Origin of the sequence: Pelagibius sp. 7325 (genome assembly GCF_037652055.1) — a bacterium.
Lineage (GTDB): Bacteria > Pseudomonadota > Alphaproteobacteria > Kiloniellales > Kiloniellaceae > Pelagibius.
Genome location: NZ_JBBKAH010000013.1, coordinates 112,330 through 170,000 on the forward strand (window position 1 = coordinate 112,330; position 57,671 = coordinate 170,000).

General features: G+C 66.8%; 48 protein-coding genes, 2 tRNA genes and 1 riboswitch (2 of these 51 only partly in view). Of the genes, 33 read left to right on the forward strand and 17 right to left on the reverse strand.

Annotation, left to right across the window (positions count from 1 at the left end; translation table 11 throughout):
- From WDC82_RS23260 to WDC82_RS23285, 6 genes are all read left to right on the forward strand, one after another.
- Positions 1–1,506: the 3' portion of an arylsulfatase gene (locus WDC82_RS23260; RefSeq protein ID WP_340119812.1), read on the forward strand. 84 nt of this gene lie to the left of the window's left edge; only the last 1,506 of its 1,590 coding nucleotides appear in the window; the start codon falls outside the window, past its left edge; the stop codon is at positions 1,504–1,506.
- Between the two features lie 37 nt (positions 1,507–1,543).
- A complete protein-coding gene (locus WDC82_RS23265) occupies positions 1,544–2,524 on the forward strand; it encodes an HAD family hydrolase (RefSeq protein WP_340119813.1) in 981 nt (326 codons plus the stop codon).
- Between the two features lie 115 nt (positions 2,525–2,639).
- Positions 2,640–4,166, forward strand: a complete 1,527-nt coding sequence (locus WDC82_RS23270; protein ID WP_340119814.1) for an arylsulfatase — start codon at positions 2,640–2,642, stop codon at positions 4,164–4,166.
- Positions 4,163–5,134: a formylglycine-generating enzyme family protein gene (locus tag WDC82_RS23275; RefSeq protein WP_340119815.1), complete on the forward strand. Its 972-nt coding sequence runs from the start codon at positions 4,163–4,165 to the stop codon at positions 5,132–5,134. Before WDC82_RS23270 ends, WDC82_RS23275 begins: the two co-directional genes overlap by 4 nt.
- A 148-nt stretch (positions 5,135–5,282) precedes the next feature.
- Positions 5,283–6,584 (forward strand): LssY C-terminal domain-containing protein, encoded by a 1,302-nt coding sequence (locus tag WDC82_RS23280; protein WP_340119816.1) that lies wholly within the window; start codon positions 5,283–5,285, stop codon positions 6,582–6,584.
- A gap of 22 nt (positions 6,585–6,606) precedes the next feature.
- On the forward strand, positions 6,607–6,975 hold the full coding sequence (locus WDC82_RS23285) for a hypothetical protein (protein ID WP_340119817.1): 369 nt from the start codon (positions 6,607–6,609) through the stop codon (positions 6,973–6,975).
- 177 nt (positions 6,976–7,152) lie between these two features.
- On the opposite strand, the gene WDC82_RS23290 is transcribed toward WDC82_RS23285, so the two are convergent.
- Positions 7,153–8,067 (reverse strand): LysR family transcriptional regulator, encoded by a 915-nt coding sequence (locus WDC82_RS23290; protein ID WP_340119818.1) that lies wholly within the window; start codon positions 8,065–8,067, stop codon positions 7,153–7,155.
- A gap of 157 nt (positions 8,068–8,224) precedes the next feature.
- On the opposite strand from WDC82_RS23290, the gene cydC reads away from it, so the two are divergent.
- Positions 8,225–11,806 (forward strand): thiol reductant ABC exporter subunit CydC, encoded by a 3,582-nt coding sequence (gene cydC, locus WDC82_RS23295; RefSeq protein WP_340119819.1) that lies wholly within the window; start codon positions 8,225–8,227, stop codon positions 11,804–11,806.
- Between the two features lie 52 nt (positions 11,807–11,858).
- On the opposite strand, the gene WDC82_RS23300 is transcribed toward cydC, so the two are convergent.
- From WDC82_RS23300 to WDC82_RS23325, 6 genes are all read right to left on the reverse strand, one after another.
- Positions 11,859–13,613, reverse strand: coding sequence for an ATP-dependent Clp protease adaptor ClpS (locus WDC82_RS23300; protein ID WP_340119820.1), 1,755 nt, complete (start codon positions 13,611–13,613; stop codon positions 11,859–11,861).
- 231 nt (positions 13,614–13,844) lie between these two features.
- Positions 13,845–13,921 (reverse strand) — tRNA-Arg (locus tag WDC82_RS23305).
- Between the two features lie 59 nt (positions 13,922–13,980).
- A complete protein-coding gene (locus WDC82_RS23310) occupies positions 13,981–14,286 on the reverse strand; it encodes an ETC complex I subunit (RefSeq protein WP_340119821.1) in 306 nt (101 codons plus the stop codon).
- A gap of 125 nt (positions 14,287–14,411) precedes the next feature.
- Positions 14,412–14,837, reverse strand: a complete 426-nt coding sequence (locus WDC82_RS23315) for a VOC family protein (protein WP_340119822.1) — start codon at positions 14,835–14,837, stop codon at positions 14,412–14,414.
- 75 nt (positions 14,838–14,912) lie between these two features.
- Positions 14,913–14,989 (reverse strand) — tRNA-Pro (locus WDC82_RS23320).
- 84 nt (positions 14,990–15,073) lie between these two features.
- Entirely contained in the window at positions 15,074–15,901 is an 828-nt protein-coding gene (locus WDC82_RS23325) for a polyphosphate kinase (RefSeq protein ID WP_340119823.1), read from the reverse strand.
- A 248-nt stretch (positions 15,902–16,149) separates the two neighbouring features.
- Between WDC82_RS23325 and WDC82_RS23330 the strand changes: the two genes are divergently transcribed.
- Positions 16,150–16,389 carry a hypothetical protein gene (locus WDC82_RS23330; protein ID WP_340119824.1) on the forward strand — a complete coding sequence of 80 codons (240 nt, stop codon included), beginning with the start codon at positions 16,150–16,152 and terminating at the stop codon, positions 16,387–16,389.
- 41 nt (positions 16,390–16,430) lie between these two features.
- Here the strand turns inward: WDC82_RS23330 and mtgA are convergent, their stop codons facing one another.
- The 5 genes from mtgA to thiB form a co-directional block, all read right to left on the reverse strand.
- A complete protein-coding gene (mtgA, locus tag WDC82_RS23335) occupies positions 16,431–17,219 on the reverse strand; it encodes a monofunctional biosynthetic peptidoglycan transglycosylase (RefSeq protein ID WP_340119825.1) in 789 nt (262 codons plus the stop codon).
- On the reverse strand, positions 17,209–19,551 hold the full coding sequence (locus WDC82_RS23340; protein WP_340119826.1) for a DUF2336 domain-containing protein: 2,343 nt from the start codon (positions 19,549–19,551) through the stop codon (positions 17,209–17,211). The genes mtgA and WDC82_RS23340 overlap by 11 nt, the downstream gene beginning before the upstream one ends.
- Positions 19,552–19,691: 140 nt before the next feature.
- Positions 19,692–20,414 carry a thiamine ABC transporter ATP-binding protein ThiQ gene (thiQ, locus tag WDC82_RS23345; protein ID WP_340119827.1) on the reverse strand — a complete coding sequence of 241 codons (723 nt, stop codon included), beginning with the start codon at positions 20,412–20,414 and terminating at the stop codon, positions 19,692–19,694.
- Positions 20,407–22,002: a thiamine/thiamine pyrophosphate ABC transporter permease gene (thiP, locus tag WDC82_RS23350; protein WP_340119828.1), complete on the reverse strand. Its 1,596-nt coding sequence runs from the start codon at positions 22,000–22,002 to the stop codon at positions 20,407–20,409. Before thiP ends, thiQ begins: the two co-directional genes overlap by 8 nt.
- 25 nt (positions 22,003–22,027) lie before the next feature.
- A complete protein-coding gene (gene thiB, locus WDC82_RS23355) occupies positions 22,028–23,032 on the reverse strand; it encodes a thiamine ABC transporter substrate binding subunit (RefSeq protein WP_340119829.1) in 1,005 nt (334 codons plus the stop codon).
- Between the two features lie 55 nt (positions 23,033–23,087).
- Positions 23,088–23,207: riboswitch (TPP riboswitch) on the reverse strand.
- A gap of 141 nt (positions 23,208–23,348) precedes the next feature.
- Between thiB and WDC82_RS23360 the strand changes: the two genes are divergently transcribed.
- The 4 genes from WDC82_RS23360 (at position 23,349) to WDC82_RS23375 (ending at position 27,598) form a co-directional block, all read left to right on the forward strand.
- Positions 23,349–25,124 carry a sensor histidine kinase gene (locus tag WDC82_RS23360; RefSeq protein WP_340119830.1) on the forward strand — a complete coding sequence of 592 codons (1,776 nt, stop codon included), beginning with the start codon at positions 23,349–23,351 and terminating at the stop codon, positions 25,122–25,124.
- Between the two features lie 104 nt (positions 25,125–25,228).
- On the forward strand, positions 25,229–25,549 hold the full coding sequence (locus tag WDC82_RS23365; protein WP_340119831.1) for an NIPSNAP family protein: 321 nt from the start codon (positions 25,229–25,231) through the stop codon (positions 25,547–25,549).
- A gap of 158 nt (positions 25,550–25,707) precedes the next feature.
- The gene (gene adhP / locus WDC82_RS23370; RefSeq protein WP_340119832.1) at positions 25,708–26,730 is read left to right on the forward strand and encodes an alcohol dehydrogenase AdhP; all 1,023 of its coding nucleotides are present in this window, start codon (positions 25,708–25,710) and stop codon (positions 26,728–26,730) included.
- Between the two features lie 124 nt (positions 26,731–26,854).
- On the forward strand, positions 26,855–27,598 hold the full coding sequence (locus WDC82_RS23375; RefSeq protein WP_340119833.1) for a GNAT family protein: 744 nt from the start codon (positions 26,855–26,857) through the stop codon (positions 27,596–27,598).
- A 6-nt stretch (positions 27,599–27,604) separates the two neighbouring features.
- On the opposite strand, the gene WDC82_RS23380 is transcribed toward WDC82_RS23375, so the two are convergent.
- On the reverse strand, positions 27,605–27,994 hold the full coding sequence (locus tag WDC82_RS23380) for a DoxX family protein (protein ID WP_340119834.1): 390 nt from the start codon (positions 27,992–27,994) through the stop codon (positions 27,605–27,607).
- A gap of 250 nt (positions 27,995–28,244) precedes the next feature.
- On the opposite strand from WDC82_RS23380, the gene WDC82_RS23385 reads away from it, so the two are divergent.
- From WDC82_RS23385 to WDC82_RS23405, 5 genes are all read left to right on the forward strand, one after another.
- Positions 28,245–30,398, forward strand: coding sequence for a hypothetical protein (locus tag WDC82_RS23385; RefSeq protein WP_340119835.1), 2,154 nt, complete (start codon positions 28,245–28,247; stop codon positions 30,396–30,398).
- Between the two features lie 454 nt (positions 30,399–30,852).
- On the forward strand, positions 30,853–32,439 hold the full coding sequence (locus WDC82_RS23390; protein WP_340119836.1) for a peptide chain release factor 3: 1,587 nt from the start codon (positions 30,853–30,855) through the stop codon (positions 32,437–32,439).
- Positions 32,439–32,780, forward strand: a complete 342-nt coding sequence (locus WDC82_RS23395) for a DUF1491 family protein (protein WP_340119837.1) — start codon at positions 32,439–32,441, stop codon at positions 32,778–32,780. Before WDC82_RS23390 ends, WDC82_RS23395 begins: the two co-directional genes overlap by 1 nt.
- A gap of 217 nt (positions 32,781–32,997) precedes the next feature.
- Entirely contained in the window at positions 32,998–33,675 is a 678-nt protein-coding gene (locus WDC82_RS23400) for a class I SAM-dependent methyltransferase (RefSeq protein WP_340119838.1), read from the forward strand.
- 127 nt (positions 33,676–33,802) lie between these two features.
- A complete protein-coding gene (locus WDC82_RS23405; protein ID WP_340119839.1) occupies positions 33,803–34,099 on the forward strand; it encodes a hypothetical protein in 297 nt (98 codons plus the stop codon).
- 128 nt (positions 34,100–34,227) lie between these two features.
- Here the strand turns inward: WDC82_RS23405 and WDC82_RS23410 are convergent, their stop codons facing one another.
- From WDC82_RS23410 to WDC82_RS23425, 4 genes are read right to left on the reverse strand one after another with little or no spacing between them, the layout of a single operon-like run.
- Positions 34,228–34,689, reverse strand: a complete 462-nt coding sequence (locus WDC82_RS23410) for a DUF192 domain-containing protein (RefSeq protein ID WP_340119840.1) — start codon at positions 34,687–34,689, stop codon at positions 34,228–34,230.
- 55 nt (positions 34,690–34,744) lie between these two features.
- A complete protein-coding gene (locus tag WDC82_RS23415; protein ID WP_340119841.1) occupies positions 34,745–35,866 on the reverse strand; it encodes an acetoin utilization protein AcuC in 1,122 nt (373 codons plus the stop codon).
- Positions 35,859–37,085: a cation:proton antiporter gene (locus WDC82_RS23420; RefSeq protein WP_340119842.1), complete on the reverse strand. Its 1,227-nt coding sequence runs from the start codon at positions 37,083–37,085 to the stop codon at positions 35,859–35,861. Before WDC82_RS23420 ends, WDC82_RS23415 begins: the two co-directional genes overlap by 8 nt.
- 37 nt (positions 37,086–37,122) lie before the next feature.
- Complete coding sequence (locus tag WDC82_RS23425; RefSeq protein ID WP_340119843.1) at positions 37,123–38,079, reverse strand: nucleoside hydrolase; 957 nt, start codon at positions 38,077–38,079, stop codon at positions 37,123–37,125.
- Between the two features lie 452 nt (positions 38,080–38,531).
- Between WDC82_RS23425 and WDC82_RS23430 the strand changes: the two genes are divergently transcribed.
- The 16 genes from WDC82_RS23430 to WDC82_RS23505 all read left to right on the forward strand — a co-directional run.
- Complete coding sequence (locus WDC82_RS23430) at positions 38,532–41,471, forward strand: monovalent cation/H+ antiporter subunit A (RefSeq protein WP_340119844.1); 2,940 nt, start codon at positions 38,532–38,534, stop codon at positions 41,469–41,471.
- Entirely contained in the window at positions 41,472–41,837 is a 366-nt protein-coding gene (locus tag WDC82_RS23435) for a Na+/H+ antiporter subunit C (protein ID WP_340119845.1), read from the forward strand.
- Positions 41,834–43,366, forward strand: a complete 1,533-nt coding sequence (locus WDC82_RS23440) for a monovalent cation/H+ antiporter subunit D (RefSeq protein WP_340119846.1) — start codon at positions 41,834–41,836, stop codon at positions 43,364–43,366. The genes WDC82_RS23435 and WDC82_RS23440 overlap by 4 nt, the downstream gene beginning before the upstream one ends.
- 16 nt (positions 43,367–43,382) lie before the next feature.
- On the forward strand, positions 43,383–43,874 hold the full coding sequence (locus WDC82_RS23445) for a Na+/H+ antiporter subunit E (protein ID WP_340119847.1): 492 nt from the start codon (positions 43,383–43,385) through the stop codon (positions 43,872–43,874).
- On the forward strand, positions 43,871–44,140 hold the full coding sequence (locus WDC82_RS23450) for a K+/H+ antiporter subunit F (RefSeq protein ID WP_340119848.1): 270 nt from the start codon (positions 43,871–43,873) through the stop codon (positions 44,138–44,140). Before WDC82_RS23445 ends, WDC82_RS23450 begins: the two co-directional genes overlap by 4 nt.
- A 12-nt stretch (positions 44,141–44,152) precedes the next feature.
- The gene (locus tag WDC82_RS23455) at positions 44,153–44,566 is read left to right on the forward strand and encodes a Na+/H+ antiporter subunit G (RefSeq protein WP_340119849.1); all 414 of its coding nucleotides are present in this window, start codon (positions 44,153–44,155) and stop codon (positions 44,564–44,566) included.
- Positions 44,567–44,784: 218 nt separating this feature from the next.
- A complete protein-coding gene (locus WDC82_RS23460) occupies positions 44,785–46,050 on the forward strand; it encodes an amino acid ABC transporter substrate-binding protein (RefSeq protein WP_340119850.1) in 1,266 nt (421 codons plus the stop codon).
- An 86-nt stretch (positions 46,051–46,136) separates the two neighbouring features.
- The gene (locus WDC82_RS23465) at positions 46,137–47,039 is read left to right on the forward strand and encodes a branched-chain amino acid ABC transporter permease (protein WP_340119851.1); all 903 of its coding nucleotides are present in this window, start codon (positions 46,137–46,139) and stop codon (positions 47,037–47,039) included.
- A gap of 2 nt (positions 47,040–47,041) precedes the next feature.
- Positions 47,042–48,175, forward strand: coding sequence for a branched-chain amino acid ABC transporter permease (locus WDC82_RS23470; RefSeq protein WP_340119852.1), 1,134 nt, complete (start codon positions 47,042–47,044; stop codon positions 48,173–48,175).
- Positions 48,172–48,921 carry an ABC transporter ATP-binding protein gene (locus tag WDC82_RS23475; protein ID WP_340119853.1) on the forward strand — a complete coding sequence of 250 codons (750 nt, stop codon included), beginning with the start codon at positions 48,172–48,174 and terminating at the stop codon, positions 48,919–48,921. The genes WDC82_RS23470 and WDC82_RS23475 overlap by 4 nt, the downstream gene beginning before the upstream one ends.
- The gene (locus WDC82_RS23480) at positions 48,921–49,808 is read left to right on the forward strand and encodes an ABC transporter ATP-binding protein (protein ID WP_340119854.1); all 888 of its coding nucleotides are present in this window, start codon (positions 48,921–48,923) and stop codon (positions 49,806–49,808) included. Before WDC82_RS23475 ends, WDC82_RS23480 begins: the two co-directional genes overlap by 1 nt.
- 170 nt (positions 49,809–49,978) lie before the next feature.
- Positions 49,979–50,650 carry a carbon monoxide dehydrogenase subunit G gene (locus WDC82_RS23485; RefSeq protein ID WP_340119855.1) on the forward strand — a complete coding sequence of 224 codons (672 nt, stop codon included), beginning with the start codon at positions 49,979–49,981 and terminating at the stop codon, positions 50,648–50,650.
- A 202-nt stretch (positions 50,651–50,852) separates the two neighbouring features.
- Entirely contained in the window at positions 50,853–51,320 is a 468-nt protein-coding gene (locus WDC82_RS23490) for a (2Fe-2S)-binding protein (RefSeq protein WP_340119856.1), read from the forward strand.
- Between the two features lie 4 nt (positions 51,321–51,324).
- Complete coding sequence (locus tag WDC82_RS23495; protein ID WP_340119857.1) at positions 51,325–53,691, forward strand: xanthine dehydrogenase family protein molybdopterin-binding subunit; 2,367 nt, start codon at positions 51,325–51,327, stop codon at positions 53,689–53,691.
- A 15-nt stretch (positions 53,692–53,706) separates the two neighbouring features.
- Positions 53,707–54,501 carry a xanthine dehydrogenase family protein subunit M gene (locus WDC82_RS23500; RefSeq protein ID WP_340119858.1) on the forward strand — a complete coding sequence of 265 codons (795 nt, stop codon included), beginning with the start codon at positions 53,707–53,709 and terminating at the stop codon, positions 54,499–54,501.
- Positions 54,502–54,683: 182 nt separating this feature from the next.
- A protein-coding gene (locus WDC82_RS23505) for a YdbH domain-containing protein (protein WP_340119859.1) crosses the window boundary here: on the forward strand, positions 54,684–57,671 show its 5' portion. 114 nt of this gene lie beyond the right edge of the window; the window shows 2,988 of its 3,102 coding nt (coding positions 1–2,988); the start codon lies at positions 54,684–54,686; the stop codon falls past the right edge of the window.

Consider the following 57,671-nt stretch of genomic DNA (forward strand, 5'->3'; position numbering starts at 1 on the left):
GCTACGGCCCAGGAGAAGCCCAACATCCTCGTCATCTGGGGCGACGACATCGGCACCTGGAACATCAGCCACAACAACCGCGGCATGATGGGTTACGAGACGCCCAATATCGACCGCATCGCCAGTGAAGGCCTTTCCTTCACCGACTATTACGCCCAGCAGAGTTGCACCGCGGGGCGGGCCGCCTTCATCGGCGGCAACGTCCCGGTACGCACCGGTATGACCAAGGTCGGCCTGCCGGGGGCCGAGCAAGGTTGGCAGATGACCGATGTCACTATGGCCACGGTACTGAAGAGCCTTGGCTATGCCACCGGGCAATTCGGCAAGAACCACCAGGGCGACCGTGACGAACACCTCCCGACCATGCACGGCTTCGACGAGTTCCTCGGCAATCTCTATCACCTGAACGCCGAGGAGGAGCCGGAGAACCGCGACTATCCCAAGGACATGGTCCTGGCCAACGGGAAGACCTTCGTCGAGCAGTTCGGCCCGCGCGGCGTCATTCACTCCTGGGCCAATCCTGACGGCACCCAGCGGATCGAGGACACCGGGCCTCTGACCAAGAAGCGCATGGAGACGGTGGACGACGAGACGGTCGCCGCCGCCATCGACTTCATCAAGCGTCAGCACGAGGCTGGACAACCGTTCTTCGTCTGGTGGAACGGTACGCGGATGCACTTCCGCACTCATGTGAAGGAGGAGCATACGGGCATCGCCGGCCCCAGCGGAGACGAGTATCACGACGGCATGGTCGAGCATGACATGCATGTCGGCGAGCTGTTGAAGGCCCTCGACGATCTCGGCATTGCCGAGAACACCGTGGTGATGTACTCGACCGACAACGGTCCCCACTACAACACCTGGCCCGATGCCGGGACCACGCCCTTCCGCAGCGAGAAGAACTCGAACTGGGAAGGTGCCTACCGCGTGCCGGCCTTCGTGCGCTGGCCCGGTGAGCTTCCGGCCGGCGAAACGAGGAACGGCATCGTCGCCCACGAGGACTGGCTGCCGACCTTCGCCGCGATCGGGGGCGATCCGGAAATCAAGGCAAAGCTGCGCGACGGCGTCGCGCTGAACGGACGCGACTATCGCAACTACATCGACGGATACAACCAGCTCGCCTATCTCAAGGGCGAAGGCGACGCTCCCCGTCACGAGTTCTGGTATGTGAACGACGACGGCCAGATCGTCGCCGCCCGCTACGACGACTGGAAGGTGGTATTCCTGGAGAACCGGGGCCAGGCCTTTGGCGTCTGGCGCGAGCCCTTCATCGAATTGCGGGTACCACTCATCTTCAATTTGCGGCGTGATCCCTTCGAAAGGGCTCAGCACAATGCCAACATCTACGACGACTGGCTGCTGGACAGAGCCTTTGTGATCGTCCCGATCCAGGCATTGGCGGCGCAGTTCTTGCAGACCATGCAGGACTATCCGCCGAGCCAGACTCCGGGATCGTTCAATCTGTCCACAATCGAGGAGCGGTTGAAGGGCGGCCTGGGGAACTAAGCCGAACCAGGTGCCGACGTTGCAAAGGAAGGCGGTTATGAGGACTCTTCGCCGCGGGATAGTACCACTGGCTGCCATGGTGCTGTGGTCCGCTTCGGCGTTTGCGGCGGACCTGCCGTCCTGGAGCGAGGGACCGGCCAAGGCGGCCATCGTCGACTTCGTCGAGAGCGTGACCACGGACGGCGACGCCCGCTTCGTGCCGCCGGAAGACCGCATCGCCGTCTTCGACAACGACGGGACCCTGTGGTCCGAGCAGCCGGTCTACTTTCAGTTTATCTTCGCCCTCGAAAAGGCGCAGAAGCTGGCCGCCGCCGATCCCGCCTGGGTCTCGACCCCGGCGTTGAAGGCCGCCGCGGCGGGCGATGCCAAAGGTGTGCTGGCCGGCGGCGAGGAGGCGCTGCTTGAGGTCGTCACCGCCACCCACTCCGGCATGACAGTACCGGCCTTCACCGCGGAGGTGGCCGACTGGCTTGCCACGGCCAAGCATCCCACGACGGGGCGCCTCTACACAGAGATGGTCTTCCAGCCCATGCTGGAACTACTCGACTACCTGCGCGCCAAGGACTTCGACGTCTACATCGTCTCCGGCGGCGGGGTCGACTTCATGCGCGCCTTCGCCGAAGACACCTACGGTATCCCGCCGGAGAACGTTATCGGCAGCCTGGGCAACGCGCGCTTCGAGATGGTCGACGGCGTGCCGCAGGTGATGAAGGATCCCGGCATCGCTTTCATCGACGACAAGGGCGGCAAGCCGGTCGGCATCGCCCGCCACATCGGCCGGCGGCCGATCTTCGTCGGCGGAAACTCAGACGGGGACCTGGCCATGGCGCAGTGGTCGACGGCCGGCGACGGGCCGCGCTTCGCCCTCTTCGTTCATCACACCGATGCCGAGCGCGAGTTCGCCTACGACCGCGAAAGCCACATCGGCAAGCTCGACAAGGCCCTCGACGAAGCCGCCGCCAATGGCTGGACCGTGGTCGACATGGCAAAGGACTGGAAAGCCGTATGGCCGGAATGATGCGTTGACGGGCAGGTAGTCGTTTGCAGCACCGTGACAACGCTCGGGAGATGAGGAAGGCATGACGATGAACCGAACGGTCCGATGTCTAACTTTCGCTTTTGTTTTTTGGGCTTTGCCAGCAGCGGCACAGGAACGGCCGAACATCCTGGTCATCTGGGGTGACGACATCGGCTGGCAGAATGTCTCTGCCTACGGCCTGGGTACGATGGGATACACCACGCCCAACATCGACCGCCTCGCGGCCGAAGGCATCCGCTTCACCGACCACTACGCGCAGCCGAGTTGCACGGCAGGGCGCGCGGCCTTCATCACCGGCCAGTATCCCATCCGCTCGGGAATGACGACAGTCGGGCAGCCCGGTGCGCCGCTCGGCCTGCAGGCGGCCTCGCCGTCGCTGGCGGAAGTCCTAAAGGAGGCCGGCTTCCGAACCGGCCAGTTCGGCAAGAACCACCTGGGCGACCGCAACGAGCACTTGCCCACGGTGCATGGCTTCGACGAGTTCTTCGGCAATCTCTACCACCTCAATACGCAGGAAGAGGCGGAGCAGCGCGACTACCAACGCTTCGGGCGGGCCTTCTCAGGCAGCGTCGAGGACTACGAGGCGCGCTTCGGGACCCGCGGGGTGCTGCACAGTTTCGCCGCTGACGACGACGATCCCGCGGAAGATCCTCGTTTCGGTCGCGTCGGACGTCAGACAATCGAGGACACAGGGCCGCTGACGCAGGAACGCATGAAGGACTTCGACGCCAGCGAGGTAATCCCACGCGCCCAGGATTTCATGTCCGCCGCCAAGGAGGCCAATCAGCCCTTTTTTGTCTGGCTCAATACCAGTCGAATGCATCTCTACTCGAGGCTCAACGACGAATGGCGCTATGCCGCCGAAGAGTACACTTCGGAGGCGGACTTCCACGGCAGCGGCATGCTGCAGCATGATCATGATATCGGCCTGGTGCTCGACTGGCTCGACCGCGAAGGTCTGGCCGAGAACACCATCGTCTGGTACTCGACCGACAACGGCCCGGAGCATTCATCCTGGCCCCATGGCGCCACCACGCCCTTCCGTGGCGAGAAGATGACCACCTATGAAGGCGGCATCCGGGTCGTCTCCATGGTACGCTGGCCTGGGGAACTGCCGGGAGGTACCGTTCTCAACGGTATCCAGGCGCACCAGGACATGTTCACCACGCTCGCCGCAGCGGCCGGCGTCGAGAACGTCGCAGGGAAAATGCGCCAGGAGAAAAATCAGTACATCGACGGCGTGGACAACCTGGCCTACTGGAAGGGCGAGGAAGACGCATCGCGACGCACCCACATCTTCCACTACTACGAAAGCAAGCTTACAGCCCTTCGCATGGGACCATGGAAGTTCCACTTCTCCACCAAGGAGGACTATTACGCAAATCTCATTCCGCGCACCGTTCCGCTGGTTTTCAACATCCGCATGGACCCTTTCGAATCCTACGACAACTCCGATTCCTACGGCCATCTGCTGCAGAAAGTATCCTGGCTGATTCAGCCGATGGGCGTGCTGATGCAGCAGCACCTGCAGACGCTGGCCGACTATCCACCCGTTCAGGGTGGCGCCAGCTTCGACATGTCGAATGTGGTGCAGGAATTCATTGAAAAGGCGAGACAGTGATCCGGAAAACATCGTTCCTTCTCGCAGTGCCGCTGGCACTGACCTTACTATCTTCGCCGGCCGCGGCCGCCGACTTCGTGCGGATCGCGGGCGGTACCTTCACCATGGGCTCCGAGGAATTCTACCGCGAAGAAGGTCCGCAACGGCAGGTGACCGTCGGTGCTTTCCTGATCTCAAGCACGGAGATCACCAACGCGGACTTCGCCGCCTTCGTCGAGGCGACCGGCTACGTCACCGTCGCCGAGCGCGGCCCCAATCCGGCGGAGCACCCGAACTGGCCCAAGGAACTGCTCGTGCCGGGTTCCATGGTCTTTAGTATTCCGCAGAAGGTCTCCGGGGGCTCCGATATCACCCAGTGGTGGTCCTACGTGCCCGAGGCGGACTGGCGCCACCCGACGGGCCCCGACAGCAGTATTGAGGGCAAGGAGAACCATCCCGTGGTGCAGATCTCCCCGGAGGACGCCGAGGCCTATGCCGCCTGGGCCGGCGGGCGCCTGCCGACCGAGGCCGAGTGGGAGTTCGCCGCCCGCGGCGGGCTCGACGGTGCCACCTATGCCTGGGGCAACAGCTACACGCCCCTGGAAGGCTGGAAGGCCAACACCTGGCAGGGCGCCTTCCCGACCGAGGACCGCACGCTCGACGGCTATCACGGCACCGCGCCGGTCGGTTCCTTCCCGGCCAACGGCTACGGCCTCTACGACATGGCCGGCAACGTCTGGGAACATGTCGCCGACTGGTGGGTGCCCGGGCATCCCGAACGCGCGGAAGCCGATCCGAAAGGCCCGCCGCAGGTGCTGGCGGCCAAGTTCTCGCCGCCGGAGATCGGGCCGCAACGCGTCGTGAAGGGCGGCTCCTGGCTCTGCGCACCGAACTTCTGCCTGCGCTACCGCCCGGCCGCGCGTCAGCCCAGCGAGATGGGGCTCGGCTCCAACCACATCGGTTTCAGGATCGTGAAGGACGTGGAATAGAGCACCGGGCCATCCTTCGTTTCCTCTCCCCGTAGGACCTTGGTCCAATGCCTTCCTGCGCGGCGGCTCCCCTATCCTGCCCGTGAAGCCGACACCGGCGGTTGCTGGAGCTGGTCATATCGGCTGGCGCAGGTGAGGGAGCGAATTCTTGGCGCGCACAGGGCAGTTCTTCCGGCTACCAGCGGCGGCGCTGCTCGTTCTGGTGCTGGCCGCATGCGCCGGCTTCACGCCCCCGCTCAGCCACGAAGCGATCGGTTTCAAGCAGCGCGCCGCCGCGCAGACGCAGGACGGCTTGACGGTTTCGGCCGTTGCCCTGGGGCCCGAGGAGGCACAGGACGCCTTCGGGCTGCCCATGATCGAGCGCGGCATCCAGCCCGTATGGCTCCGCGTTACGAACGACAGCGGCACGCCGCTGACGCTGCTGCCGCTGTTCTTCGATGCGCTCTATTTCACGCCGGCCGAAGCCGCCTTCATCAACCACGGCTGGTTCTCCGGGGAGACTAACGCGCAGATTGACGCGCTGTTCGCCACCCAGGCCCTGCCCCTGCGCGTCGCGCTCGGCGACACCGTCGAGGGCTTCCTCTTCGCCACGCCCGACTTGGGGCAGAAGGCGCTTAATCTCGTCTACGTCAGCGAGTCGAAGAGCATCAATACCGCCATGGTGGTCCCGGTACCCGGACTGGCGCGCGACACCGTGGACCTCACATCCCTCTATACACCGGGCGAAATCCAAGACCTGACGACCGGACCGGAACTGCGGGCGGCGATCGAGGCCCTTCCCTGCTGTGTCTCCGACAGCTTGGGGGAAGTCGAAGCCGATCCGCTGAACTTCGTCCTCGTCGCCGATACGCAGCTCGGCCTGACCGCGATGGTCGCGGGAGGATGGGACCTCTCGGAGACGGTCACCCAGGCTTCAGCCCTGAAGACCCTCGGATCGTTCCTCTTCGGCGCGATCTACCGCTATTCGCCGGTCAGCGATCTCTATGTCTTCGGGCGCAAGCAGGACGCGGCATTCCAGATTGCAAGGGACGACATCTACGAGCGCAATCACCTGCGCGTCTGGCTCACCCCTCTGCGATTCCGCGGCACCCCCGTCTGGATCGGTGCCATCAGCCGGGATATCGGTGTCATTCGCAGCGGGCTGGGCACCACCCACAAGATCGATCCCCACGTCGACGCCGAACGCTGGTATCTGGCGCAAAGCCTGGCGCGGGCGCAGGCTCTGAAGCGCTTTGCCTATGCGGCCGGTGGCCCCGTCTCAACGCCGGAGAACCCGCGCAGCTCCGTGGAGGAACGCAATGTCTTCTATTCCGACGGGTTGCGGATCGTCATGGAGCTTTCCCCGACCCCGGTGGCGCTCGACGAGATCGAACGCCTGCCTTGGGAGACCGAAGCCGAGCCAGCCCAGTCCGCAGCCGGCGGCGGGCAGATCGCCCCTTTGACCAATTGAAGAAAACAGGAAGGACGCAGCCATGTTCAGAGTCCTCTTCGGAGCACCGCTTATCCTCGCTCTGGGGCTCAGTCTCAGCCTGCCAGCCGTCGCGCAGCTCAACAGCGTCACCAGAGGCGGCCTCGAACTCACCACCGACGATTGGGAGATGCTGGAGACCGCCGCGGCAAAACTCTACGAACCGGAGGAGGCGCAGGTCGGCGCCGTCGAAACCTGGTCCAATGCCGAGAGCGGCAACGAGGGCCGCATCGAGCTGCTCCAGACCGGCCAGTACCAGGGGATGCCCTGCCGCAAGCTTCAGCATGAGATCAGGGTGAAGAACGTCTCCGACCCCTTCCGCTTCACCATCGACCGCTGCAAGACACCCGATGGCGCGTGGAAAATCCTCTGAAAGCGATGGATTTGCCTGATTGAACCTGGGTTAAAGGTCCACCTCGACCGCGGCCGCGCGGGCCGGCACTGTGATTGGGTGCGGCAGCAGCATCGACGGCACAGAAATCAATAGACCCCGGCGCGCCCGGCAGGACTTGAACCTGCGATCCCCATGCTTGACGCCAGAACCGGAGATTCAGGCGACAGCGCGCGTCCTCCTGCTGGCGCACCCTCCTTCGAGGGCAACGCGCTCTTCCTGGAAAAGCCGGATCACGGCATCCATGACGGCGCGAACGCGCGGCAGATTGCGCAGGTCGCGGTGCACCAGCAGCCACTGGTCGACCGCGACCTCCTCCAACGGCGGTCCGATGCGGTGCAGTACGGGCTCGTTGTCGCCGAGGTAGCAGGGCAACACGGCAAGGCCGGCCCCCGCCCGCACGGCTTCCAGCAGCACCAGCCAGTTGTTGACCCGCACCTGCGGCCGCCCGCCGGAGAGCATCTCGAGCGTCCAGCGTTGTCCCGGCATATAACTGTGATCGTCGTCGAAGCCGAGCCACGGCATGCCGCTGAGCCGCTCCCGGCCGCCCCTCCCGCGAGCGAGATCCGCATTGCCGTAGACCGCATAGGCGGTGCGGCCGAGCTTGCGCGTCACGATGCTGGCCACATCCGGCACCTGATCGCGGATCAGCAGATCGGCTTCCCGGCGCGACAGGTTCGCCAGCATGTGGCTGGCCACCAGCTCGATCTCTATGCACTGCATGTTGTGCCGCAGCCGCGGCATGTGGCGGGCGAGGAAGGCCGTCATGGCTTCGCCAGCCGAGAGGCGGACGGTGCCGTGCGCCGTGTCGCTGAGCCCGGCACTGCGCCGGTGGATCGTTTCGGCCGCCTGCTCCATCCCCTGTGCATCGGCCAGCAGTTCCTCGCCGGCGGTGGTCAGCACGAAGCGGTCCGGCAGGCGGTCGAACAGGCGGGCGCCGAAGGCCTCCTCCAGCGCCTTGACGCGGCGCGCGACCGTTGGATGGCTGACCTCGAGCTCCCGGGCCGCGGCCGTCAGGTTCCCTTCGCGCGCCAAAACCAGGAAGACTCGCAGATCGTCCCAATGCCACGCCATGGCCCCATCCTTTCCCGTGTTTCCTGTACATAATTGTACAGCAACTGGTCAATCTTGTCGATTTGTGAACGTCTACGTTCAGACTATCCTCGCCCGACTGATAACGATTCGCAAGGTCGGACGGCCCCGCCGGTCGTCCCATCACGGGAGCATGCCGATGCATTTCGAACCCCGCCTCTGGGCTCTCACCGAAGGAGTGCGGCTGCGCATCCTCTGGGCCGTCATGATCGGGCTGGTCGCCGTGGGCTTCGGGGTGGCACGCCTCGCGCTGCTCGGCTGGCTGATCGGCGAGATCTTCGCCGGCCGCGAGCTGGCGTCCCTGACCCTGCCGATCACGCTGATCGCCGGCGTCATGGTGCTGCGCGGGATCTTCGAACATTGGCGCACCATGCTGGCCCACGAAACGGCGGCGCGCGTGCAGAAGAAGCTGCGGCGGACCATCTATGACCGCATTGCCGCGCTCGGGCCGGGGACCGTGGCCCGCCGGCGCTCCGGCGCCCTCACCCTGTCGCTGATCAACGGCGTGGAGCAGCTCGAGGTTTACTTCGGCCAGTTCCTGCCGCAATTCCTGGTCTCCCTGCTGACGCCGCTGCTGATCTTCGCCGTGGTCGCTTTCATCGACCTGCCGGTGGCCGCGGTGATGCTGGGCTTCGCATTGCTGGCCCTCTTTGCGCCGGCGCTGTGGCACAAGCTGGAGGCGCGAAAGTCTGGCGACCAGCAGCAGGCCTATGCCGGCTTCGCCGCCGAGTTCCTTGATTCGATCCAGGGCCTGGCGACGCTGAAGGCCTTCGGCCAGAGCAAGGCGCGCGCCGACGCGCTCGAGGTGAAAGCGCAGGACCTGTTCCGCCGGACCATGTGGGTGCTGGCCACCAACGTGCTGAGCCGCGGCATCACGGACAGCTCCATCGCCTGCGGCGCCGCCGTGGCGCTGGCGCTCGGCGCCATGCGTGTCGAAGCCGGCAGCATGGAGCTGAGCGCTCTGCTGATCATCCTGATGCTGGGCGTCGAGATATTCCGACCGCTGCGCGAACTGCGCAACGTGCTGCACCAGGGGATGGTCGGCATGGCGGCGGCGCAGGGCATCTACCAGATTTTCGACGACAAGCCGCTGGTGGCCGATGCGCCGGCGGCGCCGCTCGGTATCCCGCCGGCGCCCACCATCACTTTGGAGGACGTGCGCTTCCGCTATCCGGGCACGCGGCGCGACGTGCACCAGGGACTCACCTTCAAGATCGAGGCCGGCGAGCGCGTCGGCCTGGTCGGCACCTCCGGCGGCGGCAAGTCCTCCATCGTCCGCCTGCTGCTGCGCTTCTACGACCCGGACCAGGGCAGCGTCCGCATCGGCGGCCACGACCTGCGAACGCTGACGTTCGACCAGATCCGGGCCATGATCTCCGTCGTCAACCAGGATACCTTCCTGTTCCACGGCACCGTCGAGGACAATCTGCGCATGGGCCGGCCCGACGCCAGCAACGCTGACATCGAGGCAGCGGCGCGCGCGGCCAACATCCACGACTTCGTGATGGGCCTCTCCGACGGTTACCAGACCGTCATCGGCGAGAAAGGCATCAAGCTCTCCGGCGGCCAGCGCCAACGCGTGGCCATTGCCCGCGCCCTGCTACGAGACACGCCGATCCTGGTGCTCGACGAAGCGTTATCAGCCGTCGATGCCGAGAACGAAGCGATCATCCAGCAGGCACTCGACCGGCTGATGCGCGGGCGCACCACGCTGGTCCTCGCGCACCGCCTGTCCAGCGTGATCGACTGCGACCGTATCCTCGTGCTCGACGGCGGCCGCGTGGTGGAGAACGGGCCGCACGATGCGCTGATGCAGGAAAAGGGCGTCTACGCCCGCCTGATGGCGGAGCAGGTACAGGAGTCGCGCGCCGCCGAAACGCTCGCGGCACCTGGCAGCGCCCCCAAGGCAGAGGCGGCTGCCGGCCTGCCAGGAGGCGGCGCCAAGACGGTAACCGAAGGCATCATCAAGGCGGAAGGCCTGAGCTGGATGCAGCTCGTGGTCGCCTTGATGAAGCTCGCCATGCCGTGGAAGGGCCGGCTGGCCGCCACCTTCATCTTCGGGGTGCTGCGGGTCGTCGCCTTCATCGCGGTCGCCGCCCTGAGTGCTCTGGTCGTACTCGCGCTGAAGAACGGCCAGCCTTACGACCATTGGCTCTGGGCCCTGGCGATCGTTGCGCCGCTGTCTGGCGTCCTGCATTGGCTTGAATCCTGGATCGCCCATGACATGGCCTTCCGGCTGCTGGCCGAGATGCGGATCGATGCCTTCCGCAAGCTGGATGCCCTGGCACCGGCCTATCTGGTGCGGCGGCGCACCGGCGACCTGATGGCTTTGGCAACCCACGACATCGAGCTGGTAGAGTACTTCTTCGCCCACACGATGGCGCCGGCCTTCGTCGCCGTCCTGGTGCCGGCGGCGGTGCTGACCTTTCTCGCATCCGAGAGTCCCTGGATCGCCGTGGCGCTGGCGCCTTTCCTGCTGGCGGTCGGCCTCAGCCCGCTGCTGCTGCGCCGGCGCGTCGATCGCCTGGGTTCCGAGGCGCGCGAGGCGGCCGGCGAACTCGGCGCCTTTGCCGTGGACTCCGTGCAGGGACTGGGGGAGATCGTCGCCTTTCAGCAGGAGGCGCGTCGCGGAGAACAGCTCGATGCGCTGTCGGAACGTCACATCCGCCTGCGCCTGCCGTTCTTCGGCGAACTGACCCTGCAGCAAAGCCTGCTCGAGGTCTTCACCGGCCTGGGCGGCCTCGCCGTCGTGGTGACCGGCGCGGCACTGGCGGCAGGCGGCACACTGGACCCGGCAGTGCTGCCGCTGCTCACCCTGCTTGCCATGGCGGCCTTCCTGCCGGTTTCCGAAATCGCGCAGGTCGGCCGCCAACTCGCCGACACCCTGGGCGCAACGCGGCGCATCTACGCGCTGGCCAACGAGCCGGTGCCGGTCACCGACGGGCCGGGCGTGCCGCCGTCAAGCGGAGCCGTCCGCGTGGCGCTGGAGCGGGTGAGCTTCACCTACCCGGGACAGAACCGCCCTGCGCTGCGCGACATCAGCTTCGAGATCCCGGCCGGCAAGACCGTCGCGCTGGTCGGCACCTCCGGCGCCGGCAAGACCACGACGGCGCAACTGCTGATGCGTTTCTGGGATCCGGACGAAGGCCGCGTCACCATGAACGGCGAGGACCTGCGCCACTACCGGCTCGACGGCCTGCGCCAGCGCATCGCGCTGGTCGCGCAGGACACCTACCTCTTCAACGACACCCTGCGCAGCAACATCATGATCGGCCGGCCCGACGCCGGCGAAGCCGAGCTGGCGGCGGCGGTCGCCCATGCCTCGCTGGACGGCCTGGTGGCCAGCCTGCCCGATGGCCTCGATACGCGGGTGGGCGAGCGCGGCACCAGCCTCTCCGGCGGCCAGCGCCAGCGCGTCGCCATCGCCCGCGCCTTCCTGAAGGACGCGCCGGTGCTGATCCTCGACGAGGCGACCTCGCACCTCGACGCCGTCAACGAACAGGCGCTGCGCCGCGCCCTCGGCCACCTGCAGGCCGAGCGCACTACCGTCGTGATCGCGCACCGTCTGTCCACCGTCCGCGATGCCGACATGATCGTGGTCCTGGAGCAAGGCTGCCTGGTCGAAACCGGCACGCACGAGAGCCTGCTGGCGCAAGGCGGGCTCTACGCCCAGCTGGTATCCCGCCAGCTCACCTCGGCCTACGCACCGGCGGCGCAGTAGGAGCCATGAGCGCGCCGCCGGGGAGAGTCTGAAAGGAAAAGTGCCGACCAGCCTAGGGCGATGCTTGAGTGTCTTGCTGACCGCCAAGCAGCCTGGCGTTCAGACGGCCTCCCTCAAAAAGCATCTCACCCAGGGCCCGATCCAGATCTTCGGCCGTAACCGCTGCATCGTCGCCACGCTCGGAGCTCACTTGGGCGACGCGACGCATCAGCTCCTTGATGAAGGCGGCGCTGACACCTTGAGTCCGCTCGACCGCCGCAGCCACGACATGCGGCGTCAGGGCCAGCACCCCACCATAGAGCCCGACGAGCTTTTCCCGCCCGCGACGGTCCGGCACCGGGAACTCCACAGCCTGGTCGATACGCCCCGGGCGTCCAGCAAGTGCGGCTTCGAGCTGCTCCGGGCGGTTCGTCGTGAGAACGAAGAATATCTCGGCATCCTCCTTCAGGCCGTCCATCTCATTGAGCAGCCGGTTGAGGAGCGACTCTTCGCAGGCACTTCCCATGCTTTCGCGCTGGCGCGCGATCAGGTCCGCGTCCTCGATGACGACGAGCGAGGGCTGCAGCAGTCGCGCCAAGCCGAAGTAGGCAGGAAGGAGCCCAACCTGCTCGGCTGTCACGAGCAACGTTGTATGTTTCGGCAAACAACTCGCAAGATAGCGCACGGTGTGGGTCTTGCCGGTGCCCGGCGGGCCATAGAAAAGCAATCCCTTCTTTGTCGACTGGCCAAGCAATTTCAGCTTGCGGCGATGCTCTGCGAATGACAGGACATTGCGATCAAGCAGCGCCAGAGTCTCCTCCGGCAGAATGACCTGATCACGGCTCACCGCCGGCAGCCTGTGCACCAGGACTGCGCCGGCCATTCCGCTCCAGTGGTCCGCTGCTTCTAGGGAGAGAATCTTTCCGCGATAGGCGTTCGCTGCCGTGATGGTGGTTTCGATGGCGGCGAAATACCGCTGGACAAGCTCTTGGCCCGCTTCGCCCGCGGGCACGGCAATCTCCAATCGAATCTCGCAGCCCCCTTGCGGACGCGTCTCGTTCGAGATCAGCGCCGCATGGCGAAAACCATCGCACTCCAGCAGCCACAGCCCCCGCTCAATGCAGGAGACCGGTGCATCGTCGCCGACATCCACATCGGCATACTGGACCGGCGTCAAGAGTTTGGCATCCCGCTGAACCTGCAGCAGGTCGGCGAAGGTCAAAGCTTCATAGCGGAAGCTTCCTTTGACACCAACCAGACGTACGGTCCTGGCGGGCATGATCTCATCCAGGGCCCTCTGGAGGTCGGCGCGCGAGCGCTCAGGATAGACGCGCGTCGAGGTGACGAGGTCTTCGATGCGGGTACCCGCGAAGTGCCAATCCAGGATCTCCTTGGAATGTCTGAACTTCGCGCTCTTGATACTTCCGGAAAGATGGGCCGAAGCCTGCAGGATGCAGTTGTTGCAAATCCGCGCAGCCCTCGTTCCATACAACTTGGCGACCTGGGCTTCCGGCGTGCCGCAGAAATCGCACTGTGCCTGCCCCGGCACGCTGCGCCCTTCCGCTGACTGCTGAGCGAGGCTCAATGAATGTCCTGCTGCCGTGATTCGCGCATTTGCGGCATCCAGGAGTGCCGCCGCTACGGACGGCGGCCATAGGCCACAGAGAACTTCTCCATAGTGGTGAGCTGTCGCAGCGAGTTGGTGCGCGTCGACATCCTCTTTACTGAAGACCGACACCAGCAGATCGACTACGAAATCAAAGGGCGTGCTCTGATCGTTCAGGAGCAGGATCTGAACATTCTCAGCCGCCTTCGGCACATCCAGCATAAGTCGTCTCAATGGAAAGTGATCAACCGCCGGATGAATCTGACGGCCTTGGGTTCACATTCCATTAAGGCCCGTAAAATGGGCGGGAACCGCCTGGCGCGTGCGTCGAAGAGGTCTTCACGCTGAAACGCTCGCTCACCTGGCGTGCCCGACGGCGAGCACGTGCCAAACTTTCAGACTATTGGCCGTTCGCAGCAATCTCTTGTAAGGCACTGAAAAAATTAGAGAAATTGGCGCGCCCGGCAGGACTTGAACCTGCGACCCCATGCTTAGAAGGCACGTGCTCTATCCAGCTGAGCTACGGGCGCTTGGAAGCCCTCGACGCGAGACCCCCTCCCGTGCTTCCGGAGGGGCCGTCAGAAGTGACTCAGTGGGTCCAGCGGCCCAGGCGGTCGTATCTGAAGTTGTCGGCGTAGGCCTTCGGCTTCACTTTTCTCTCGTGTGGGCGCTCGACGCTGTACATCAGGCCCTCTTTCTGGGCGTAGGCGATCGCCTCTTCCAGGGTGTCGAAGCGCAGGCGCAGCTGCGAGCGCATGTCACTGGACGACGTCCAGCCCATCAGCGGCTCGACCTGGCGCGCCGACTGGGGCTCGAACTCCATGACCCACTGGCGGGTGGTGGCCCGGCCGGACTGCATCGCCGTCTTGGGCGGCTGGAAGATTCGCACCTGCATGCGCCGATCCTGCTTCCTGGAGGGAATCCCAAAGATTTGCGCCGCATGATAGCCGCTGACCCGGCCCGCGCAACGCCTTTCCGCACGGCCGTTTTCCGGTCCGCGGGAAGACAGTCCGGCGCTGCTCACAGCCCGGCCAGGGCCGGCTCTCCGGTCACCCCGGCGGCCTCGGCGGCGGCGAAGTCGACGTGGATGTGGTTGCCGTCGGGGTCGTGGATATTGACCTGGACGATGCCGAAGTCACGGATGACGCCGATCCGGTAGGCGACGCCGAGGTACTTCAGATGCGCCAGAAACGCGCCCAGTCCCTCGGCCGCGAAGGCGAAGTGCTCCAGCCGCAGGGCGCCCTCCGGCGCCGGCTGCTCGGCCACCTCGACCAGGTGCACCGTCGCCTGGCGCCCCTCTCCCGCGCCGCTGTAGAGCCAGGCGCCGGCGAAGCTGAAGGCGGGCCGCGGCCCGACGGTCATCCCCAGGACATCGCAGTAGAAAGCCTGGAGCCGCGCCAGCTCGGCGGTGCGGATGTTCACGTGGTCCAGCTTGGCGAGGGTCATGGAGCGAGCCCCGCGCGGGTTCTCCGCGCGCCTTCCGGGGGATTAGCCGGCGGATTGGCCAGCGGATTGGATGGTTGGTCGGGGCGAGAGGATTCGAACCTCCGACATCCTGCTCCCAAAGCAGGCACTCTACCAGGCTGAGCTACGCCCCGATGCGCGGAAAACCTAGGGTCTCGCCCCGCATTTGGCAACGCCAAAGCGCGCCGCCGCGCCGCCGACGCCATTTTCCCAAGGCGCTACAGGTCCTTCGGCAGCGAGCCGAAGACCGCCCGGGCCAGCGCGATGGCCTCGGCATCCATCGGCGGCGCCTCCAGTTCGACGCCCTCGGCAAAGGTGCCGGTGATCAGCCGCAGGGCGGTGATCCGGGCGTACTTTTTGTCTTCGGCCGGGATGACGTGCCAGGGCGCAAGGTCCGTCGAGGTGAGCGCGACCATCTCCTCCACCGCCGCCTCGTAGTCCGGCCGCCGGTCGCGGTTGCGGAAGTCTTCGTAGGTCAGCTTCCAGCGCTTCATCGGATCGTGCAGCCGCTGCTCGAAGCGCTTCAGCTGCTCCTCCGGCGAGATGTGCAGAAAGACCTTCACGATGCGTGCCCCGTCGTCGGCCAGCATGCGCTCGAACTCGTTGATCTCGCGGTAGGCGCGCGACCACTCGGCCTTGCTGGCGAGACCCTCGACCCGCTCGACCAGGACCCGGCCGTACCACGAGCGGTCGAACACCGAGATTGCGCCGACCGGTGGCACGCGCTCCCAGAAGCGGTAGAGAAAATGGCGCGCCTTGTCGACATCGGTGGGCGCGGCGATCGGCCAGACCTTGAAGCCGCGCGGATCCATCACCGCGCTCATACGCCGGATAGTGCCACCCTTGCCGGCAGCATCCCAGCCCTCGAAAACCACGATGCCGCGGTCCCCGGAGGCCAGGTAGGCCTGCTGGATCTTGCGCAGCAGAAGCTGCTGCTCCGCCAGCGCGTCATCGTATTTCCCGCGCTCGATCGTCTTGTCCAGCGCGACCCCGGCGAGCTGAAAACGCTTCGGTTTCTTCGCCTTTCTTGCGGCTTTCACGCTCATGATCCTCGCCTCTTGCTCCGCTGTTCCCGTATACGGCGTCATCGCCGCCTGTCGGCCCCTGCCCCGCCGGGAGGAAACCTAACGGATTCCGCCCGACCTGCGCCAACTTTGGTCTTGCGCGCTGCCGCCGCCGAAAGGTCTCAAAAAAGTCCTCCCCACCGCAGGAGTGACCGCTCCTGGGACAGCGAAGCGGCCGGCGCCCCGGCATGCTGGAGACTGCGCCAGGGCAGAGCCAGGGGAAGAATGCCATGTCCGTACCCTTCGACATCGTCGTCAGCCGGCTGCGCAACATGTTGACGCGGATTTCCGCCGCGGATTCCGGTTTCGAGGATCTTTGCACCCGCCACGCCGAGCTGACCGCCGGCATCCGCAGCCTGAACACGCTGGAAGATCCGGCCGCCGCCCAGCGCGACGGCGAGCTGCGGCGCCGGCGTGCCCAGCTGGAACAGGAGATGTTCGCCATCATGCAGGCGAACACGCGGGTCTGAGAAGAATCCGCTCCAACGGGCTGCTGACGAGAACATCCCCCCTAGCCGCTGACGCAGTCGAGCAGCGGGCCCAGTTGGCGCACCCGCGTGCGGATGGTGCCGGCACGCTGGGCGACGTAATCGCTCGCCGGCTGCGGACTCCACTCCAGCGGATTGGGCAGCACGGCGGCGAGTCGCGAGGCCTGGGCCAGGGAGAGTTCGCCGGCCGGGCGGTCGAAGTAGTGCCGCGCCGCGGCCTCGACACCGTAGATGCCCGGACCCCATTCGGCGACGTTGAGATAGACCTCGAGAATGCGCTGCTTCGGCCACAACAGTTCGAGGCTCGCGGTGAGCGGCACCTCCAGCCCCTTGCGGATGATGCTGCGCGACGGCCAGAGGAAGAGGTTCTTGGCCGTCTGCATGGAGATGGTGCTGCCGCCGCCGGCGCGCTCGCCGGCCGCATAGGCCTCGACCGCCGCCTCCAGCGACTTCCAGTCGAACCCGCTGTGCTCGCAGAAGAGATTGTCCTCCGCCGCGACCACCGCCTGTCGCATCGGCACGGCGATCTCCCTCCAGGCGACCCAGTCCTTCGACAGCCCCTGCCCCTCGACCAGGCGAATCAGCATCAGCGGGGTGACCGGCACCGGTACGAAGCGGTAGAGCACGACGAGGCTCAGCGGCGCGATCACGAAGACCACCAGCAGGGCGATGACGGCGCGCCGCAGCCAGCCCTTGAAGGTGAGCGGCAGCCATCGCCCTCCGCCGGACCCGCCCCCGCGCGATGCCGTCCGGCCGCGTCCGCCCCCGCCCTTTGCCCGCCCGGCGGCCTTGCCCTTGCGCCTAGTGGACATCCGGCATGCTCCCCCGGCGCTGGCCGCTCCAGTTGCGCTGCCACTTCGCCAACACCTTCTGCGCGGTGGCCGGCGGCATGCGGTCGTACATCTGCAGCATCGCCGCGGTACGCTCCGGCTCCTCCTCGCGGCTGCCGCCGCGCAGGTGGTCGGTCAGCAGAAAGATCGAGCCGAACAGCAGCTTGTCGACCCCGACGGCGCGGCAGACGATGGCGAGATCCTCGCCGCGGCCGCCGTAGACGATGCGCTGCAGCTGCGGGCTGCGCAGGGCGGTCAGCTCGCTGAACAGCAGCTCGAAGAGCGGCAGGTTGCCCCGGCGCAGCGCGTGCACGATGGGATGTGCGGCGGTATCCGCTTCGCTGCCGAGCTGTGCCGCTTCCGCGCCCTCTTCCGCCCCCGCTTCTGCCGCCGTGACCTGTGCCGGTGCAGCACCCTGGGCGGCGCCGCGCCGCGCCGTCGCGGCCTGCATGGCGGCCCTGGCTGCCGCCGTCGGCGGCGTGACGCCGTCCACCCGGATCCGCGCGCCTTCCGGCAGCCGCGACATGGCGATCCGCGGCACCGCCGACGGCGCAGCCGCGAATGCCGGCTCCGGCACCGATACCGGTTCTGCCACTGGCTCCGGGATCGGCGCCGGCTCGGGGGTCGGCGCCCGCGCCGGCACCTCGATGACCGGCCGCTGCGGCAAGGGCGCGTCGCGAGCCGTCGAAGCGGTCGCATCCGGCGACGTCAGTAGGCGCTGCGGTGCCACCACCGCAGCCGTCCGACGCCGCCCGCGCAGCCAGATCAGCAGCACCAGCATGACGAGCACCGCAACGGCGCCGACGACATAGATCTGCCGCTGGTCAAGTTGAAGCGGCGACACGGCCGGCTTTTCCGCAGTCTCGGCCACCGGCTGCGCGGGCGGGACGGCTTCAGCGGTCGCCTGCTGGGCCGCCGCCTCCACCGCCCTGCGCTGCTGCGCCTCGGCTTCCCGTTCACGCGCTGCCGCGGCCTGGCGCTCACGCTCCGCTGCAGCAGACCGCTCGCGCTCCCGCGCGAGGGCGGCTTCCAGCCGGGCCGCCTCCTGCGCCCGGGCTTCCAATGCGGCGGCCAGTTCGCCGACCTTGGCCTCCAGTGTCGCCACCTGGCGCCGCGCGCCGTCGAGCGCTTCGTCCTGCGCGGCGATCACCGGTGTCGCCCCGGGCTCTCCCGCCGTGACCCTGTTGCGCGGCGGAAAGCCATGAACCGCGATCGCCGCGCGGGCGGCGGCGGCGTCTGGCGGCGCTGCGCTCACCCTGCTGCCCGGCGTCTGCGCCACGAGCGCGCCGAGGTTCACGCTCTGGTCGTCCTGGTGCGGCGCCGCAGTCGTCGGCCGAGGCTCTCGCCCCTCGACCCGCGCGGCGGCCAGGGCCGAGCGCGGCGCCGCAGCGACAACCTCGGCGGCAGCCTGATCGACCGCGTCGGCGGCTTCGCGCGCCGCCGCGCCGAGCTGCGTCCGGCGCAGGGCCGGATCGAGCAGCACCCAGCCGCGGGTCACCGCAAAGCCGTCGACCTGGGCCACGGAGGCCGACCAGTCGCGCTGCAGCCGCTCGGCCTCCGCCGCGCCGAGGATCGCGGCCATCTGGCTTTCAAGCCCGCGCACGGTCTCGAAAGTCGCCCTCTGGCGCTGCGCGAAGCCCTGGCGGGCCGCAGGATCGCCTTCCCCGATGCGCCTGAGGGCGAGCCAGAGGTAGGCGTCCTTGGCCTGGAAGTAGCGCGCCAGCAGCGGGCGTCCCATTGGGTCCTGCGACGGCGCGACGAGACCGCCGACCGCGCGCAGGTGATCCGCCAGCCAGGGCCAATCCTGCGGCAGGCGCCGCTGCGCCAGGGCCTCGAACAGCGCGGGCATCAGTGAATCGCGCAACAGGACCTCCGACGCCTCTGCGTCCGCAGCGTCTTCCCAGCCGCCGTCGAGGGTGTCGTCAATGGCGATGCGGCCGGCTTCGGCCAGGGCGACCCGCCGCCCGTCGGGCAGATCCTCGATCACCAGGCTGTCCCCCAACAACGCGCGGCGCAGGACCGCCGCCGTGCCCTTGTAGTTGATCCCCAGGCGATACCATCGCGCGCTGGCGGCTTCGTTGGTCTCGCGCCCGGCGACCGCAGCGAAGAACGCGCCGAGGGCCTCCATCTGGACGAGGGCGGCCTCGATGTCGGCGGCGGTCAGCGCGGGACCCGCCTCCCGGGCCGCTGCGACAGGAGTCGACAGCACGGCGAGAGAAACCAGCAGGAGAATCCGGCGCAGCAGCGCCGCCGCCCGGCTCCCCGGCCGGGCGAACGCCTCGCGGTCCCCTCGTCTCCCTCGCGCCGACCCCATAACACCTTCATGCGGCTTGTTTTTTATCTCGGGCGGGCGACCCTGCGACGGCGCCGTCCCGCAGTCCAACCTAAAACAATGCCAAGGGTTGCGGTAGGGCAAGCCTGCCGTCGTGCCCTCGCCCTGGGAAAACGGGGGAGTCAGCCGGCTTCCGGCCCCAGGAAGGCGCGCAGCGCGGCGGGCTCGCGCGCCGCCAGCAGGGCCTCCGTCGGGCCGGCGGCGACGATTCGGCCGTCGCAGACGAAGGCGGTCTCGCCGGCGATGCGGCGGGCGTCCTGGGGATTGTGGCTGACCATCACCACGGTAAGGTTCCTTTCCGCCTGCAACTGGCGCAACAGGTCGAGCATCTCCAGCCGGAGGCCGGGATCGAGGGCGCTGAAGGGCTCGTCCAGCAGCAGCAGCGGCTTGTCCCGCACCAGGCTGCGCGCCAGGGCCACGCGCTGGCGCTGGCCGCCGGAAAGCTGTGCCGGGCGGCGCTTCTCCAGTCCCTCCAGACCGACACGGGCCAGTTCCCCGGCGACCGCGTGCCGCTGGGCGGCATCGAGGCGCAGGCCCGGGTCGAGGCCGAGGCCGACGTTCTGTTCGACTGTCAGATGGGCGAAGAGGTTGTGCTCCTGAAACAGGCTGGTGACCGGGCGGTCGGCCGGCTTGCGCTGCGTGACGTCCTCGCCGGCAACCAGCACGCGGCCGGAAAGCGGCTTCTCGAAGCCGGCGATGAGGCTCAACAGCGTCGACTTGCCCGCCCCGCTCGGTCCCAGCACGGCGAGGCATTGGCCGCGCGCGAGCGTCAGGTCGAAGACCATCTGCATGTCCTCGTAGCGGAAGGTGAGGCCCTCGACCTGCAGCATGGAACGGTCAGACATTGTCTCGCCTTCGCAAGCCGCCGAGGCCGCCTTCGATGACGAGGAACAGCACGAGGCACAGCAGCGACAGGAGCGCCGCGATGACCGCCGCTTCCGACATGCGGAAACCGCCCATGGCGCGGTAGAGCAGCAGCGGCAGGGTGGCGAAGTCCTGGCTGCCGAACAGGGCGACGACACCTAGGTCGCCGAGCGACAGCGTCGCCGCCACCGCCAGCGCCAGGCCGACCGGGCGGCGCAGGCCCGGCCACTCGATCAGACGCAGGCGGTTCCAGCCGGCGATGCCGAGGCTCTGGCAGAGGCGGTCATGGCGCTGCGCCTCCTCCATCATCGGCCCGCCGAGAAAACGCACCACGAAGGGCAAGGCCATCAGCGCGTTCACCAGGATGACCAGCGGCATGCCCAGCGCGAAGACGTCGGCCACCGGGCGCAGCAGCACGAAGAGTCCGGTCGCCAGCACGAAGGGCGGCACCACGAGGATGAGCGAAGCGGAAAGCTCCAGCCGCCCGGCGGCGCCGGCCCGCGCCAGGCGGTGGCGCAGGATGCGGCTGGTGACCAGGATGGCGCCGCCCAGCAGCAGGGCCAGGCTGGCGGCCGAGAGCGCGATGACCAGCGACTGGCCGGTTGCGCGCCACAGGGTTGCGCGCGTCAGCACCTCGGCGGCGGTGGGGTTGAATCCGGCAACCGCGACGGCGGCCAGCGGCAACACCACCAGGCCGATGGTCACCAGCAGCGCCAGCGCATCCACCGCGATACCGATGCGCCCGCCGGTATCGGGCCGCTCGTAGATCCGGCCCTCGGTGAGCGCCGTGGTGCTGGGCACCGCGAGCCGCAACACCGCCGTCACGATAACGCTGCACAGCAGCAGCTGCACCAGCGCCAGCGTGACGGCGCGCCCGAGGTCGAAGTCGAAGCGCAGCGCCTGGTAGACGGCAACTTCCAGCGTCGTCGCCTTGGGTCCGCCGCCCAGCGTCAGCACCACCGCGAACGAGGTGAAGCACAGCATGAAGACCAGCCCCGCGGCGCCCGGCAGCACGGTGCGCATGGCCGGCCACTCGATAAGCCGGAAGAGATCGCGCGACTTGAGGCCGAACTGGCTGGCGACGCGCCAGGTCTCCGGCGGCACCGCTTCCACCGCCTGCAGCAGAATGCGCGCCGCGATGGGCATGTTGAAGAAGACATGCGCGATGAGGATGCCGGTGAGGCCGTAGAGGTAGTCCGCGCGCCCGAGGCCGAGGAAGGCCAGCGCGTCGTTCACCCAGCCGGTGCGCCCGTGCACCGCGGCAATGCCGAAGATGGCGACGATGGTGGGAATCACCAGAGAGAGACTGAAGAGACGCAGCAGCAGGCCCCTGCCCGGAAAGCGCCGCCGCGCCATCGCGCGCGCCACGGGGACCGCCAGTGCTACCGAGAGCAGCGTAGAGAGCGTCGCCTGGAGAACGGTGAACCACACCACGCGCCAGAGGTAGGCATCGGCGAGGTTGCCGACGAAGTCGAAACCCGGCGCGGCGAGGCCGAGCGCCAGCAGCGCACCGCCGACCACCGCTGCGACAACGGTGAGCGCGAGTGCGGCGGGCAGCCACCAGGGCATGACAAACAGGGAACCGGAGGCGGCGCTATTCGCTGACCGCCTGCAGCCATTCCTCCACCCAGGCCTTGCGCTCTGCGGCGACTTCCTCCGCCGGGAACAGCAGCGGCTTTGCCGGATCCACCAGCCTGTCGTAGGCGGCGGGCAGGCCCTCCGGCAGGTCGATCACCGGGTACATCCACTGCCCCGTCGGAAGCGTCGACTGGAAGCCGGGGGTCAGCATGAACCGGAGAAACTGCTGCGCCAGTTCCGGGTCGTCGGTCGACCGCGTCATCGCCGCCACCTCGACCTGCATGTAGTGGCCCTCGGCGAAGCTGGCGGCCCGGTAGCGGTCCTCGTTCTCGGCGATCATGTGGTAGGCCGGCGAGGTGGTGTAGCTCAGCACCATCGGCGCCTCGCCCTCGAGGAAGAGGCCGTAGGCCTCGCTCCAGCCCTTGGTCGTGGTCAGCGTCTTCCTGGCGAGCTTCGCCCAGGCCGCCGGAGCCTCGTCGCCGTAGACCGAGCGCACCCACAGCAGCAGGCCGAGGCCCGGCGTCGAGCTGCGCGGGTCCTCCAGGATGATCTTCAGGTCGTCAGGCGCCTCGACCAAGTCCCGGAGGCTCTTCGGCGGATCGGCCAGCACTTGCGTGTCGTAGACGAAGGCGAAGTAGCCGAAGTCGAAAGGCAGGAAGGTGTCATCGCGCCACGCGATGGGCAGCTGGAGATTGTCCGGCGTCACGCCGTGCGCGGCAAAGAGCCCGCTCTCCTTCGCCTCGGCCAGGATGTTGAGATCGAGCCCCAGCACCACGTCGGCCCTGTTGTTCTCGCCTTCCAGGCGCAGACGGCTGAGGACGCCGATGGAGGAATCGAGCGCGACGAACTCCAGCGTGCAGTCGCACTGGCCCTCGAAGGCCTCCTTGATCGCCGGGCCCGGCCCCCAATCGGAGGTGAAGGCATCGTAAGTGTAGACCGTCAGCGTCTTGTCCGCGGCGCCCGCGGGCAATGCGGCGAAACAGATCGCGGCGGCGCCAAGCAGGCAAGTCGAAAGGTGCATTATTCGCTCCATAGTATCTATGGGGCGGCTGGTTTTGAGAAACGGTGGGCTGGTGGTCGGCCGGTCGCTCAAATCCCTCCGCCGGCATTACCCGGGTCAGGTTCATCGGGTTGTCCGGTCTGCGGCAGGGCCGCGCCGGTCTCTCAGCCCTTGATGGGCACCCCGTTGAGACGGAGGCAGAATAGGGTCAGGGCGCTGCGGCTGCAAGCACTCCCGCCAACGCTCGGGGTCGGCCGTCCGGGCGATCTATGCAAGTGCTTTTCCCGGCGACACGCCTTATTGTGGGCCCTGTGAACGCCCCCCGACTGGTATCCCAATGAGCGAAACCTCCGCGCAGGCCAATCCTGCCCGGCACCCGGACATCCCTGCTCGCGTTGCCCGGCCGAGCGTCCTGCGCGTCCCCAAGGCCTCCATCGGCTTCTATCTCGTCGCCATGTTCTGCGCGGTGACCTTGCCGGTGTTCGCCTTCGCCGCACTGCTGCTGGCGCAGCTTCAGCTGAACGAGCGCGCGGCGCTGGAAAGCCGCACGGAACGCGAGGCGCAATTGCTCGCCACGGCTGTCGGCCATACGGTACAGGAGATGACCACGACGCTTCAGGTCCTGGTCACCTCGCCGGAACTGAGCAACGACGACCTGGAGGCTTTCCACAATCGCGCGCAGGCCGCACTGCGCCACGGCTCGCTGTTCGTGATTCTGGTCGACGAAGACGGTCAGCAGCTGCTGAATACCCGGGTGCCCTACGGAACCTCGCTTGGCAAGACCTCGAATATGAAGGCCCTGGAGGCGGCCCTGCGGACGGACGCCATCCAAGTCTCGGACGTCTTTTACGGCGCCACCAGCCAGCGCTGGGTCTTCAACGTCATCATCCCGCTACCGGACGACCTGACGCCGGACGGCGGCGCCCTGATCATCACCAAGAACGCCGATGAGTTGCGGGGGCTGATCAACCCCGACGGCCTGCCGGCGGGCTGGACCGCCGCCGTGATCGACAGCGCCGGCGCTGTCGTTGTCTCCAGCGCCGAAACGCCTCCGGAAGCGGATGCCGGCAAAGCGCGCCACTTCGACCCGGACCTGGCCACGCAACTGACCGCCACGAGCGGGGTTGCTTACCGCCAGAACGAGCAGGATAGGGAGGAAATCGTCGGCTACGCGCCGCTGCGGGACTCTGGCTGGAAGGCCGTGGTCTGGGGCCCAACCGTTGCCGCCCAGGCCTCGATCCTCACCACCTGGGAAAAGCTCATCTTCGGCAGTACCGCCCTGCTCGCCATTGCCATTGCCGCCGCGGTCTTCCTGGCCGGCAAGCTGCGCGTGACGATCGGCGGGCTGGCCAAGATGGCCGAGGATGTCGGCGATGGCAGGCGCGTCGCACCGATCCAGTCTCCGATCGCCGAGATCGACAGGGTCGCCCGGGCCCTGTCGGCTGCCTCCGTCGACCGCAGCCACGCCGAAGACCAGATCCGCCTGATGCTGGGAGAGCTGGCGCACCGCACCAAGAACCAACTGGCCGTCACCCAGGCGATCATCAACCAGACGTCCCGCCACAGCAAAGGCATCGATGAATTCAAGCTCGCCATTACCGAGCGGATCGCCGGCCTCGGCCGCTCGACGGACCTGCTGACCGAGACCCAGTGGACCGGCGTGCCGGTGAAAAGTGTCGTGCAGTCGCATCTGGCGAACTTTCTCGCCTCGCAGAAGCAATTGACTCTGGAGGGCGAGAATTTCCAGCTGAAGCCGGCAGCCGTGCAGAACCTCGGCCTGGTGCTGCACGAACTGGGCACCAACGCCACGAAGCACGGCGCGCTGTCGGTCTCCTCGGGCAAGGTGCGGATCGCGTGGCACATCGACAGGTCGGTCGCCGCGGCGCCACGGCTTCACCTCTCCTGGCATGAAAGCGGCGGCCCACCGCCGGCGGCACAGATAGAGAAAGGATTTGGCTCACGGATCCTGGAGCGTCATGCCGCCGCGTCGTTTCGAGGCGAGGTCAGCCTGAACTTCGCCACCGACGAGAGCGGCAACGGAACCTTCACCTGGTCGATCCGCGCGCCGCTCGACGCCTTCGCGGAGGTTGGCGAGGAAGGCACAGCGGCCTGAATTACTGCCACGGTCTGCGCGGCGACACTTCGGTCGCCGGCGAAACATCCTGCCTGCGGAAGCTGCTCTAAACGGCGAGAGTTACATCATCGCCCGAGGCCGCCATGATCACCTGCTTCATCCGCTACCAGATCGACCCCTTCAAGAAGGCCGCGTTCGAGACCTACGCCCGCACCTGGGGCCAGGCCATCCCGCGCTGCGGCGCCGACCTCATCGGCTACTTCGCGCCGCACGAGGGCTCGGCCACCACCGCCTACGGCGTCTACGCCATCGAGAGCCTGGCTGCCTACGAGGCCTACCGCGCGCGCCTGGCCGAAGACCCGCTGGGCCGGGAGAACTACCGCTTCGCGCAGGAAGAACGCTTCATCCTGCGCGAGGACCGCATCTTCCTGAAGCTCGCCTCGGCACCGCACGCAGGCAAATGACGTTTTGTGACACTTGGCCGATGAATCCTGTGACGCTTGCATCACGATTCTTGAAGCCTCGGCGCAGCAGCCCAGGTTATTGAGGAAGATCAAAGAAGTCCCGGCATCCCATCGTGTTTCATGGCGCTCCCACGCCCCCGAACGATTGGATTCCGACCATGGCCAAGACAATGAAAGCGGCGGTCGTCCGCGCCTTCAAGCAGCCCCTTTCCATCGACGAGGTGCCGGTGCCGGAGGTGACGCCCGGCAAGATTCTGGTGAAGATCGCCGCCTCCGGCGTCTGCCACACGGATCTGCACGCGGCGGACGGCGACTGGCCGGTGAAACCGAGCCCGCCCTTCATTCCCGGTCACGAAGGCGTCGGCGAGGTGGCTGCGGTCGGCGCCGGCGTCACCGCCGTGAAGGAAGGCGACCGTGTCGGCGTGCCCTGGCTGCACACCGCCTGCGGTCATTGCAAGCACTGCCTGTCGAGCTGGGAAACCCTCTGCGACGGTCAGCAGAACACTGGCTACTCGGTGAACGGCGGCTTCGCCGAATACGTGCTGGCCGATCCCGACTACGTCGGCCACCTGCCCGACCGCCTCGACTTCGCCCCCGCCGCGCCGATCCTCTGTGCCGGCGTCACGGTCTACAAGGGTCTGAAGGAAACCGACACCAAGCCGGGCGACAGCGTGGTGATCTCCGGTATCGGCGGCCTCGGCCATCTGGCCGTGCAGTACGCCAAGGCGATGGGGCTGCACGTCATCGCCGTCGACATCACCGAGGACAAGCTGAAACTCGCCCGCGAGGTCGGCGCGGATGCCACCGTGAACGCGCTGGAGAACGATCCCGTCGCAGAAGTGAAGAAGCTTTGCGGCGGCGCCGACGGGGTGCTGGTCACCGCCGTGTCACCCAAGGCCTTCAGCCAGGCCCTCGGCATGCTGGGCAAGCGCGGCACCATGTCCCTCGTCGGCCTGCCGCCGGGGTCCTTCGATCTCGACATCTTCGACACCGTGCTGACGCGCAAGACCATCCGCGGCTCCATCGTCGGCACCCGCATGGACCTCGCCGAATGCCTGCAGTTCGCCGCCGAGGGTAAGGTGAAGTGCCACTACACCACCGAGCCGCTGGAGGAGATCAACAGCATCTTCGAGCGCATGCGTGCCAACACGATCGACGGCCGCATCGTCATGACGCTCTGAGCCGGTGCCGGAGGGAGGGGCCACGCGCAAGTGGCACCCTCCCAAATTCCCATTTGGTTCTTGCCGGCGGGTCCGCCCGGCGGCATGAGGGAGCAGGATACACTCCCTCCGTGCCAGGACCGCCATGACCGCCTCGATATACGATCCGCTCGACCACCCCTTCGCGACCAACGACCTCGGCCAGCCGGTCGGAGCGCCCCTGCCCGGCTGGACCGCGCGGCCGCGGCCGCCGCGCACGGCGATGGAAGGCTGCTTCTGCCGTGTCGAGCCCGTCGATCCGGCGCGGCACGCCGCCGACCTCTTTGCCGCCAACGGCCTGGACACGGAAGGGCGCAACTGGACCTATCTCGGCTACGGCCCCTTCGCGCGCCTCGAGGACTACCGCGCCTGGATGGAGAAGACCTGTCTCGGCGACGATCCGCTGTTCCACGCCATCGTCGATTCAGCGAGCGGCAAGGCCATCGGCCTCGCCAGCTACCTGCGCATCGACCCGGCAGGCGGCGTCATCGAGGTGGGGCATATCAACTACAGCCCTGCCCTGCAGCGGACGCCGGCGGCGACCGAGGCGATGTTTCTGATGATGGCCCGCGTCTTCGACGAGCTGGGCTACCGGCGCTACGAGTGGAAGTGCGACGCCCTCAACGCGCCCTCACGCAAGGCCGCGCGGCGCCTCGGCTTCACCTTCGAGGGCATCTTCCGCCAGGCAACCACCTACAAGGCCCGCAACCGCGACACCGCCTGGTTCTCGGTCATCGACGGCGAGTGGCCGGCGCTGAAGGCCGCCTTCCAGACCTGGCTCGACCCGGCGAACTTCGACGGCGAGGGACGCCAGAAGCGCGGGTTGGCGGCGATCCGCGCCTCTGGCTGAGGCTCGCTACCCCTTCTTGCGCAGGATCGCGTCCAGCGACCAGGGGCCGGGGCCAGCGAAGACCAGGTAGAAAAAGACGAAGCAGTAGAGCAGCGCCGCGTCGCCGCCGTTCAGCACTGGGAAGAAGCTCTTCGGCGCGTGGGCCATGAAATAGGCGACGGCCATGGTGCCGGAGCAGATGAAGGCGGCCGGGCGGGTGAAGAGACCCAGCACGATGAGGGCGCCGCCGACCAACTCGATGACGCCCGCCGCGCCGCCCCACGAAGTCAGCGTGACGTTCATGGTGCTGGGCGGGAAGTTCAGCCACTTCATGGTGCCGTGGGCCAGGAAGGCCGCGCCGGAGGCGACGCGCAGCAGGCTGAGGACGTGGGGGGACCAGGAAGTCAGCGAGGCCATGTCGATTCGCCCTAATGATGAGTGATTTGAAAGGGCTAGCACGGCATTCGCCGTGGCGCCAGCATGACCGGCGTGGGGGGCACAGAGCGTGGACGACATCGTCTCACAGCCTATAGGTGCAATCGTTTGGCTATCATGCAAGGAAATAGCTACTACCTATGCACCCTGGAATTGCACAACCTCAACATGAGAGGGTTGCCGCGTAGAAGACTCAACTTGTGCCGCCGTCAGAACAAGTGGAGACGCTTCGATGATCCATCTAGAGAAGCTCGGGTTCCTGCTGCTGATCGCCATCGGCTCGCTGATCTACGCCGCCGTGCGCGGAAACCCTCACCTTCGCCGGGCGCGTGAACTTATACAGACCCGAGTGTGGCCCTTCATCGCAGTATTGGCGGGTTGCGTTGTAACCGTGCTCAGTGTCGTCGCGATCGCCATATTTGCCTCAGCGGACCTCGACTTCGCGGATCGATCAATCATCCGCGAGCTCAATACGCCGATCTCCGTGAAGATCCCCCTGGCATTGCTCTGCGGCGCTCTTTTCGTTGAACTGACTTCGGTAGTGAAGAAGGATCAAACCCCGCCGCTTTACTTGGCCGTGCGCGCCGTGCCCTTCGTCTTCTTTTTCACCATCGGCTTCTTCTCCTACGAACTGCAGCATGTTCTGCGGGCCATGACGCGCATCGAAGCCGCGGGTATCACGTTGGATTTCAACATCGCCTCGAGAGAGCAACCACAATCGCTTACATCGGTAGTCGGCAACGATGCTGGAACCACCAACATCCGTACCCCATTCCAGTTGGGCGTCAGAATGCTTCCCGAAGCCTTTGACCGTGTCACAAGAGATCGGGACAAGCTGCTGCACTGGTGCGACCAGCACGAAGCTCTGAAATGTGGCGAACTGAAGAGAATACGCGCAGCGTTGAATGATCTCGCTACCACCGAATCGGCCGACGGGGACCGGCTCGCACTGCTCCGTGTCGAGGAACAGCGGGCGCTCGAGGCAAAGGACAGACTCCACAAGGATTTTGCTACGAGTGTCGCGTACCTGGAAAAGCTGAGCCCACTGGAGCACTGCTTGGACAGGACCTATGTGGCGTTCTTTCCCAATGGCTCGCCCATTCAGGACGAGTTGTCGGAGTTTGCGGCGAGCTATTCCGCAGATCTGGTTCTCTTCGATCCCAAGGCAGCGAAAGGCGATCCGGCCGTAGACAGCGGCCATGCCGCACCGGCCAATGGCCCTACCCCGGTCACGTTCGAACCAGATGAGAACGCCAGAGAACCCACTGAAGATGAAGAAGATGAAACAAGCTTCAGTCCAGCATTGCGGACCCTTCGAGAAAATCTCATCCGATTCGGTCACTACGCCAGCCAGTACGCGGACATCACAAAGTATGAAGAACTGACTGTAGCAGCTAATCAGTGCATCGAACTGCGCCGAACCCTTGATCGAGATACCATACGCGAGTTGGCGAGCTTGCGAGCTAGACTCGAAAATCCCACCTACAGCCTGCCTTACAAGTCAATACTTGAGGCTGCCATCATTGCAGCGTCGGGCTATCCGGAAGAAGCGGGGCAGCATTTGGAAAGGGAATACGACCTCTTCATGACGGAAGAGTCGCAGGGCTACTTCGGCATCAGCCGTGGGGATTTCAGCGAGTTCGTCCTGGCTGTGCGACTGCTCAGTCCGCTGGAAGGAATCTTCGGCTATACCCGAAACACAGATGCCCAGGTAAAGTACGCGCGCATGCTGGTGACGCGGGTTGAGGACCAGTTCCGAAAGTTTAAAGCTTTCCCCGCAGACCGTCCGAGCGAGTTTGTCGCGCATTGCTCAGAAAACGGACTCATTCGAGATGACGCTCTAGTTAGCGCGGGACTTCACGAAGAAATCGAGGACTATTTCAGATTCTACATTTACTCCTATCTGCAGACGTATACACGGCTGCTGGAAGCGGCCGCCTTCGATCCCGGCGTCTTCACCAAGGAAGAGCGTTTCAATCACTTCACAAGAGTGGCCCAGGATCTGGGCAAGCTCTCAACAGACACTTCCTCTGCTCTCGAAGGGTGCCTCGGACCCGTTCTGAGAAAATTAACGAAATCCGAATCCGAGGTGGCTCGAAGGATCGAACAGCTTCGCTTCGATACTCTCGCCGCCCAGGGATTCATTCTGGCGCGGCAGGCCGACCAGCGCGAGATCGATCCAGAGATCGCTCCGCATATCGACCAAACCTTCAAGGAGGAGACCACCTGCGAAGCGCAGAAGATCCTGTTAAAGGCGTGGCGCATCAGGCGCGTCGCCGAGTCGCGCGACGGTGAGACCCCCGATGCCGCTTATTCTGAAAGAGTGCTGAAGATCCGCCGCATCCTTGAGCAGATAAACCGCTCGTCAGTGGAATGTGCCACGTGATGCACCGGCTGCGGATCAGGGCAGATAAGGTTCTGCGACAGGACCGCAATCAATTGGCTAGAGGAGAGGGATATGAGCAGATTCTGGATCGTTTTGCTGATCACGGCGGTCTGTCTCGCCACGCTCGGCATGGATACCGACGTGCTCGCCCAGACCCGGATTCCACCGCCCTGACCGATGAGGGCGGCGGGGATTGCTCGCCGCCGTGGTTCAAGAATCTCTGAGTTAGAATCTTACGGATCACAATGGCTGTGATCCGCCATGGCCGGATCGCGCAACCCTATTCGCTGGAGCCTCTTCCAAGCCGCCTGCCCCGCCTTGCCCCCCAATCCATCCAGCCGGTGGCGGGGTCCGCGGAGGCTCTATCCGGCGATATCGGTCCCTCCGCGCTTGTAAATTCCTCCGGAAGGCCCCATTTTCCCGGCCGACCCTGATCCCTTGCCCCCTATAGAGCATGTCCCAGTTGTCCGATGCCGTCGCGAGGCGGCGCACCTTCGCGATCATCTCCCACCCCGACGCGGGCAAGACCACGCTGACCGAGAAGCTGCTGCTGTTCGGCGGCGCGATCCAGCTGGCCGGGGCGGTGAAGGCGCGCGGCGAGCAGCGGCGCGCCCATTCCGACTGGATGAAGGTGGAGCGCGAGCGCGGCATCTCCGTCGCCTCCTCGGTCATGACCTACGACTATGCCGGCAAGACCTTCAACCTGCTGGACACGCCGGGCCACGAGGACTTTTCGGAGGACACCTACCGCACCCTGACGGCGGTGGACTCCGCGGTCATGGTGCTGGATGCCGCCAAGGGCATCGAGGCGCAGACCCTGAAGCTGTTCGAGGTGTGCCGCCTGCGCGACATGCCGATCATCACCTTCGTGAACAAGCTGGACCGCGAGAGCCGAGATCCCTTCGAGCTGCTGGACGAGGTCGAGCAGCGCCTGGCGCTGGACGTCACCCCGGCCTCCTGGCCGATCGGCATGGGGCGCAGCTTCCTCGGCTGCTACGACCTGCTGCACGACCGCCTGCTGCTGGTCGAGCGCAGCCGCACCAAGATGGGCGCCGAGGGCGAAAGCTGCTCGGGCATCAACGACCCGAAGCTGGATACCCTGCTGCCAGCCGACGCCGTCGCCAAGCTGCGCGAGGACGTCGAGATGGTGCGCGAGCTCTGCCCGCCCTTCAACATGCAGTCCTACCTGGAGGGCCATCTGACGCCGGTCTACTTCGGCTCGGCGCTGAACAACTTCGGGGTGCGCGAGCTGCTGCAGGGCGTCGGCGACATGGCACCGCCGCCGCGCCCGCAGCCGGCGCAGAGCCGCGACGTGCTGCCGACGGAAGAAAAAGTCAGCGGCTTCGTGTTCAAGATCCAGGCCAACATGGACCCCAACCACCGCGACCGCATCGCCTTCCTGCGCCTGTGCTCCGGCCACTTCAAGCGCGGCGCCAAGCTGAAGCATTCGCGCAGCGGCAAGACCATCAACGTGCACAACCCGGTGCTGTTCCTGGCGCGCGACCGCGAGCTGGCGGAGGAAGCCTGGCCGGGCGATATCATCGGCATCCCAAACCACGGCAACCTCGGCATCGGCGACGCGCTGACCGAGGGCGAGGATCTGAAGTTCACCGGCATCCCCTCCTTCGCGCCTGAGTACCTGCAGGCGGTGCGCCCGGTCGACCCGCTGCGCGCCAAGCACCTGGGCCGCGCGCTGCAGCAGCTGGCCGAGGAAGGCGCCGCGCGCGTCTTCAAGCCGAACATCGGCGCCGACTGGATCGTCGGCGTGGTCGGTCCCTTGCAGTTCGACGTGCTGGCCGACCGCATCCGCACCGAGTACGAGGTGCCGGTGCGCTTCGAGCCGACTTCCCTGCACACCGCGCGCTGGGTCGAGGCCGACGATGCGCTGAAGCTGAAGCGCTTCATGGATGCCAACCAGGGCGCGCTGGCGACGGATCACACCGGCGCGCCGGTGTTCCTGGCACGCAATGCCTGGCACCTGGATCGCGCTGCAGAAGACTGGCCGGACCTGCGCTTCCTCAAGACCAAAGAGCAGATCTAGTGGAGCCGGATGGCCGCCTGCCCGCCGAGCTGTGGATCAAGGCCCACATCCGGCGCTGCATCGCCGACAACATCCCCGCCGCCGTCGTTCACCGCGGCGAGAAGAACAGCGGCACCCTGATCCTCAAGGTCAACCAGATCGGCCAGGGCGTGAAGGTGCTGAACCAGACCCGCGACATCGACGGGGCCATCGCCTGGATGCCGGCGCTGGGCGGCGAACTGGTGTCCGAGGCCGACGCCGACGCCTACGTCGAGCGCGCGGTGAAGCGCGACCCCGACGTCTGGGTGGTCGAGATCGAAAGCCGCGACGGCTGGCACCCCTTCGAAGGCAAGGTGCTGTAGGCTCGCAATCCATCTCGCACCACCCCGCTCGTCATCCCGGCCAAGCGACCGCAGGGAGCGCGAGCCGGGAACCATGGATGGTCCGGACGCCAAGCGGCGCAATAGGCCCCGGATCGCACTTGCCTGACGCTCGCTTGTCCGGGGTGACGGTTTGTGTTGGTGCCGGCAACGCGTGCGCCTAGATGACTCTTCGTGCAATTCCCTTCAGGAGTCCCAAATGTCCCGACGCAGCATCGAGATGACCGACGCCCTCTACGCCTACCTGCTGGAGAACTCGCTGCGCGAGACGGACCTCCTGCGCCGGCTGCGTGAGGAGACGGCGGGCCTGCCCGGCGCCGGCATGCAGATCGCGCCGGAGCAGGGCCAGTTCATGGCGCTGCTGGCCGAACTGATCGGCGCCCGGCACTGCCTGGAGATCGGCACCTTCACCGGCTATTCGGCGCTGGCGGTGGCGCTCGCCCTGCCGCCCGACGGGCGCCTGATCGCCTGCGACGTGAACGAGAAGACCACGGCGGTGGCCCGGCGCTACTGGCAGGAGGCCGGCGTTGCCGGCAAGATCGATCTGCGTCTCGCGCCCGCCCTCGAAACCCTCGACACGCTGCTGGCCGAAGGAGCGGCCGGCCGCTTCGACTTCGCCTTCATCGACGCCGACAAGAGCAACTACGAGGCCTATTACGAAAGGTGCCTGGAGCTGCTGCGCGACGGCGGCCTGATCGCCGTCGATAACGTATTGTGGGGCGGAGCGGTAACGAATCCCGCTCCGGGTGATTCGGATACCAGGGCCATTCGCGCCCTCAATGCCAAGATCGCGTCGGACCAACGGGTTAGCTGCTCGATGCTGCCGCTGGGCGACGGCCTTACGCTCGTACGTAAACGATCCGCGCAGGCCAACTAATCACAATTTAAATGACGTCGTTAACTCATGCTTAAGCGGACGTTAACAGCATCTTCATTCCGCCGTGAAAAGCTTGTCATGTCGGCGAAAGCGTTTCGCTGAAAGACAACTGAAGATGAGGCTTATCATGTGGAAGATTTTAGCGCTCGGCGCTGGACTCGCCCTCGTCAGCTCCGGTGCAGCGATGGCGCAGCCTCAGTGTGATCAGCGAGACTCGGTACTGCAGGTCCTGCAGCAGAAGTACAAGGAGCAGCCTGTCGCTCTCGGTGTCACCCACAACGGCGGTCTCGTCGAAGTGCTGACCACCGGCAACGGCACCACCTGGTCCATCATCGTGACCACGCCGCAGGGCATGTCCTGCCTGGTGGCCGCCGGCGAAGGCTGGAAGGCCATGCAGCAGGTCGCGATGGATCCGGAAGCCTAACAGGCACCGGAAAAGCCGAACCCGGGAACTTCTTCGAGGTCGATGCACTCGGGGCCCTCTTGAGCCCGTTGTGTCTTGGGACGGTTGATTGCAGCGCTCGCCGCCGGTTGTTTCGGCGCCAGAGAACGCTACTTGAATGCGGGATGACGGACCCGGTCCCCGGGTTTGATCACGAGACGGGACGCCGTCCCGGCATTCAACTCCAGTACCGCGGAAACCGGGCCACCCGAGACGATGGCCCGCAGAGAATGCGGCACCGTCCGCTGCTCGATCCGCACGATCTTGCCCGTTTCATCGATGAACAGCATGTCCAACGGGATGAGCGTGTTCTTCATCCACATCGCCCGCTCTTCGCTGCGGCCGAAGAGGAACAGCATGCCCGCGTCCGCGTCCATCTGACGGCGGAACATCAGCCCCTGGGCGCGCTGGTCCGGCGTCTCGGCGATCTCGACGGTGAAGTCGTGCGTCTCGCCGTCCGCCGTCTCGATGCTCAGCGTATCGCTTGGGAATGTGACGAGACCGTTTTGCGCGGCGGCCGGAACGCTCCAGGCGACGACCACGAACGCGAGCAGGATGAGAAGTCTTTTCATAGCGCTAGATGTATCCACCAAAATTGCTGCGAACAAGGGCTGGCAAGCAAGTCGTTCAGGGCCGCAAGGCGCGCGCCGCCAGATCGCGCACCGCGTCCCGTAGCGGCCCTGGGCGCGGCGCATCGGCCAGGGTAGTGAACCAGGCCTCCGGCGGATTTCGCCCGCGGCTGTGGCGCCATTCGAGGGCACGCAGCACCGCCTCGGCCTGCGCCGGCAGGCGCTGCGGGATCTCGAAGCCGTTGAGCGTCGCCCAGACGCCGGCCCAGGCGCGCCCCACCGACCAGGGATTGTAGCCCCCGCCGCCCAATACCAGTAGACGCGGTACGAGGTCCGTCACCCCTGCGACCACGCGCCAGAGGGCAGCGTTGGACAGCGCCAGCTTGCTCAAGGGGTCTTCCGCCAGGGCATCGGCGCCACACTGCAGGACGATGGCCTCCGGCGCGAAGGCCTCGATCAGCGGCAGCACGGCTTCCCCCATGAGGAAATCCATCTCGCTGTCGTTGAAGCCTTCCGGCACCGGCAGGTTGCGCGCCGCGCCCCCGGCGCGGTCGTCGATGCCGCCGGCGCCCTCCTTGCGCATCGGCCAGCGCGCGTCCTCGTGGATCGACAGGGTGAAGACCCGCGGATCGTCGTGAAAGGCATCCTGCACGCCGTCGCCATGGTGGGCATCGACGTCCAGGTAGAAGACCCGCGACAGGCCGCCGTCCAGCATGGCCAGGATCGCCAGCACCGGATCGTTGAAGTAGCAGAAGCCGCTGGCATGGTCCGGTCGGCCGTGGTGGGTGCCGCCGGCCGGGCTGTAGATGACGCCCGGCGCCGCCGCGAGGCTGCGGCCGGCCAGGATGGAGGCGCCGCAGGCCGTCGCCGGGCGGCGGAACACCTCTGGATAGATCGGATTGCCGTTGCGCCCCAGGTTGAAGCGCTCCTGCTCCGCCGCCGGCAGGCCCTGGGTCGCTTCGGCCCGCTGCACGGCGGCGATGTAGGCCGGGTCGTGGAAGCGCGCCAGCTGCTCGGGCGTCGCCCGCGGGCTGTCGATGTAGAACGCATCGGGCAGCCAACCGAGGGCACGGCAGAGATCGATGCAGGTCGAGACCCGCGGGATCGCCAGCGGGTGCCGCCCGCCGTAGGTCGAGCGGCGATAAATCTCGCTGCCGATGAAGCGTGGTCCGCTAGTCATCGCGCTTCAGCAGCCAGCGCAACGCCACCGGCGTTACAAGGGTCGTCACCACCGCCATCAGCACCAGGACTGAGAAGAGGCTGGAGACCACGCCGTTGCCCGGGCCGGGCGTGAAGACGCCGGCCTCCGCCACCACACCCAGGATGATCAGCTCGACGGCGCCGCGCGCCGACATACCGACGCCCACAGCGCAGGCATGGCGCCGGTCGAAGCCCAGCAGCCGGGCCGGAATGCCGGCACCGATCAGCTTGCCGAAGAATGCGGCCAGGATGACAAGCACCAGCAGCAGCGGCTCGGCGGCGGCCGCGGCGAGATCGACCTGCAGGCCGATGGAGACAAAGAACAGCGGCCCCAGCACACCGCTGCAGATGGCGGCCAGGATGAGCTTCATGTCGTTGTAGGCCTGGTGCCCGATGCGATGCGGCTCGAAGAACAGGCCGGCCATGAAGGCCCCCATCACCCAGTGCAGCCCGAGGGCCTCGGCCAGGAGGGCGTAGCCGAGGCCCACCGCCACCAGGACACTGAGTTCCAGCGCCACCACCTTTTCCTCCTGCAGCCGCCCGCTGATATGCGGATAGACGTGGACGCCCAGCAGGCTGGTCGCCGCGAAGAAAGCGACGGCCTTGGCCGCCAGCCATCCCAGCGCCGCAAGGTCCGCCCCGCCGCCGGTGACTGCGACGGTCGTCACCATGGCCAGCAGGAGAAGGCCGAAGACGTCGTCGATCAGCGCGGCCGAAAGCACGGTGACGCCGAGCCGGCTGTGCAACAGGCCGAGTTCCTCGAAAACCCGGGCAGTGGCTGGGATTGCCGTCACCGAGATGGCAACGCCGACGACGAGCGCCTGCGCCGGTTTCAGGTCGGACGTCGGGAGCGCCCACCAGGCCAGCAGCACGCCCAGGGCCAGCGGCAGCAGCACGCCGCCCAGCGCCACCAGCAGGGCACCACCCGAGGCGGCGAAGACCTCCTTCGGCTCCAACTCGACGCCGGCCTGCAACACCAGGAAGAAGATCGCCAGTGTGGCGATCTCGTCCAGGTAGATCGAAGCGCGGGCGGCGGCGAAGTGCGCCTCGAGCGGCGCCAGCGGCAACATCGCCAAGGCGATCAGTACGCCGGCCAGCAATTCGCCGACCGGCGCCGCCTGGCCGATCCGCTCGGCCGCGACGCCGCAGATGCGGGCCAGCAGCAGCAGGCAGAGCAGTGCGGCGATGGTCAACAGCATGCAGGCGCGCCCCCTTCCTTGAAGAGCAGCCGACGCTTCAGGGCAGCCGCGCCAGGCGTTCGCGGATCAGCGCGTAGAAGCCGCGCGCATCGATCGCATTGATGACCCGGCAGTTGGCGGGATGCGGCGTGACGTCCCACCAGTCGACCACGGTCATGCCCATGGTCAGCTCCGAGCCGGTCTCGATCCGCACGTTGCAGTCCTTGCCGGCGAAAAGCTCGGGCCGCAGCAGGTAGGCCAGCACGCAGGGGTCGTGCAGCGGGCCGCCCTCGGCGCCGTACTTCTCCATGTCGAAACGCTCATAGAAGTCGAGCATCGCCGCCGCCGCGTCGCCGCTGCGCGTGCCGAGCTGGCGCAGCGACTCGATCCAGGCCTTGGTCATCAGCGCTTTATGCGTCACATCAAGGGGGTGCATGGTCAATTTGATACCCGAGGTGAAGACCACGTGGGCCGCGTGCGGGTCGACGTAGATGTTGAATTCCGCCGCCGGGGTGGTATTGCCGCCCTCGAAGAAGCCGCCGCCCATCAGAACGATCTCGCCGATGCGCGCGGCGATGTCTGGTGCCTTGATGAGGGCGGTGGCGACGTTGGTCAGCGGCCCCAGGGTGCAGAGGGTGATGCTGCCGGCCGGTGCCGCGCGCAGGGTATCGACGATCCAGTCGACCGCGTGGCGCTCCTGCAGCAGCATGGCGGGCTCCGGAAGGTCGGGGCCGTCCAGGCCGGTCTTGCCGTGCACCTCCTCGGCCGTCACCTGGTGGCGCACCAGGGGCCGCGCGCAGCCGGCAAAGACCTTCACATCGGGCCGCCCGGCCAGCTCGCAGACCTTGCGGGCGTTCTTTTCGGTCAGGCTGAGCGGCACGTTGCCCGCCACCGCGGTAATGCCCAGCACCTCGAGCTCCGGCGAGGCCAGGGCCAGCAGGATGGCGATGGCGTCGTCCTGACCCGGATCGGTATCGATGATAATAGGCCTGGCGGTGCCGGCTTGGGCGGCCATATGCAATCTCCCTAAAGTTTCCGCTCCGGCGGCGGCCATGCCAACTGGCGGCGGCCATGCGATGTCGTGCTGCCGCACCGCGCGCAACTACGCCGCCGACTCCGTGCAAGGCAAGCGGCCAACGCCGCAGACGGCGCCAACGACCGCTCCAGGGTACGCGAAACAGACCGCATTGCCGTGGATTTCGTCCCAGTTGGTCGCATCGCCAGACCAAGCCGGCCCTAGCTTCAGCCCGGAGCGCGAATTCCGTATGTTTCCTGCCGGTTTAACTTGACCGGCGCGGCTCCGTCAGTAGGCTCGTGACGCCCAAATCGGGGCCAATAAGACAAAATCACGACATGAGCTCCACAGGGGCGATACAGGGACGGTTCAGGGGCGATGCAGGGCGCTTTCCTTTCATTTTGTCGGTCAGCGTACAGTCTGTGCTCGGCCTGTACCGGGCGCGCCCGTCAATGACGCTGGCCTGGATCGTCCTGCTGCCGTTCCTCGGGGCGGCGCTGCCCGGGCTGCTCATTCGCGCCGGGCGCGATGCCTGCGCGCTGGCCACCGGCGCGGTCACCCTGCTGGCCTTCATCCTGCTGCTGACCCTGGCACCGGCGGTCTTCGCCGGCGAGGTGGTGCAGGCGCGCTGGGACTGGCTGCCGGCCCTCGGCCTCAACGTCACCTTCTTCGTCGACGGCCTCGGCCTGTTCTTCGCCGGCCTGATCCTCGCGATCGGCCTGCTGATCATCATCTACGCGCGCTTCTACCTCTCCAAGGACGACCCGATGGGTCAGTTCTACGCCTACCTGCTGCTGTTCCAGGGCGCCATGGTGGGCATTGTGCTGTCCGACAATGTCCTGCTGCTGCTGATCTTCTGGGAGCTGACCAGCCTCAGTTCCTTCCTGCTGATCGGCTATTGGAAGCACCTGCCCGAGGGGCGCCAGGGCGCGCGCATGGCACTGGCCGTCACCGGCATGGGCGGTCTCTCGATGATCGCCGGCATGCTGATCCTGGGCGACATCGCCGGTTCCTATGACCTGACGGTGATCCTGCAGCACGGCGCCGAGATCCAGGCCTCGCCGTGGTACATCCCCGCGCTGCTGCTGATCCTCGGCGGCTGCTTCACCAAGTCGGCGCAGTTCCCCTTTCATTTCTGGCTGCCGCACGCCATGGCCGCGCCGACGCCGGTCAGCGCCTACCTGCACTCCGCCACCATGGTGAAGGCGGGCATCTTCCTGATGGCGCGCATGTGGCCGGTCCTCGCCGGCACCGACGCCTGGTTCTACATCGTCGCCACAACGGGCCTCGCCACCATGGTGATCGCCGCCTGGATCGCCCTCTTCAAGGACGATCTCAAAGGGCTGCTGGCGTTCTCCACCGTCAGCCACCTCGGCCTCATCACCATGCTGTTCGGCTTCGGCACGCCGATGGCCGCCGTGGCCGGCGTGTTCCACATTCTGAACCACGCGACCTTCAAGTGCGCGCTGTTCATGACCGCCGGCATCGTCGACCACGAGGCCGGCACGCGCGACGCGCGGCGCCTGGGCGGGCTCGCCGGGCTGATGCCGATCACCGCGACCATCGCCACCGTCGCCGGCCTCTCGATGGCCGGCCTGCCGCCGCTCAACGGCTTCCTCTCCAAGGAGATGATGCTGGAGGAAGCCACCCACAGCGTCTGGGCGGGCAATCCCTGGCTGCTGCCGGCGCTGGCGACGCTGGGCGCCCTGTTCTCCGTCGCCTACTCCTTCCGCTACGTGTTCCACGTGTTCTTCGGCCGCCGGCGCGACGACTACCCGCACCACCCCCACGACCCGCCGAGCGGCATGTACCTGCCGCCCGCCCTGCTGGTCGTACTGGTCGTCCTCATCGGCCTGCTGCCCGCCGTCGTCGCCCAGCCGCTGGTCGAGGTCGTCGCTGGTGCGGTGACCGGCGGCAGGCTGCCCGAATTCCACCTGTCGCTCTGGCACGGCCTCACCCCGGCGCTGGGCATGAGCCTGATCGCGACCGCCGGCGGCGCCTTCCTGCTGTGGCGCCACGACGCCTTCAACCGCATCCGGCTGGCGACGCCGCGGCCGGAGGCCAAGGCGATCTTCGAGGCCACGGTGAACGGCCTGGCCGGCATCTGCAACGTGATGATCGACGGCCTGCACAACGGCTCGCTGCGCCGCTATCTCGCCTTCTTCGTCGCTGCCGCGCTGGCCGTCGGCGGCGCCGCCTTCATGAGCGGCGAGCACGCCATGGGCCTGCGGCCGCCGACGCCGGCGCCGCTGGTGCCGATCCTCGGCTGGGTGCTTTTGGTGGGCGCCTGCATCGCGCTCGTCGCCTTCCACCACAACCGCCTGCTGTCCCTGATCATCGTCGGCGTGGTCGGTCTCGTCGTCTCCATCGCCTTCATCTACCTCTCGGCACCCGACCTGGCGCTGACGCAGATCTCGGTCGAGGTGGTGACCATCATCCTGCTGCTGCTCGCCCTGAACTTCCTGCCCAAGGAGACGCCGCGCGAAAGTCGGCCGTCGCGCCATCTGCGCGACGGCGTGCTGGCGGGCCTCAGCGGCATCGGCATCGGCGGCCTGATCTACCTGGTGATGTCGCGCGACTTCACCAGCATCTCCGAATTCCATCTGGCGCAGTCGCAGCCCGGCGGCGGCGGCACCAACGTCGTGAACGTCATCCTGGTCGACTTCCGCGGCTTCGACACCTTCGGCGAGATCATCGTCCTCGGTATCGCCGCCCTGGCGATCTACGCCCTGCTGGACGGCGCCCTGCACGGCCCCGCGGCCAAGAGCCTGTCGTCGTGGATCCCCGACCAGGAGCGCGCCAAGGACCGCCACCCGCTGATGATGGTGGTGGCGACGCGCGTCATGCTGCCGCTGTCGCTGGTGGTCGGCGTCTTCATCTTCCTGCGCGGCCACAACGAGCCCGGCGGCGGCTTCATCGCCGGCCTGGTGGTGGCCATCGCCTTTCTCATGCAGTACATGGCCAGCGGCTTCGGCTGGGCCGAGCGGCGCATGAAGATCGACTACCACGCCTTCATCGCCTGGGGCGTGCTCATCGCCGGGCTGACCGGCGCCGGCGCCTGGCTCGCCGGGCGGCCGTTCCTCACCAGCGACTACACCCACGTCCACCTGCCGCTGCACATCGACTTCGAACTGGCGACCGCCATGGCCTTCGACACCGGGGTGTTCCTCACCGTCATCGGCTCGGTCATGCTGGCGCTGGCCAACCTGTCGCGCCTGGCGCGGCGCACCGAGGCGCCGATCAGCAAGCAGCCGATGGACTTCCGCCCGACGCCGGAAGGGCCCACCGTCACCGGCACGCCGAACAGCGATGCCGTCGGCGGCGGCATGGCGGGGGCCCGTCTGGCCGGCGAGGAAGCGGCACCGGACGACGGCTCGGGAGGGCGCAGCTAGATGGAGATCCTCGTCGCAAGCGGTGTCGGCGCCATGACGGCGGCAGGAGTCTACCTGCTGCTGCGCGGTCGCACCTTCCCCGTCATCATCGGCCTGGCGATGCTGTCCTACGCCATCAACCTCTTCCTCTTCGCCACCGGCCGCCTGGTGATCGACCGGCCGCCGGTGATCTCCGACAGCGCCCTCGGCTACACCGACCCGCTGCCGCAGGCGCTGGTGCTGACCGCGATCGTCATTTCCTTCGGCATGACCGCGGTGATCGTGGTGCTGGCGCTGCGCGCCTACCTGGAGGCCGGCACGGACGAGGTCGACACCGACGAGACGGCTGTCCAGGATAACGGGTCCGGCGGCGGAGGCGCGGCATGAACCACTGGATCGCCGTGCCCATCGTGCTGCCGGCCATGATGGCCCCGTTCATCGTGCTGGCGATGCGCCACGACCTGCTGCTGCAGCGCGTGTTCTCCCTCGCCGCCAGCGTCGCCCTGCTGGCCGTCGCCATCGGCCTCACCCTGCACGCCGCCGCCGGCGGGCCGCAGCTTTACGAGCTCGGCAACTGGCCGGCGCCTTTCGGTATCGTCCTGGTGCTCGACCGCCTCTCGGCGCTGATGGTGCTGCTGACGGCGATCCTCGCCGTCGTCGTCGCGATCTACGCCATCACCAGCAACTGGGACAAGCGCGGCCGCCATTTCCATGCCCTCTTCCAGTTCCAGCTGATGGGCATCAACGGCGCCTTCCTGACCGGCGACGTCTTCAACCTCTTCGTCTTCTTCGAGGTTCTGCTGATCGCCTCCTACGGCCTGATGCTGCACGGCGGCGGCGCCCAGCGCATGAAGGCGGGCGTGCAGTACGTGGTGGTCAACCTCGGCGGCTCGACCCTGTTCCTCATCGCCGTGGGCACCATCTACGGCATCACCGGAACGCTGAACATGGCCGACCTGGCGGTGAAGGTGCCGCTGGTGCCGGCCGGCGACCAGGCACTGCTGCGCGTCGGCGCCCTGCTGCTGCTGGTGGTCTTTGCGGTAAAAGCGGCGCTGGTGCCGATCCACTTCTGGCTGCCGGGCACCTACGCCAATGCCCCGGCGCCGGTCGCCGCGCTCTTTGCGGTGATGACCAAGGTCGGCGCCTACTCGATCATCCGCGTCTATACCCTCGTCTTCGGCGGCCAGGCCGGCGAGGATGCCTGGCTCGCCGCCGACTGGCTGCTGCCCGCCGCGCTGGCCACCCTGGTGCTCGGCAGCCTGGGGGTGCTGGGCGCCAAGGGGCTGAGCCGCCTGATCTGCTTCTCGGTGATCGCCTCCATGGGCACCCTGCTGACCGCCGTTTCGCTGTTCACTCCGGCGGCGACCACGGCGGCGCTGTTCTACCTGATCCACTCGACCTTCGCTGGCGCGGCCCTGTTCCTCATCAACGATCTGATCATGGAGCGCCGCGGCAGCGCCGGCGACCGCCTGATCACCGCGCCGCAGCCCGCCAACAGCGGCCTGCTCGCCGGCCTCTTCTTCCTCGCCGCCATCGGCATGGCCGGCATGCCGCCGCTGACCGGCTTCCTCGGCAAGCTGATGGTGATGGACAGCGCCCGTTCTTCGGAATCCATGGCGACCATCTGGACGGTGATCCTGGTCACCTCCCTGGTGACCATCGTCGGCTTCGCGCGGGCCGGCAGCATGGTGTTCTGGAAGAGCGCGGCGATCCCCGGCCCGCAGGAGCACCACAACGTCAGCCGCCCCGCCTTCCCGATCGTCGCCGCCGGCGCCATGCTGGCCGGCATGGTGGCGCTGGCGGTCTTTGCCGGTCCGATCACCGGCTATCTGGAAGCCACGGCCGCCGGGCTGTACGATCCCAGCGCCTATCTTCAGGCGGTGCTCGGCCCTGCCGTGCTCGCCGCCGGACAATAGGAAGGAGCCAGCCGTCATGTTCGCCCGTCTCCTGCCCCATCCTCTGCTGACCCTGACGGTGACCGCCGTCTGGGTGATGCTGGTGAACGACATCTCGCTGGGCGGCATCCTGTTCGGCATCGTCCTGGGCATCGCCATTCCGCAGATCACCTCGACCTTCTGGCCGCAGCGCCCGCGCGTGCGCGGTCCGCTGAAGATCGCCGAATACGCCCTGGTCGTCCTGTGGGACATCGTGGTGGCGAACGTGAAGGTCGCCTACGTCGTCGTCTTCAAGTCGAACCGCCAGCTGCGGCCCCACTTCATCACCATTCCGCTGGAGATCTATTCGCCGGAAGCGATCACCGTGCTGGCGGGCACCATCACGATGACCCCCGGCACGGTCACCGCCGACCTCTCCGCCGACGGCCGCAGCCTGCTGGTGCACTGTCTGGACACCGGCGATCCCGAGGGCGAGGTCAGCGGCATCAAGCAGCGCTACGAAGCCCGGCTGAAGGACATCTTCGAATGATCGGCTATGCTCTTCACTTCAGCTTCGCCTGCTTTGCCATTGCCTTGCTGCTGAACCTCTACCGCCTGGCCAAGGGGCCCAGCATCGCCGACCGCGTACTGGCGCTGGACACCATGGTGATCAACGGCATCGCGCTGCTGATCCTCTACGGCATCACCAGCGAGACGACGGTCTATTTCGAGGCGGCGCTGCTGTTCGCCATGGTCGGATTCATCTCCACCGTCGCCTACTGCAGGTTCATCCTGCGCGGCGACATCATCGAATAGGGCGCCGCGGTCATGGACATCCTCGTCGAATTGCTGATCTCGGCGCTGCTCGTGATCGGCGGCGTCTTCGGGCTGGTCGGTTCCTACGGCCTCGCCAAGCTGCCCGACCTGATGACGCGGCTGCACGGCCCGACAAAGGCCGGCACGCTGGGCGTCGGCGCGGTGCTAATCGCCTCGATGATCTTCATGCTGTGGGAAGAGCGCGACCCGTCGTTTCACGAGCTGATGATCACGCTGTTCCTCTTCCTGACCGCCCCGATTACCGCCAACTTCATCGCCAAGTCGTTCCTCCACCGGCACAGCGATGAAAAGGCCAAGCTGCCCCCGACGGGGACCGACTACGGCTGGGCGAGCTTCGATGAGCCGCCCTCGACCGCCGACGACGAGCCGGATTCACTCACCGGCCCGCGCCGCCGCAGCAACTGAGCCCGGCGTAAAGTTCTTCGAAATTCTGGTAACTTAACTGCTCCCGGCAGGCCCCGGCCGCGCGCCCTCTGGTCCGCAGAACGGACCAGTTGCCGGACTGTAGGACCTGCCAAGGGTTGCGTCAGACCGTCACCCCTCTATTATCGTCATCAACTGCGCTAGCAAAGCTGCAGAAACGAACTAAGCAGAACAGCTGCTTGGAATGAGGGAGGCAAAAAATGCTCACAATTTACACGCCAGAAGTGTCTCTTAAGCGTGCCCTGACCGGGCTCGTCATGGCCGGCACCGCCACCGGACTGATCGCCGCCGGCGCCGCGCAGGCGAAGGTGGAGGGCGATACCATCGTTCTCGGCTCGGCCAACTCGCTGACCGGCAAATACTCGTCCAACGGCATCGACACCCAGAACGGCTACGATCTCGCGATCAAGGTCATCAACGACAAGGGCGGCGTCACCATCGACGGCAAGCAGTACAAGCTGGCCGTCAAGTACTACGATGACGAATCCACCCCGGCGCGCACCGCGCAGTTGCTCGAGCGCCTGATCGAGCAGGACGGCGTCCAATACATTCTTGGCCCCTACAGCTCGGCGACCACCATCGCCGCGGCGCCGGTGACCGAGAAGTACCAGGTGCCGATGGTCGAGGCCGAAGGCGCATCGCGCGCGCTGTTCAACAAGGGCTACAAATACCTCTTCGCGGTGCTCTCGACGTCCGAGCAGTACCTCTCCAGCGCCATCGACCTCGCCGCCGAGGTCGCCGAGAACAACGGCAAGAAGCCGTCCGACGTGCGGGTCGCCATGGTCTTCGAGAACGATGCCTTCTCGCTGGACGTGCGTGCCGGCGTGATGGAGCAGATGAAGAAGCACGGCATGGAGGCCGTCATCGACGACAAGATGCCGGCCGACCTTTCCGACATCTCGGCGACGCTCACCAAGGTGAAGGCACTGAAGCCCGACCTGCTGGTGGTCTCCGGCCACAACAAGGGTGCCGTCACCGCGGCGCGCCAGATGAAGGAGCTGCAGGTCGAGGTGCCCATGGTCGCCATGACCCACTGCGAGGGCGCCAAGGTGACCGACCAGTTCGGCCCGGCGGCCGACGGCTATCTCTGCCCGACCCAGTGGGCCGAGACGCTGAGCTACTCCGACGAGTACTTCGGCTCGGCCGCGGACTACGACAAGCTGTTCCGCGAGACCTTCGACGGCTACACCACCGTGCCCTACCAGGCCGCCCAGGCCTCCGCCGCGGTGATCGTTTGGAAGGAAGCTTTCGAGAAGGCCAACTCGCTGGATCCGCAGAAGGTGCGCGACGCCATCGCGGCGACCGACATGGAAACCTTCTACGGCCCGATCAAGTTCTCTGAGGCCGGCAACAACATCGCCAAGCCGATGGTGCTGCGCCAGATCCAGGACGGCGACTACGTCGTGGTCGCACCGTCCAAATACGCCTCGCACGAGCTCGTCTGGCCACGCGAGGCGATGTACTGAGGTTTCGCCCCCTTGCCCCCGCCCCCTAAAGGGCGGGGGCAAGTGATTTTCCCCTTTCAACCGGGATAGATGGGCGAAGGACTCACATGCTCGACAACCTCGATCTGCTGCTGATCGCGCCGGTGCTGAACGTGCAGCTGCTGCTGGACGGCCTTTTCATCGGGGCGATCTTCGTGCTGGCCGCCTACGGGCTCGCGCTCGTCTGGGGCGTGATGAACGTGAAGAACCTGGCCCAGGGCGAATACGTCATCATGGGCGGCTACTTCGCCTGGCACCTCGGCACCCTGGGCATCCACCCGGTCCTCTCGATCCCGATCGTCTTTGCGATCATGTTCGTCTTCGGCTGGATCGTGTACCTGCTGGTCATCAAGTGGGTGATCACCCGCGATCTCTTCACCTCGCTGCTGGCGACCTTCGGTATCGCGCTGATGGTCCAGCAGGGCCTCAACCTGGCCTACGGGCCGGAGGTGCGCACGGCGGATTCAGGCCTCGGCACCCATTCGCTGTTCGGCGGCCTGGTGACCGTGGCGGAGATCAAGATCGTCTCCTTCGTGCTCTGCGTGCTGCTGGCCGCCAGCGTCATCCTCTTCATGAAGACCAGCCGCATGGGACAGGCGATCCGCGCCACCGCGCAGGATCCGCGCGCGGCCAAGATCATGGGCATCGATACCGAGCGGGTCTACGCCTTCACCTACGCCCTCAACGCCGCGATCTGCGGCGCCGCCGGCGTGCTGGTCGCCATGGTCTGGGTGATCCAGCCGTTCTACGGCGTCGTCCATTCGATCCGCGCCTTCGTCATCGTAACGGCGGCGGGCCTCGGCAACATTCCCGGCGTCATCATCACCGGTCTCGGCCTCGGCGTCGCCGAGCAGTACGCCGGCTTCGTGCTCGGCGCCGAGTTCCAGCAGGCGACGGCCCTGACGCTGCTCGTCCTGGTCCTCATCTGGCGGCAGATCCAGCTCGCCAAGCACAGAATGGTGGTGCAGTAGCCATGACCAGCGAACACACCCTGTCGGGCAGCAAGCCCCTCCCCGCCGGCAGCCGCCGCGCCACCAGGTTCGCCCACAATGCCGACACCACGCCGTGGTACGTCTATGCCGCGCTGCTGGCCTTCGCCATCGGCGCGCCCTTCGTGATTCCCGCCTACACCACGCAGGTCGCCTTCTTATGGCTGATGATCCTTTTCGCGCTGACCTGGGACATCGTCGGCGGCCAGATGGGCTACAACTCGCTCGGCAACATCTTCTTCTTCGGTGCCGGCATGTACATCTCCGCGGTGGTCCAGGTCGGCCTCTTCACCGACGTCGGCACCTACACTTCGGCGCGCGGCGGCGAGCAGCTGGTGCTTGACCATGGCGACTACTTCTACGGCCTCGTCCTGGGCATGGGCGCGGCCGCGATCGGCTGCGTCATCTTCGCGCTCATCCTCGGGCGCATCGTCTTCGGCCTGCGCGGTCCCTACTTCGCCATCGGCACCCTGGGCATCGCACTCTCGGCGCGCGAGCTGACCGGAACCTGGGAGTGGATCGGCGGCGGCAGCGGCATCGCCATGCCGGTCTATCCCGGCCTGCCGCACGAGAAGTCGGTCGTCTTCTACGTCATTCTCTTCGCTCTCGCGGCGCTCACGTTCCTCTGCGTGCGCTGGCTCTATTCGACGCGCTTCGGCCTCGCCATCAACGCCATCCGCGACGACGAGGAGAAGGCCGAGGCCATGGGCATCCACACCCTGCGCCACAAGCTCGTCGCCTGGTCGGTCTCCGGCTTCTTTCTGGGCATGTCCGGGGCGGTCTTCGGCAACATGACCGGCTTCGTCGAACCGCTGGAAGTCGCCTTTCCGACCGTCACCTTCGGCATCTTCATGGTCGTCATGGCCCTGTTGGGCGGCAAAGGCACGCTGTGGGGGCCGGTCATCGGCGCCACTCTCTTCCACGTCATCAAGGAGGTCACCTGGACCTACCTGCTGGGCTGGCAGTGGGTCGCCCTCGGCCTGCTCATCGTGGTCAACGTGGTGTTCTTCCAGGAAGGCATCATGGGCTGGCTGCAGCGCAAGTGGCCGGAACGTTTCGGCATAACCGTCGATGAAGGGATGAGCGCCGGCGCCGCCGGCCGGGAGGCCGCCCGATGAGCCCCTCTCCTATGATCGAGGTGCGCGACGTCTCCAAGTCATTCGGCGGCGTGCAGGCCAACCGCGCCATCTCGCTGAACGTGCCAGCAGGCAAGATCACCGGCCTGATCGGCCCCAACGGGTCCGGCAAGACGACGCTGTTCAACTCCATCGTCGGCTACCATCCGATCGACGGCGGCTCGATCCGGTTCGAGGGCCGCGAGATCTCCGCGCTGAGAGTGCCGCAGATCGCGCGTCTCGGCCTGCTGCGCACCTTCCAGCAGACCCGCATCTATTCCAAGATGGACTGCGTGAGGAACATGCTGATCTCGGTGCCGCACCGCAACGCGGGCTTTACCGACATGTTCAAGGGCTATTCGGCCGAACAGAAGGACAAGGCCGAGCGCCTCCTGGAGTTCGTCGGCCTCTACCAGAAGCGCCACCTGGTCTCCGGCGATCTCTCCTTCGGCCAGCAGAAGCTGCTGGAGTTCGCCATGGCGCTGATGAACGAGCCCAAGGTGCTGTTGCTTGACGAGCCGACGGCAGGCATCAATCCGACGCTGATCAACGGCCTCATCGACCGCCTGAAGCGCGCCAACGAGGAGTTCGGCATCACCCTGCTGGTCATCGAGCACAACATGCGGGTCATCATGAACCTGGCCGAGCACATCTACTGCCTCGCCCATGGCGAGATGCTGGCCGAGGGCGATCCGGACGAGATCCAGAACGACCAGCGGGTCATCGACGCATATCTGGGGGCGCATTGATGGGTACCACCAACGAAGCCAAGCGGGCCGACGGCGCGGAGCGGCAGGTTCGCGGCTACGGCCTGGGCGGGGTCGACACCGTCATCTCGGTGGAGGACGTCAACCGCCAGGCCGCCGCGCTGACCACCGAGGCGGTCCCGGAAAGCCATCTCGCCGCCCTGGCGGACAACAAGCCCTTCGTCAAGATCGCGGGGCTGCGCGCCGGCTACGGCAAGATGGAGATCCTGCACAATTTCAACCTGCAGGTCGGCAAGGGTCAGTCCCTCTGTCTCATCGGGCCGAACGGCGCCGGCAAGTCGACGGTGCTGCACTCCATCTTCGGCTTCACCAACATCTTCGGCGGCAACGTCGTGGTGAACGGCAAGAACGTCACCCGGCTGTCGCCCAAGGACAAGCTGCGCTCGGCCGGGGTCGCCTACATCCTGCAGGACAAGTCGGTGTTCCCCGGCATGACGGTGGAAGAGAACCTCTGGATGGGCGGCTACCTGATGAACAAGCCCGTCCAGGCCAAGCAGAAGGCCGAGGAGATCTTCGAAAAATATCCGCGCCTCGCCGAACGGCGGCGCCACCCTGCCAAGGTGCTGTCGGGCGGCGAGCGCCGCCTGCTGGAGATTTCCCGCGCCCTGGTGATGGACCCCGAGGTCTTGTTGGTGGACGAACCGTCGATCGGCCTGGAGCCGCGCTTCATCGACATGGTCTTCGAGATCCTCACCGACCTGCAGAAGGGCGACGGGAAGACCATCATCATGGTCGAGCAGAACGCCAAGAAAGGCCTGGAATTCGCCGATATCGGCTATGTCCTGGTCTCCGGCGAGCTGGCGATGGCCGACAAGGGCGACGCCCTGCTGGAAGATCCCGAGGTCGGCCGCCTGTTCCTGGGCGGATAAGGTCGCTCGGAGTCCCCAGGGTGCCGCGCCTATTGGCCGAAGGGGGGGCTTGAACCCGCGCGGCGGAACGGCAATTCTGACGTGAAACGAGATTCGGGGCGTGCTGCGGGCCGATGGGCCGCTGCCGCGCCTTTGCCATTGGTATTTCAGGATAGGATGAGCGAACGATCATGCAGATGACCGGCCAATACCGTATCGAGGCGCCGCGCCAGACCGTGTGGGAGGCTTTGAACGACGTCGAGGTGCTGCGCGTCTGCATTCCCGGCGTCGAGGAGATCGAAAAGACCTCGGACACCTCCTTTTCGGCCAAGGTGCGCGCCAAAGTCGGCCCGGTTTCGGCACGCTTTGCGGGTGACGTCACGCTGAGCGACCTCGATCCGCCGAACGGCTACACCATCTCCGGCGAAGGCAAGGGCGGCGCGGCCGGCTTCGCCAAGGGCGGCGCCAAGGTGAACCTGAAGGACGACGGCGCCGCGACCCTGCTGACCTACGACGTCCAGGCCCAGGTCGGCGGCAAGCTGGCGCAGATCGGCTCGCGCCTCATCGACGGCACCGCCAAGAAGATGGCCGACGACTTCTTCTCCCGCTTCGCCCAGACGGTCGAGCGGGGCGGCGAAGCGCCGGCGCCGGGCGAGACCGCCCCCTCCCCGGCCGCAACCGCCTCGGACGTTCCCCCCTCGTCCGCGCCGGCAGCCGCGCCAGCTCCCGCGCCGGCGCCGGCGACCGCCTCGCGCTCACCCGCGGACGCCGATGCCGACGTCGGCGCCGGCGCCTCCCTGGGGGTGTGGGTCACCGGCCTGCTGGTGGCGGTGGCGCTGCTGATCGCGATTTTCGCCCTCTGACCGAACGGGCCCTCTGACCGAACGGGCCCTGTGACCAAAAATTCATGAAGCCTGCCCGTGGCGCCCCTTGACGGGACTCGCGTGCGGCAACAGACTTCACCGTTGCAAGGACGTCAACCACCGCGAGCCTGCCAGTAAGCCCGCGGCAACAAACAAAAAAACCGAACATTCCGTTCGGAAGGTCAAGGAAGGGAGATACCCCATGCCCAGAGTGTCCATGACAGTCAATGGGCGGGCGGTGACAGGCGACGTCGAAGGCCGCACCCTGCTCGTTCAGTTTCTGCGTGAGAACCTGCACCTCACCGGCACCCACGTCGGCTGCGACACCAGCCAGTGCGGCGCCTGCGTGGTCCACGTGAACGGCGAGTCGGTGAAGAGCTGCACCATGCTGGCGCTGCAGGCCGACGGCACCGAGGTCGCCACCATCGAAGGCCTGGCCCAGAACGGCAGCCTGCACCCGGTGCAGGAGGCTTTCCGCGAGCATCACGGCCTGCAATGCGGCTTCTGCACGCCGGGCATGGTGATGTCGGCCGTGGACCTGCTGAAAAAGAATCCCAACCCCGACGAAGGCGAGATCCGTGAGTGGCTGGAAGGCAACATCTGCCGCTGCACCGGATACCACAACATCGTGAAGGCCATTCAATCGGCCGCCGCCAACATGAAGGGGTAGGATCATGCCAGACACCGGAATCGGCGCCAGCGTCAAGCGCAAGGAAGATTTCCGTTTCCTGACCGGCCAGGGCCGCTACACCGACGACATCGACCGCCCCGGCCAGCTCTTTGCCTATTTCGTGCGCTCGCCGCACGCCTACGCCAAGATCAAGAAGGTCGACACCGCCGAAGCGGCCAAGGCGCCCGGCGTGCGGGCCGTCTTCACCGGCGCCGACATGGCCGCCGACAGCGTCGGTTCGCTGCCCTGCGGCTGGGTCGTCACCGACCGCCACGGCGAGGCCCACAAGGCGCCGCCGCACTTCCCGCTGGCGCGCGACAAGGTGCGCTACGTCGGCGACCACGTCGCCGTGGTGATCGCCGAGACCTACGCCCAGGCCAAGGAAGCCGGCGAGAGGGTCGAGGTCGACTACGAGGAACTGCAAGCCATCGCCAACCCCGTCAAGGCGTTGGACAAGGGCGCCCCGCAGGTCCACGACGAAGCGCCGGGAAACCTCTGCTACGACTGGGTGCTGGGCGACGAGGCCGAGGTCAACGCCGCCTTCGCTAAGGCGGCGCACGTCACCAAGGTCGACCTGGTGAACAACCGCCTGATCCCCAACGCCATGGAGCCGCGCGCGGCGATCGGCGAGTACGACGGCGGCACCGACAGCTACACGCTCTATTCGACCAGCCAGAATCCGCACCTTCTGAAGCTCATCCTCTGCGCCTTCGTGCTCGGTATCTCGGAGAACAAGCTGCGGGTGATCGCGCCGGACGTCGGCGGCGGCTTCGGCTCCAAGATCTTCTGCTACGCCGAGGAGACCGTCTGCACCTGGGCGGCCAAGAAGGTCCGCGCGCCGGTGAAGTGGACGGCGGAGCGTTCGGAGAGCTTCTCCTCCGACGCGCACGGCCGCGACCACGTCACCCATGCCGAGCTGGCAATGGACGAGAACGGCAAGTTCCTGGGCATGAAGGTGGAGACCATCGCCAACCTCGGCGCCTATCTCTCCAGCTTCGCCACCTCGGTGCCGACCTACCTCTATGCCACGCTGCTGGCCGGGCAGTACACCACGCCGGTCATCTTCGCCAACGTGAAGTCGGTGTTCACCAACACCGCGCCGGTCGACGCCTACCGCGGCGCCGGACGGCCGGAGGCGACCTACGTCGTCGAGCGTCTGGTCGAGGTGGCGGCCCGCGAGATGAAGCTGGACCCGGCGGAGATCCGCCGCCGCAATTTCATCCAGCCGGACCAGTTCCCCTATCAGACCCCGGTCGCCCTGCAGTACGACATCGGCAACTACGGCGCCTCGATGGACAAGGCGCTGGAGATGATCGACTACGCTGGTTTCCCGGCGCGCAAGAAAGCCTCCGAGGCCAAGGGCAAGCTGCGCGGCATCGGCTTCTCGGCCTACATCGAGGCCTGCGGCATCGCCCCCTCGGCGGTGGTCGGCTCGCTCGGCGCTGGTGTCGGCCTCTGGGAGTCCGCCCAAGTGCGCTTCAACGCCACTGGCACGGTGTCGATCTTCACCGGCTCGCACAGCCACGGCCAGGGCCACGAAACGACCTTCTCACAGCTGGTCGCCGAGACCCTGGGCATCCCGATCGAGAACGTCGAGATCGTGCACGGCGACACCGGCTCGATCCCCATGGGCATGGGCACCTACGGCTCGCGCTCGCTGGCGGTCGGCGGCTCGGCCATCGCCAAGGCCTGCGACAAGATCATCGAGAAGTCGAAGAAGATCGCCGCCCACCTGATGGAGGCCTCGGTCGAGGACGTCGAGTTCGAGGGCGGCAAGTTCCGCGTCGCCGGCACCGACAAGGAGAAGTCGATCGCCGAGATCGCCTTCACCGCCTACGTGCCGCACAACTATCCGCCGGACCTGGAACCGGGGCTCGACGAGACGGCGTTCTACGACCCGCTGAACTTCACCTACCCGGCGGGCGTGCACATCGCCGAGGTAGAGATCGATCCGTCCACCGGCGTCACCGAGATCGTCGACTGGGTCGCGGTGGATGACTTCGGCAAGGTCATCAACCCCATGGTGGTGGAGGGCCAGGTCCACGGCGGCATCGCCCAGGGCGTCGGCCAGGCACTGCTGGAAAATGCCGTCTACGACATGGACAGCGGCCAGTTGCTGACCGGGTCCTACATGGACTACTGCATGCCCCGTGCCGACGACCTGCCGTCCTTCCGGGTCGGCATGACGCAAACCGCCTGCACCCACAACCCCCTGGGGGTGAAGGGCTGCGGCGAGGCGGGCGCCATCGCGGCGCCGGCGGCCACCATCAACGCCATCACCGACGCGCTGGGCATCCTTTCCATGGACATGCCGGCGACGGCGGAAAAGGTCTGGCGGCTGGCCAACCAGCACGCCCAGGCCGCGGAATAAGGGGAGATCACGACCATGTACGACTTTACCCATCATCGCCCCGCTTCCGTGGATGCCGCCGTGGCCGCCCTCACCGGCGCCGACGACGGCAAGATCATGGCCGGCGGCATGACCCTCATCCCGACCCTGAAGCAACGCCTCGCCAGCCCCTCCGACGTCGTCGACCTGGGCGCCATCGCGGCCCTGAAGGGCATCAAGGAGGAAGGCGGCGCCATCGTCATCGGCGCCATGACCACTCACGCGGCGGTCGCCGCCAATGCCACGGTGAAGGCGAAGATCCCCGCCCTCGCCCACCTCGCCGACGGCATCGGCGATCCGCAGGTACGCAACCGCGGCACCATCGGCGGCTCCATCGCCAACAACGACCCGGCGGCGGACTATCCGGCCGGCCTCGTCGGCCTCGGCGCCACGGTGGTGACGAACAAGCGCCAGATTCCCGCCGACGACTTTTTCACCGGCATGTTCGAGACGGCCCTGGCCGATGACGAGCTCGTCACCGCTGTTTCCTTCCCGGTGCCGGAGAAAGCCGCCTACGCGAAGTTCGCCAATCCGGCCTCGCGCTACGCCATCGTCGGCGTCATGGTCAGCAAGGGCCCGGCCGGCGTGCGGGTCGCGGTGACCGGCGCGGCGCCTTGCGTGTTCCGGCTGGCGGAGGCTGAATCGGCGCTCGGCGGCGGCTTCTCGGCCGACGCGGTCGGCAAGGTGAAGGTCTCCTCCGACGGCCTCAACAGCGACATGCACGCCTCGGCCGAGTACCGCGCCAACCTGGTCAGCGTCATGCTGAAGCGCGCGGTCGCCGCCGCGGGCTGACGCCAGAGATAAACAATAAGCAGAGAGAGAAACTGCGGCCGGTCCTCGCGGACCGGCCTTTCTTCTTTTGTCGCTTCGTCTCGGGCCCCGTGCTGCGTTAGCCTTCACCCATGTCGCAAGCCGCTTCGCCGTCTCCCAGGAAGCCGCGCCGTCTCCTGCGCCGCCTTTTGTTGGCCGCGGTCGTGCTGTTGCTCGCCGCCGCCGGCGGCGTCGTGCTGTTCCGCGAGGAGCTGGCGACCCGCGCCGCCGTCGCCTACCTGGAAAGCCAGGGCGTCGCGGTCCAGAACCTCGCCATCACCCACCTGACGCCCGGCAGGCTCGAGGCAACGGACATCCGCCTCGGCACGAATGGCGAAGTGGCCATCCGACAAATCACGGCGACGCCCGACTTCAACGGCCTCGACGTCGCCATCACGCAGGCCGCGATCGACGGGCTGCGCATCAAGATCGACCTCACCGGCGAGCGTCCGCTGTTCGGCAGCCTGCAGCCGGCGCTCGACCGCCTGCTGACCGGCCCCGAAGATGCCGCCGCCCCTGGCGACGGCGACGGCGCCCCGACTTCGGCGTCGCCGCCCCCAGTGCCCCAGGTGGTGCCCGAGGGGGTGCCCGAGGTGGCACTGCGTGAGGCGTCGGTCGTTTTTGCCACCCCCTCGGGCCCGATGACCGCCGGCCTTGAGGGTACCCTGACGCCGGCTGCAGACGGCACGCTGACCGCCGCGGCGTCCCTCGCCCTCGACAGCGACCTCGGCCGCCTGAAGGCAAAACTCGATGCGCGCCGCGCGGCGGACGGCACGATCAACGTCGATGCCGACGTTACCGACGGACGGCTCGCCTGGGAGACGCTGAAGGTGGAAAGCTTCGGAGGCAGGGTCGCCGCAACCGGCACCGGCATTGAAACGCTCCAGCTTACCGCCAGCGTCGACCTCACCGGGCTCAGCCACACGCCGGAGAGCGGTGCCGCCCTGCGGCTCTCGCAAGGCAAGATCGAAGCGGCCTTCGACGCCACAAGCTTCCTCCTGACGGCTGCCCTGCAAGGTGATGGGGAACGCCTCGACCTGAGGACCGCGGCCGACCTCGTCGGCGGTGACGATGGAACCCTGCAGCTTGATCTGGACCTCAACGGCACGGTCGAGACCTCGGGCGGCCTGGTCCGTCTCATCACGCTTCCGGGCCCTGCGGTCACGCGGGGTACCCTGGTGCTTCAGGCCGGCTCCACCAGTGTCCTGGGCAAGATCGGCGGCGAGGAGAGCGACGAAACCCTGCTGACAGCCCTGCGCGATCCAACAGAAATGCTGCTGCGCAACGACCTCGCTCTCACCGGCGAGGCGATCCTCGCCGAGGTCGCCCTGGCCGACGGCACCGAAGGCATTTCCGGACACCTGCCGCTGTCTCTGGCGCTCTCCGGCGGCCAGGCAATCCTCACGCTCACTCAGGACGCCGCGCTACGCGTCGAGCGGCCCTCGCGCGACACCCTCGCAGGCTTCGGCGTGCCGGACGACCTGCTGCCGCTTGTGGCCTCCGGCCTCAACCTCTCCCTGAAAAGCGACGGCGACCTGCCCTTGCGCCTCGCCGCGACGCCGGCCTGGCCCCCCGACACGGCAGAAGTCGCCGTTGCCGCCGAGGCCTCCAGCGAACAAGGCGTGAAACTCGGTGCGAGGATCGAGGGCGTCGGCGTGTTCGGCGACGTCCTCGCCTTCGAAGGCTTCAACGGCAGCATCGCGGCTCGAGCCGAAGCGAAGAGTCTCTCCGTCGGCGGCCGCGAGGCTCGCGGTGTCGCCGCTACGCTGCCGCTTGCCGCCGACTACGGCGCCGACGGGCTGCACCTTGAACTGGCGAAGCCCGGCAGCGTCAGCATCGCCCAGTTCGGCGAGGGCGCGCCGCTGCACCTGGCCGCGCCGCTGCGCATCGCCATCGACACGCTCACACTCGATGCCGTGCCGGATGCCGAAGGCTACCGCTACAGTCTCAGCGGACGCGAGGACGGCGCCGCCTTCGCCCTTACGGCGGCCGGGCGCGACCCCATCGACGTCACCATCGGCGCGCTCACCCTGCGGCTCGACGGAGGTTTCGACCCCGCCGCCGGACACCAAGCAAGCCTTGCCACGCGCCTCTCCGGCTTCGCGTTGCCGGGCTACGGTTTCACCGCCGAGGCCGCCGAAGTCGACGTTACCCTCGACCGTGACCTGCGGCCCGGCACCACCCGCTTCGCGGTCGGGCCTTTCCAGGCCGGCGGCGATCCGGCGCTGACCGCGCCGCTGGCGCTGAACGGCACCGTGAAGCGCCGGGGTGCCGGCTACGATCTCGCCGGAGAGGTCGCGCTGGTCGAGGGCGAGGCCTTGGCCGCCCTCGCCGGCCGCTACAACGATGACGGCACGGCACAGCTCGATCTTGACGGCCGGCCCCTCGCCTTCGCCCCCGGCGACCTGCAGCCGGCCCGGATCTCGCCGCTGCTGCAGGACCTGGAAGAGGTCAGCGGCACCGTCGAGGCGGATGCCGCGCTCGTCTGGCCGCGCGATCCCGCCCGGGAGAACGGCACCCTGCGCCTCAGCGGCCTCTCGTTCGGCGGGCCGGCCAAGGTCGACGGCCTCGACCTCACCCTCGATCTCAGCAGCCTGTTGCCGCCAACGAGTCCGCCGGGCCAGCGCCTCACCGTGGCCAGCCTGGAGGCCGGCATTCCCGTCGAAGACATCGCGCTGACCTTCGCGCTCGATCCCAAGCCGGCGCTGTCCGTCGCCGAGGGCGGCTTCGACCTGGGCGGCGCGCGCTGGCGGATCGCGCCGGCCACGCTCGACCCTGCCGCCGAAAGCAACCGCGTGGTGTTGGCGACCGACACCCTCGACCTCGCCACGCTCTTCAAATTGCTCGGCGTCGACGGGCTCTCCGGCACCGGCGTGCTGAAGGGCAGCGTGCCGGTCGTGTTTACCGGCGGCGACGTGGTCATCGAGGAGAGCCGCTTCGAGGCGCAGGGGCCCGGCGTGCTGTCGATCCGCATCGCCGCGCTGCGCTCGGCCCTGGCGGGCGGCGGTGAGGCCGTCGAAGCGGGGGTCCGGGCGCTGGAGGACTTCCGTTACGACAATCTGACGATCACCCTCACCAAGAGCGCGGAGAACGACGCCACCGTGCAGCTCTCCACTCTGGGCAGCAATCCGACCGTGATGGACGGCCAGCCC

Coding starts and splice junctions, on each gene's coding strand:
- WDC82_RS23265 (WP_340119813.1), top strand. CDS start 1,544: ATGAGGACTCTTCGCCGCGGGATAGTACCACTGGCTGCCATGGTGCTG.
- WDC82_RS23285 (WP_340119817.1), top strand. CDS start 6,607: ATGTTCAGAGTCCTCTTCGGAGCACCGCTTATCCTCGCTCTGGGGCTC.
- WDC82_RS23290 (WP_340119818.1), bottom strand. CDS start 8,067: ATGGCGTGGCATTGGGACGATCTGCGAGTCTTCCTGGTTTTGGCGCGC.
- cydC (WP_340119819.1), top strand. CDS start 8,225: ATGCATTTCGAACCCCGCCTCTGGGCTCTCACCGAAGGAGTGCGGCTG.
- WDC82_RS23300 (WP_340119820.1), bottom strand. CDS start 13,613: ATGCTGGATGTGCCGAAGGCGGCTGAGAATGTTCAGATCCTGCTCCTG.
- WDC82_RS23310 (WP_340119821.1), bottom strand. CDS start 14,286: ATGCAGGTGCGAATCTTCCAGCCGCCCAAGACGGCGATGCAGTCCGGC.
- WDC82_RS23315 (WP_340119822.1), bottom strand. CDS start 14,837: ATGACCCTCGCCAAGCTGGACCACGTGAACATCCGCACCGCCGAGCTG.
- WDC82_RS23325 (WP_340119823.1), bottom strand. CDS start 15,901: ATGAGCGTGAAAGCCGCAAGAAAGGCGAAGAAACCGAAGCGTTTTCAG.
- WDC82_RS23330 (WP_340119824.1), top strand. CDS start 16,150: ATGTCCGTACCCTTCGACATCGTCGTCAGCCGGCTGCGCAACATGTTG.
- mtgA (WP_340119825.1), bottom strand. CDS start 17,219: ATGTCCACTAGGCGCAAGGGCAAGGCCGCCGGGCGGGCAAAGGGCGGG.
- WDC82_RS23340 (WP_340119826.1), bottom strand. CDS start 19,551: ATGGGGTCGGCGCGAGGGAGACGAGGGGACCGCGAGGCGTTCGCCCGG.
- thiQ (WP_340119827.1), bottom strand. CDS start 20,414: ATGTCTGACCGTTCCATGCTGCAGGTCGAGGGCCTCACCTTCCGCTAC.
- thiP (WP_340119828.1), bottom strand. CDS start 22,002: ATGCCCTGGTGGCTGCCCGCCGCACTCGCGCTCACCGTTGTCGCAGCG.
- thiB (WP_340119829.1), bottom strand. CDS start 23,032: ATGCACCTTTCGACTTGCCTGCTTGGCGCCGCCGCGATCTGTTTCGCC.
- WDC82_RS23360 (WP_340119830.1), top strand. CDS start 23,349: ATGAGCGAAACCTCCGCGCAGGCCAATCCTGCCCGGCACCCGGACATC.
- WDC82_RS23365 (WP_340119831.1), top strand. CDS start 25,229: ATGATCACCTGCTTCATCCGCTACCAGATCGACCCCTTCAAGAAGGCC.
- adhP (WP_340119832.1), top strand. CDS start 25,708: ATGGCCAAGACAATGAAAGCGGCGGTCGTCCGCGCCTTCAAGCAGCCC.
- WDC82_RS23375 (WP_340119833.1), top strand. CDS start 26,855: ATGACCGCCTCGATATACGATCCGCTCGACCACCCCTTCGCGACCAAC.
- WDC82_RS23380 (WP_340119834.1), bottom strand. CDS start 27,994: ATGGCCTCGCTGACTTCCTGGTCCCCCCACGTCCTCAGCCTGCTGCGC.
- WDC82_RS23385 (WP_340119835.1), top strand. CDS start 28,245: ATGATCCATCTAGAGAAGCTCGGGTTCCTGCTGCTGATCGCCATCGGC.
- WDC82_RS23390 (WP_340119836.1), top strand. CDS start 30,853: ATGTCCCAGTTGTCCGATGCCGTCGCGAGGCGGCGCACCTTCGCGATC.
- WDC82_RS23400 (WP_340119838.1), top strand. CDS start 32,998: ATGTCCCGACGCAGCATCGAGATGACCGACGCCCTCTACGCCTACCTG.
- WDC82_RS23405 (WP_340119839.1), top strand. CDS start 33,803: ATGTGGAAGATTTTAGCGCTCGGCGCTGGACTCGCCCTCGTCAGCTCC.
- WDC82_RS23410 (WP_340119840.1), bottom strand. CDS start 34,689: ATGAAAAGACTTCTCATCCTGCTCGCGTTCGTGGTCGTCGCCTGGAGC.
- WDC82_RS23415 (WP_340119841.1), bottom strand. CDS start 35,866: ATGACTAGCGGACCACGCTTCATCGGCAGCGAGATTTATCGCCGCTCG.
- WDC82_RS23420 (WP_340119842.1), bottom strand. CDS start 37,085: ATGCTGTTGACCATCGCCGCACTGCTCTGCCTGCTGCTGCTGGCCCGC.
- WDC82_RS23425 (WP_340119843.1), bottom strand. CDS start 38,079: ATGGCCGCCCAAGCCGGCACCGCCAGGCCTATTATCATCGATACCGAT.
- WDC82_RS23430 (WP_340119844.1), top strand. CDS start 38,532: ATGACGCTGGCCTGGATCGTCCTGCTGCCGTTCCTCGGGGCGGCGCTG.
- WDC82_RS23435 (WP_340119845.1), top strand. CDS start 41,472: ATGGAGATCCTCGTCGCAAGCGGTGTCGGCGCCATGACGGCGGCAGGA.
- WDC82_RS23440 (WP_340119846.1), top strand. CDS start 41,834: ATGAACCACTGGATCGCCGTGCCCATCGTGCTGCCGGCCATGATGGCC.
- WDC82_RS23445 (WP_340119847.1), top strand. CDS start 43,383: ATGTTCGCCCGTCTCCTGCCCCATCCTCTGCTGACCCTGACGGTGACC.
- WDC82_RS23450 (WP_340119848.1), top strand. CDS start 43,871: ATGATCGGCTATGCTCTTCACTTCAGCTTCGCCTGCTTTGCCATTGCC.
- WDC82_RS23455 (WP_340119849.1), top strand. CDS start 44,153: ATGGACATCCTCGTCGAATTGCTGATCTCGGCGCTGCTCGTGATCGGC.
- WDC82_RS23460 (WP_340119850.1), top strand. CDS start 44,785: ATGCTCACAATTTACACGCCAGAAGTGTCTCTTAAGCGTGCCCTGACC.
- WDC82_RS23465 (WP_340119851.1), top strand. CDS start 46,137: ATGCTCGACAACCTCGATCTGCTGCTGATCGCGCCGGTGCTGAACGTG.
- WDC82_RS23470 (WP_340119852.1), top strand. CDS start 47,042: ATGACCAGCGAACACACCCTGTCGGGCAGCAAGCCCCTCCCCGCCGGC.
- WDC82_RS23475 (WP_340119853.1), top strand. CDS start 48,172: ATGAGCCCCTCTCCTATGATCGAGGTGCGCGACGTCTCCAAGTCATTC.
- WDC82_RS23480 (WP_340119854.1), top strand. CDS start 48,921: ATGGGTACCACCAACGAAGCCAAGCGGGCCGACGGCGCGGAGCGGCAG.
- WDC82_RS23485 (WP_340119855.1), top strand. CDS start 49,979: ATGCAGATGACCGGCCAATACCGTATCGAGGCGCCGCGCCAGACCGTG.
- WDC82_RS23490 (WP_340119856.1), top strand. CDS start 50,853: ATGCCCAGAGTGTCCATGACAGTCAATGGGCGGGCGGTGACAGGCGAC.
- WDC82_RS23495 (WP_340119857.1), top strand. CDS start 51,325: ATGCCAGACACCGGAATCGGCGCCAGCGTCAAGCGCAAGGAAGATTTC.
- WDC82_RS23500 (WP_340119858.1), top strand. CDS start 53,707: ATGTACGACTTTACCCATCATCGCCCCGCTTCCGTGGATGCCGCCGTG.